The 57,671-nt window shown below is 46.8% G+C and carries 45 protein-coding genes (1 of these 45 running past the window's edge); 31 read left to right on the forward strand and 14 right to left on the reverse strand.

The genetic code is table 11. From position 1 onward, the window contains the following. The 14 genes from C0Q44_RS29065 to C0Q44_RS29130 all read left to right on the forward strand — a co-directional run. Positions 1-1,226, forward strand: a 1,226-nt coding sequence (locus tag C0Q44_RS29065) for a helix-turn-helix transcriptional regulator (protein ID WP_105410622.1), incomplete at its 5' end; no start/stop codon positions are given. Positions 1,227-1,349: 123 nt separating this feature from the next. Continuing rightward, entirely contained in the window at positions 1,350-3,035 is a 1,686-nt protein-coding gene (locus tag C0Q44_RS29070) for a type 2 periplasmic-binding domain-containing protein (RefSeq protein WP_105410623.1), read from the forward strand. Positions 3,036-3,224: 189 nt separating this feature from the next. Beyond that, a complete protein-coding gene (locus C0Q44_RS29075; protein ID WP_105410624.1) occupies positions 3,225-4,115 on the forward strand; it encodes an ABC transporter permease in 891 nt (296 codons plus the stop codon). A gap of 29 nt (positions 4,116-4,144) precedes the next feature. Continuing rightward, entirely contained in the window at positions 4,145-5,023 is an 879-nt protein-coding gene (locus tag C0Q44_RS29080; RefSeq protein ID WP_105410625.1) for a carbohydrate ABC transporter permease, read from the forward strand. A gap of 34 nt (positions 5,024-5,057) precedes the next feature. Next, positions 5,058-6,143 carry a glycoside hydrolase family 53 protein gene (locus tag C0Q44_RS29085; RefSeq protein WP_105410626.1) on the forward strand — a complete coding sequence of 362 codons (1,086 nt, stop codon included), beginning with the start codon at positions 5,058-5,060 and terminating at the stop codon, positions 6,141-6,143. Between the two features lie 96 nt (positions 6,144-6,239). Next, positions 6,240-8,312: a beta-galactosidase gene (locus C0Q44_RS29090; protein WP_105410627.1), complete on the forward strand. Its 2,073-nt coding sequence runs from the start codon at positions 6,240-6,242 to the stop codon at positions 8,310-8,312. Positions 8,313-8,533: 221 nt separating this feature from the next. Continuing rightward, on the forward strand, positions 8,534-9,973 hold the full coding sequence (locus C0Q44_RS29095; RefSeq protein ID WP_105410628.1) for an NAD-dependent malic enzyme: 1,440 nt from the start codon (positions 8,534-8,536) through the stop codon (positions 9,971-9,973). Between the two features lie 2 nt (positions 9,974-9,975). Next, positions 9,976-10,701, forward strand: coding sequence for an HD domain-containing protein (locus C0Q44_RS29100; RefSeq protein ID WP_258166620.1), 726 nt, complete (start codon positions 9,976-9,978; stop codon positions 10,699-10,701). A 344-nt stretch (positions 10,702-11,045) separates the two neighbouring features. Continuing rightward, positions 11,046-12,113: an FUSC family protein gene (locus C0Q44_RS29105; protein ID WP_105410629.1), complete on the forward strand. Its 1,068-nt coding sequence runs from the start codon at positions 11,046-11,048 to the stop codon at positions 12,111-12,113. A 127-nt stretch (positions 12,114-12,240) separates the two neighbouring features. Continuing rightward, the gene (locus C0Q44_RS29110; protein ID WP_105410630.1) at positions 12,241-12,702 is read left to right on the forward strand and encodes a hypothetical protein; all 462 of its coding nucleotides are present in this window, start codon (positions 12,241-12,243) and stop codon (positions 12,700-12,702) included. A 47-nt stretch (positions 12,703-12,749) separates the two neighbouring features. Next, positions 12,750-12,956 carry a hypothetical protein gene (locus tag C0Q44_RS29115; RefSeq protein WP_105410631.1) on the forward strand — a complete coding sequence of 69 codons (207 nt, stop codon included), beginning with the start codon at positions 12,750-12,752 and terminating at the stop codon, positions 12,954-12,956. Next, a complete protein-coding gene (gene helD, locus C0Q44_RS29120) occupies positions 12,953-15,328 on the forward strand; it encodes an RNA polymerase recycling motor HelD (RefSeq protein WP_105410632.1) in 2,376 nt (791 codons plus the stop codon). Before C0Q44_RS29115 ends, helD begins: the two co-directional genes overlap by 4 nt. A gap of 312 nt (positions 15,329-15,640) precedes the next feature. Continuing rightward, positions 15,641-17,500 (forward strand): adenine deaminase, encoded by a 1,860-nt coding sequence (gene ade / locus C0Q44_RS29125; RefSeq protein WP_105410633.1) that lies wholly within the window; start codon positions 15,641-15,643, stop codon positions 17,498-17,500. A 384-nt stretch (positions 17,501-17,884) separates the two neighbouring features. Continuing rightward, the gene (locus C0Q44_RS29130; protein WP_105410634.1) at positions 17,885-18,805 is read left to right on the forward strand and encodes a hypothetical protein; all 921 of its coding nucleotides are present in this window, start codon (positions 17,885-17,887) and stop codon (positions 18,803-18,805) included. Between the two features lie 110 nt (positions 18,806-18,915). On the opposite strand, the gene C0Q44_RS29135 is transcribed toward C0Q44_RS29130, so the two are convergent. Then, positions 18,916-19,830 (reverse strand): AraC family transcriptional regulator, encoded by a 915-nt coding sequence (locus tag C0Q44_RS29135; protein ID WP_105410635.1) that lies wholly within the window; start codon positions 19,828-19,830, stop codon positions 18,916-18,918. Positions 19,831-20,002: 172 nt separating this feature from the next. Here C0Q44_RS29135 and yicI point away from each other — a divergent pair, with 172 nt between their 5' ends. The 3 genes from yicI to bcbE all read left to right on the forward strand — a co-directional run bounded on the left by yicI (position 20,003) and on the right by bcbE (position 24,778). Continuing rightward, on the forward strand, positions 20,003-22,321 hold the full coding sequence (gene yicI, locus C0Q44_RS29140; RefSeq protein ID WP_105410636.1) for an alpha-xylosidase: 2,319 nt from the start codon (positions 20,003-20,005) through the stop codon (positions 22,319-22,321). Positions 22,322-22,396: 75 nt separating this feature from the next. Beyond that, positions 22,397-23,401 carry a phosphotransferase gene (locus C0Q44_RS29145; protein ID WP_105410637.1) on the forward strand — a complete coding sequence of 335 codons (1,005 nt, stop codon included), beginning with the start codon at positions 22,397-22,399 and terminating at the stop codon, positions 23,399-23,401. Positions 23,402-23,476: 75 nt separating this feature from the next. Then, the gene (gene bcbE, locus C0Q44_RS29150; RefSeq protein ID WP_105410638.1) at positions 23,477-24,778 is read left to right on the forward strand and encodes a bacillibactin exporter BcbE; all 1,302 of its coding nucleotides are present in this window, start codon (positions 23,477-23,479) and stop codon (positions 24,776-24,778) included. 163 nt (positions 24,779-24,941) lie between these two features. Here bcbE and C0Q44_RS29155 read toward each other — a convergent pair whose 3' ends face one another. After that, positions 24,942-26,240 carry an MFS transporter gene (locus C0Q44_RS29155; RefSeq protein WP_105410639.1) on the reverse strand — a complete coding sequence of 433 codons (1,299 nt, stop codon included), beginning with the start codon at positions 26,238-26,240 and terminating at the stop codon, positions 24,942-24,944. 30 nt (positions 26,241-26,270) lie between these two features. Then, positions 26,271-26,693, reverse strand: a complete 423-nt coding sequence (locus C0Q44_RS29160; protein WP_105410640.1) for a MarR family winged helix-turn-helix transcriptional regulator — start codon at positions 26,691-26,693, stop codon at positions 26,271-26,273. A 258-nt stretch (positions 26,694-26,951) separates the two neighbouring features. On the opposite strand from C0Q44_RS29160, the gene C0Q44_RS29165 reads away from it, so the two are divergent. Further along, complete coding sequence (locus C0Q44_RS29165) at positions 26,952-27,425, forward strand: RbsD/FucU family protein (protein WP_105410641.1); 474 nt, start codon at positions 26,952-26,954, stop codon at positions 27,423-27,425. Positions 27,426-27,438: 13 nt separating this feature from the next. On the opposite strand, the gene C0Q44_RS29170 is transcribed toward C0Q44_RS29165, so the two are convergent. The 5 genes from C0Q44_RS29170 to C0Q44_RS29190 are packed head-to-tail and all read right to left on the reverse strand — an operon-like array spanning position 27,439 to position 31,413. Beyond that, positions 27,439-28,044 (reverse strand): GerAB/ArcD/ProY family transporter, encoded by a 606-nt coding sequence (locus C0Q44_RS29170; RefSeq protein ID WP_181151221.1) that lies wholly within the window; start codon positions 28,042-28,044, stop codon positions 27,439-27,441. Then, the gene (locus tag C0Q44_RS29175; RefSeq protein ID WP_105410643.1) at positions 28,038-28,556 is read right to left on the reverse strand and encodes a GerAB/ArcD/ProY family transporter; all 519 of its coding nucleotides are present in this window, start codon (positions 28,554-28,556) and stop codon (positions 28,038-28,040) included. Before C0Q44_RS29175 ends, C0Q44_RS29170 begins: the two co-directional genes overlap by 7 nt. 15 nt (positions 28,557-28,571) lie before the next feature. Continuing rightward, entirely contained in the window at positions 28,572-28,778 is a 207-nt protein-coding gene (locus tag C0Q44_RS29180) for a hypothetical protein (RefSeq protein ID WP_105410644.1), read from the reverse strand. A gap of 47 nt (positions 28,779-28,825) precedes the next feature. Further along, a complete protein-coding gene (locus C0Q44_RS29185; protein ID WP_105410645.1) occupies positions 28,826-29,971 on the reverse strand; it encodes a Ger(x)C family spore germination protein in 1,146 nt (381 codons plus the stop codon). Further along, positions 29,968-31,413, reverse strand: coding sequence for a spore germination protein (locus tag C0Q44_RS29190; RefSeq protein ID WP_105410646.1), 1,446 nt, complete (start codon positions 31,411-31,413; stop codon positions 29,968-29,970). Before C0Q44_RS29190 ends, C0Q44_RS29185 begins: the two co-directional genes overlap by 4 nt. 309 nt (positions 31,414-31,722) lie before the next feature. Between C0Q44_RS29190 and C0Q44_RS29195 the strand changes: the two genes are divergently transcribed. Then, on the forward strand, positions 31,723-32,343 hold the full coding sequence (locus tag C0Q44_RS29195; RefSeq protein WP_258166621.1) for a conjugal transfer protein TraX: 621 nt from the start codon (positions 31,723-31,725) through the stop codon (positions 32,341-32,343). A gap of 124 nt (positions 32,344-32,467) precedes the next feature. Here C0Q44_RS29195 and C0Q44_RS29200 read toward each other — a convergent pair whose 3' ends face one another. Beyond that, positions 32,468-36,136 carry a non-ribosomal peptide synthetase family protein gene (locus C0Q44_RS29200; RefSeq protein ID WP_105410687.1) on the reverse strand — a complete coding sequence of 1,223 codons (3,669 nt, stop codon included), beginning with the start codon at positions 36,134-36,136 and terminating at the stop codon, positions 32,468-32,470. A 79-nt stretch (positions 36,137-36,215) separates the two neighbouring features. Then, a complete protein-coding gene (locus tag C0Q44_RS29205) occupies positions 36,216-37,958 on the reverse strand; it encodes a methyl-accepting chemotaxis protein (RefSeq protein ID WP_105410688.1) in 1,743 nt (580 codons plus the stop codon). Positions 37,959-38,466: 508 nt separating this feature from the next. Between C0Q44_RS29205 and rpiA the strand changes: the two genes are divergently transcribed. From rpiA to C0Q44_RS29260, 10 genes are all read left to right on the forward strand, one after another. Further along, the gene (gene rpiA, locus C0Q44_RS29210) at positions 38,467-39,138 is read left to right on the forward strand and encodes a ribose-5-phosphate isomerase RpiA (RefSeq protein ID WP_105410647.1); all 672 of its coding nucleotides are present in this window, start codon (positions 38,467-38,469) and stop codon (positions 39,136-39,138) included. A 128-nt stretch (positions 39,139-39,266) separates the two neighbouring features. Continuing rightward, a complete protein-coding gene (locus C0Q44_RS29220; protein WP_105410648.1) occupies positions 39,267-39,728 on the forward strand; it encodes a MarR family winged helix-turn-helix transcriptional regulator in 462 nt (153 codons plus the stop codon). Positions 39,729-40,141: 413 nt separating this feature from the next. Next, positions 40,142-41,512: an ATP-binding protein gene (locus tag C0Q44_RS29225; protein ID WP_105410649.1), complete on the forward strand. Its 1,371-nt coding sequence runs from the start codon at positions 40,142-40,144 to the stop codon at positions 41,510-41,512. Between the two features lie 66 nt (positions 41,513-41,578). After that, positions 41,579-42,541, forward strand: coding sequence for an alpha/beta hydrolase (locus tag C0Q44_RS29230; protein WP_105410650.1), 963 nt, complete (start codon positions 41,579-41,581; stop codon positions 42,539-42,541). A 58-nt stretch (positions 42,542-42,599) separates the two neighbouring features. Further along, the gene (locus C0Q44_RS29235; RefSeq protein WP_105410651.1) at positions 42,600-43,586 is read left to right on the forward strand and encodes a BadF/BadG/BcrA/BcrD ATPase family protein; all 987 of its coding nucleotides are present in this window, start codon (positions 42,600-42,602) and stop codon (positions 43,584-43,586) included. 63 nt (positions 43,587-43,649) lie between these two features. Then, positions 43,650-44,087, forward strand: a complete 438-nt coding sequence (locus C0Q44_RS29240; RefSeq protein ID WP_105410652.1) for a GNAT family N-acetyltransferase — start codon at positions 43,650-43,652, stop codon at positions 44,085-44,087. Between the two features lie 215 nt (positions 44,088-44,302). Further along, the gene (locus tag C0Q44_RS29245; RefSeq protein ID WP_105410653.1) at positions 44,303-44,761 is read left to right on the forward strand and encodes a MarR family winged helix-turn-helix transcriptional regulator; all 459 of its coding nucleotides are present in this window, start codon (positions 44,303-44,305) and stop codon (positions 44,759-44,761) included. After that, positions 44,758-47,925 carry an MMPL family transporter gene (locus C0Q44_RS29250; protein ID WP_105410654.1) on the forward strand — a complete coding sequence of 1,056 codons (3,168 nt, stop codon included), beginning with the start codon at positions 44,758-44,760 and terminating at the stop codon, positions 47,923-47,925. The genes C0Q44_RS29245 and C0Q44_RS29250 overlap by 4 nt, the downstream gene beginning before the upstream one ends. A 166-nt stretch (positions 47,926-48,091) precedes the next feature. After that, a complete protein-coding gene (locus C0Q44_RS29255; RefSeq protein ID WP_258166623.1) occupies positions 48,092-48,754 on the forward strand; it encodes a GDSL-type esterase/lipase family protein in 663 nt (220 codons plus the stop codon). 119 nt (positions 48,755-48,873) lie between these two features. After that, a complete protein-coding gene (locus C0Q44_RS29260) occupies positions 48,874-49,932 on the forward strand; it encodes a phosphotransferase (protein WP_105410656.1) in 1,059 nt (352 codons plus the stop codon). 113 nt (positions 49,933-50,045) lie between these two features. Here C0Q44_RS29260 and C0Q44_RS29265 read toward each other — a convergent pair whose 3' ends face one another. From C0Q44_RS29265 to C0Q44_RS29275, 3 genes are all read right to left on the reverse strand, one after another. Further along, positions 50,046-50,723: a tetratricopeptide repeat protein gene (locus tag C0Q44_RS29265; RefSeq protein WP_105410657.1), complete on the reverse strand. Its 678-nt coding sequence runs from the start codon at positions 50,721-50,723 to the stop codon at positions 50,046-50,048. A 14-nt stretch (positions 50,724-50,737) separates the two neighbouring features. Then, positions 50,738-52,726, reverse strand: a complete 1,989-nt coding sequence (locus tag C0Q44_RS29270) for an elongation factor G (RefSeq protein WP_105410658.1) — start codon at positions 52,724-52,726, stop codon at positions 50,738-50,740. 141 nt (positions 52,727-52,867) lie between these two features. Continuing rightward, complete coding sequence (locus C0Q44_RS29275; RefSeq protein WP_105410659.1) at positions 52,868-53,743, reverse strand: AraC family transcriptional regulator; 876 nt, start codon at positions 53,741-53,743, stop codon at positions 52,868-52,870. A 192-nt stretch (positions 53,744-53,935) separates the two neighbouring features. On the opposite strand from C0Q44_RS29275, the gene C0Q44_RS29280 reads away from it, so the two are divergent. Both C0Q44_RS29280 and C0Q44_RS29285 read left to right on the forward strand, forming a co-directional pair. Further along, on the forward strand, positions 53,936-55,453 hold the full coding sequence (locus tag C0Q44_RS29280) for a tagaturonate reductase (RefSeq protein ID WP_105410660.1): 1,518 nt from the start codon (positions 53,936-53,938) through the stop codon (positions 55,451-55,453). Next, complete coding sequence (locus C0Q44_RS29285; protein ID WP_105410661.1) at positions 55,450-56,964, forward strand: UxaA family hydrolase; 1,515 nt, start codon at positions 55,450-55,452, stop codon at positions 56,962-56,964. Before C0Q44_RS29280 ends, C0Q44_RS29285 begins: the two co-directional genes overlap by 4 nt. Positions 56,965-57,061: 97 nt before the next feature. Here C0Q44_RS29285 and C0Q44_RS29290 read toward each other — a convergent pair whose 3' ends face one another. After that, positions 57,062-57,671: the 3' portion of an AlkZ-related protein gene (locus C0Q44_RS29290; protein WP_105410662.1), read on the reverse strand. It continues 77 nt past the right edge of the window; the window shows 610 of its 687 coding nt (coding positions 78-687); its start codon lies beyond the right edge, outside the window — the gene reads right to left on this strand; the stop codon is at positions 57,062-57,064.

Consider the following 57,671-nt stretch of genomic DNA (forward strand, 5'->3'; position numbering starts at 1 on the left):
GGCTCTTGTACAGTCGGAAGTCTGACTATAAAATTTTACGGGAAAACCTCATGCATGATCTACTCCTGGGGCGTGAGATAACGGTGCGGGCACTTCGTGAACAATTGCAACAATATGAGATTCATCTTGATCCGGAACAATCGGCCGTCATGATGCTGATTCACTTAACAGGACGTTTTTCGTCAATGGACCAGCAGTCTCTGGATCTGATGGATTTTGCAGTAGGGAATATTGCAGAGGAAGTGCTTGGAGAGCAATTCAACGTGTGGTTTGGTCGCGGCCCTCATGAGTGTCTGGTTATGTTTTTGCAGAATCAGGGAACGATTGAGGCTTCCCAGATGAGTCTGGAGAAGTTGAGAATCTCTGCTGAAACTTTTCGTGAACATGTCATTCGATATTTGCAAGGAGATCTATCCATGGTGGTTACACCATCATTTCCTTTTAGTGAGCTGACGACAGCTTATCGAAGAACTCTGGGGTCACTTGTCTTGTCCGGACCGGAAGAACACAAGATCATATATATGGACATGGATAAGACACTCAGCAAACGACCGGAAAATGATGCAACGCAGGCGCTCGAAGAACTGTATAAACCGCCTGTTCTGCCACAATTGCTGGAGACCAAACAGTGGGAAGCGGCAGCACGCAAGCTGAACACGGTCTTTGATGCCGCAGAACAGGTACGGTTGTCCAGGGAACACATGTATGAGATGTATCTGTCTGTAACCAATGCATTCATGTATATCGCTCATAAGCAGGGTCATCTGGTGCATGAGATCGATCATGCGGGATTCGATCTGCATCTTGCGCATCAATTGATTCAATCTCCCGAGAAGTTGCGGCGCTGGGCCACAGAGATGCTGGCGAAGCTGCAGGAGGAGTTGTCAGACCAGGGAGGTGTGCAGAGCCGAAGACATGTGATCAAGCAGGTTCAGGAACTGGTGACAAGAGATACAGGACAGGATTTGTCGGTGAAAATGATTGCCGATAAGGTGTATTTGCACCCGGTATATCTGTCGAAAATCTACAAGGCTGAAACCGGGGAAGGCCTGGGTGATTATATGATTCGTATGCGGATGGAACGTGCGCTGTATCTACTCAAGAATAGCAACAAAAAAATATACGAGATTACGAGTGAACTCGGCTATCAAAATCCGCAATATTTCAGCAAAATGTTCAAAAAACATTATGGCATGACACCGAATGAATTTCGGGATCAGGCATAATTAAGACAACATCCCAGAATATAGGTTGGCAAAGGTGCAGAAATCTTGATTTCGTATCATAGGCTCAAAGGCCTGGTCAGCCTATAATGAAAGGGTAACCAAAACGATTTAAGGGGGAACAACATGAGAGCGCAATCAACGAAAAAGAGATTTTTGTCGCTTCTCGCTACAACACTATGTCTGACTGTCGTTCTTGCAGGCTGTTCAGGAGGTAGTGGGAGCGGAGATAGTGAAACACCAAGCGCATCTGGAGCCCAAAACGAATACAAAGAAAAGTATGATCCGGAAGTCACCATTTCTACTGCATGGGGAATTGACCCTGAGCTGAAGTTTAAAAATGGCGAATCGATGGAAAATAACGTAGCAACCAAGTGGGCCAAGGATCAATTCGGCATCAATATCAATTCACTATGGTCGGTAACCGATACGAATGGGGCCTTTGCAACCAAACTTCGCCTCGCTATGTCATCTGGTCAAGATATGCCTGATATTGTAACCGTGGGTGATAATCTGCTTGCCCAAGATTTGATTGATTCTGGAATGTATCAGGAAGTGGGTCCAATGTTCGACAAATATGCTTCGGACACATGGAAAAAAGCGATGGAGCAGGATTCCAACGTATGGAACCAGTATAGTCGTGATGGCAAAAGAATGGGTATCCCTGTTCTGGACTATGCATACAACAATGATTACCTGTTGTGGATTCGCCAGGACTGGCTGGATAAGCTGAAGTTGGAAGCTCCAAAAACGATCGATGAACTCGAAACGGTGATGGATGCATTCAAAAACCAAAACCCAGATGGTTTAGCTCCGGATAAAGTTATCCCACTTAGCATTGGTTTCAAAACATCCATGAACACATGGATGGGAGATCCATCCTGGATCTTCGGAGCATACGGAACGTTGCCGTTCCAGTGGAATCTGGCTGCGGATGGCAAGCTCGAATATGGTTCCATCAATCCCGGTATGAAGCAAGGTTTGACCAAATTGAGCGAATGGCTCAAAAAAGGTTATATCCCGCAGGAAGCAGCGCTATGGGATGAGAACAAAACAGCAGAGCCAGCAGTTGCAGGCACAGCCGGCATTATTCCGGGACCTTACTGGATGAGCGGATGGCCGCTTCTGGATACTGCAAAAAATGTACCAAGTGCCGTATGGAAACCGATTGAAATTCCATCTGGTCCGGAAGGCAAAGCGATGCGTCATGGAACATCTTTTGTTAACGGTGTCATCCTGATTAAGAAGGATATGGAACATCCTGAAGCATTCTTTACGTATCAGAACTACCTGTTCGATAATTATGCAGACCCGGCTCCGGGTAGTCAGTATGATAATGGTTTGTTCGAGAAATATGATTATCAATTGGACGCAAATGGGAAACAAATGCCGATTGACGATATTGAAGGCGGATACGTGAACGTAGTACGTTATTTGCTTGTTCGTGATGGTGCTCGTATTCCAGATGCACAGATGAAGGCACTTCTGAATCTGGCTGATGGCAAAGAGCCTGAAACGAAGCTTGAGAAGGATGTGGCTGTCAACTACGGTAAAGAGACTCCTGCAGCAGCCAAAGTATTGCTAAGTCAAGAAGCAATTTCCTTCAAAAACATGTTCACAGGTCCAACAACAGCAACAATGAAATCCAAGCTGGACTATTTGAACAAAATTGAGAATCAAGCATTTAATGAAATTATCTATGGCAAAAACCCGGTTGATGCGTTTGATACATTTGTACAAACGTGGAAATCGGGTGGCGGTGACCAGATCACGCAAGAGGTCAACGCATGGTATGACGGTGTGAAAAAATAGTTTTAAGCAGCGCGCAGACGATACGGATCTGCGTGCTTTTTTTTGTTTAATCAGACTGAAGAAAAGTGGTTGATATTGTGCCATTTATATTGCTTTTATGCGCTGTTTGAACCCCGTAAAAGGCTGATATAATCGCATTATAAGCCACTCAAGAGTGCTTGAGTAGGAAGAAATACAGGGGGAGCAATCATGAGAACTTTGAAACGAAATTGGCCATTCCACGTTATGCTTTTGCCAGCCATTATCTTTCTGATTATCTTCAGTTATGTACCTATGGGCGGAATCATTATGGCATTTCAGAATTACAAGCCATGGCTTGGGATTAGCGGCTCTGAATGGGTCGGGCTGGATAACTTTAGATATTTGTTTGAACGTGAAGACAGCTTACAGGTCATCTGGAATACGTTGATCATTGCTGTACTTAAACTGATCTTTAACTTATTTGTTCCATTTGTTTTTGCCATTCTTTTGAATGAGGTTCGCAAGATGGCTATACAGCGAACCATTCAGACCCTTGTCTATTTACCTCACTTCTTGTCTTGGGTTATTCTGGGCGGAATTCTGATAGACCTGTTGTCAACCGGCGGCTTGGTTAACCGGGTACTGGGAAGCTTGGGACTGGGGCCATACTTTTTCCTTGGGGACAACAGTTGGTTCCGATCTACGGTCATTCTAACCGATGTGTGGAAGGAATTCGGCTATAACATGATCGTCTTTCTGGCTGCCCTTGCCGGGATTAATCCGGCGTTGTACGAAGCAGCAGAAATTGACGGAGCAGGACGCTGGAAACAAACCTTGCACATTACGATTCCTTCGCTTGTACCGATGCTGATGGTTGTTGGAACACTGGCGCTTGGAAATGTGCTCAACGCTGGATTTGATCAGATTTTCAACCTGTACAATCCGCTTGTATATCAGACAGGTGATATCATCGATACATTCGTATATCGTTCTGCGATGCAAAATGGTGAGATGGGCTTCGCTACAGCGATCGGATTGTTCAAATCAGTCATTAGTATGATTTTGATTCTCGTATCGTACAGCTTAGCCAAAAAATATGCAGGATACCGCATATTCTAATCGAATGAACAGAGAAAGAAGGGACCACGATGTATCATAAATCCTTGCCTTACCGCGTGTTTAATATAGTCAATACCTGCTTTCTGATCTTGGTTGCCATTATGTGTATCGTCCCGATGATTCATGTACTGGCGGTATCCTTTAGTACGAAGGCGGCTGCCGATGCCAATCTGGTTAATCTCTGGCCCGTAGGCTTCTCTCTGGAAGCATACAAAAAAACGATGAATAATCCGATTTTCCTGAATTCACTCCTGATTTCAGTGATGCGGACTGTAATCGGTACAGCAGTTACATTACTGATTACTTTCCTCGCGGCGTATCCGTTGTCCAAAGAAAACAGTGAGTTCAAAGGAAGAACGATCTACTCCTGGATTTTCGTGTTCAGCATGATTTTTAATGGAGGACTCGTTCCGTTCTATATGGTTATTCAGAAAATCGGGTTGATGGATTCCTTCTGGGTGCTGGTGCTTCCAGGCGCAGTGAACACATTCCTTGTCATCCTGATGTTGAACTTCTTCCGCGGCATTCCGAAAGAGCTGGAGGAGGCGGCACTGATGGACGGAGCTAATCATTTCAGAACGTTGTTTAGTATCTTCCTGCCGATCTCCATGCCGTCGATTGCAACGATTGCGCTGTTCAGCATGGTGTTTCACTGGAATTCCTGGTTTGATGGATTGCTCTATATGAATAATGCCAAGGATTACCCACTTGCAACATTTATGCAAACGGTCATTATTGGACGTGACATGAGTAGCATGAGCATGAATCCTAAAGAAATGGAAGCTCTCTCTCAAACCACGGTAAGAGCAGCTCAGATCTTCATCGGGAGTGCACCAATCCTGATTGTGTACCCTTTCCTGCAACGTTTCTTTGTCAAAGGAATGACACTGGGCTCAGTTAAAGGCTGAGCCTGAATTCAGAAATTGAATGGAGGTTGATACAGTGAACAACTTAAATGAAAATTCACTTATCCTGGGAATGGATGTATCTTTTATGGATGAGATCGAACAGCACGGTGGGAGTTACAGTGATATGGACGGTAAGGAACAAGACTTACTGTCCATCCTGAAGTTCAATGATGCTAATGCTATACGGCTTCGAATCTGGAATGATCCTGTAGGCGGATTCTGTAATCTGGAGCGAACGCTAGAGATAGCGAAACGAATCAAGGCACTGGGACTACAGTTCCTGCTTGATTTTCATTATTCGGATCGGTGGGCTGATCCGGCTAATCAGTGGAAACCCAAGGCATGGGAAAACCTCTCCTATGAGGAGCTTCAACGTGCTGTATGCATGTATACTGCGGATGTACTGAGGATGTTGAAAGAACATGATGCTCTTCCAGACATGGTGCAGGTTGGTAATGAAATTACGCCAGGCATGTTATGGGATGAGGGACGTGTCGGTGGGGAAGAGCATGATACAGATGAACAGTGGGAGCGTTTTGCAGGGCTTGTGAAGTATGGCATCGCTGCGGTCAAATCGGTTGACCCCTCTATCCAGATCATGATCCATATTGATCGTGGTGGAGACAACGCAGAGAGCCGCAAGTTCTATGATCGCTTTGAAGCACTGGGTGTGGAATTTGATATCATTGGCCTCTCGTACTATCCTTGGTGGCATGGAACGCTCGAAGCGTTGCGTGATAATCTGAACGACCTGGCTGAGCGTTATGGCAAACCGATTAATGTCGTTGAAACCGCTTATCCGTGGACGCTGGAACAACCGGAAGGCATCGAATGGATTATGAACGAGGAAGAACAGTTATTGCCTGGATACCCTGCCAGTGTAGAAGGTCAGACCAAATACCTGAAGGACCTGTTGCAGATTATTCGCGAAGTTCCTGGTGGTTTGGGGCACGGGTTCTATTATTGGGAACCTGCCTGGATTCCGAGTAAGGATGAATGGTCCGTCGGACATCCGAATAACTGGGGCAACCTTACCATGTTTGATTTCAAAGGTCGTAAGTTGGAATCGTTTACAGCACTAGCTGCTTCGAAACAACTAACTGCCGAGACATGTGTATAATCACGCGTAATAGCTATCGCGTACCGTATGTGAAGTGTTGTGTATCGTATATATAATAATAAAAGCATTGATTTAATAATCAAGGGAGTTGTTCGTATGACATACAAATTTCCACCCGTAAGTTCCAAAGCCCCGCATATGTTGCATGGCGCAGACTATAACCCGGAGCAGTGGCTCCGTTATCCTGAAATTCTGGAAGAAGATATTCGTTTGATGAAGCTTGCCAAGTGTAACGTCATGTCTATCGGTATCTTCTCTTGGGTATCACTTGAACCGGAAGAGGGCGTGTATACGTTTGAATGGCTGGATCAAGTGTTGGATCGTTTTGCTGCCAATGGCATTTACGCATTCCTAGCTACACCAAGTGGGGCGAGACCTGCCTGGATGTCTGCCAAGTACCCGGAAGTACTCCGTGTCTCCGAGAAGCGTGTTCGTAATCTGCATGGTTTCCGTCACAACCATTGCTACACTTCCCCGGTATACCGTGAGAAGGTTACAGAGATCAATACCAAACTGGCAGAACGTTATTCGGATCATCCGGCTGTCATCGGCTGGCATATCTCCAATGAGTTCGGTGGGGACTGTCATTGTGATTACTGTCAGGAAGCTTTCCGCAGCTGGGTTCAGAACAAGTATAAGACACTTGATGAACTGAACCACTCATGGTGGACTACATTCTGGAGTCATACCGTTACAGACTGGAGTCAAGTGGAGTCACCGGCTCCGCATGGTGAAACACAAGTACACGCGATGAATCTGGATTGGCGCCGCTTTGTTACCGATCAGACAGCTGATTTTATCGTACATGAAACGAAACCATTGAAAGCTCAAAACCCGGATCTGCCTGTCACTACCAACCTGATGGAGTTCTACGGCGGCCTGAACTATTGGAAGTTCGCTGATATTCTGGATTTCCTCTCATGGGATAGTTATCCGACTTGGCATGATGCTGAAGACGATGGGAAACAGGCATCGCGGATTGCGATGATGCATGATATCGTTCGTTCTATTAAAGGTGGACAACCTTTCCTTCTCATGGAGAGCACACCAAGTTCAACCAATTGGCAAGAGGTTAGCAAGCTGAAAAAGCCTGGTATGCATCTGCTCTCTTCTCTCCAGGCGGTCGCACACGGTTCCGACAGTGTACAGTACTTCCAATGGAGAAAAAGCCGTGGTTCCAGTGAGAAACTCCATGGCGCAGTAGTTGACCACGTTGGAACGGAACATACCCGTGTATTTCAGGATGTAACTGACGTGGGTACGGCTCTTGAAGGCATGGAAGCCATCGTGGGAACAGCAGTTCCAGCAGAAGTCGCCATCATCTTCGATTGGGAAAATCGCTGGGCTGTGAATGATTCACAAGGTCCGCGAAATATCGGCGTGAAGTATGAAGAGACAGTGGAAGACCATTACGAAGCGTTCTGGAAAAAGGGCGTAGCTGTTGACGTCATTGATATGGATGCAGATCTATCCAAGTACAAGCTGCTTATCGCTCCAATGCTCTACCTGGTTCGCGAAGGCGTAGGGGAGCGCATCGAGAAGTTTGTGGAACAAGGCGGTACATTTGTAGCGACCTATTGGTCCGGTATTGTAAACGAGAACGATCTGTGCTTCCTTGGTGGTTTCCCGGGCCCACTCCGCAAAACGCTGGGTATCTGGTCTGAGGAAATCGATGGATTGCATGACCGGGATCTGAATGGAATTATCCCGGAGAAGGGTAATGAGCTTCAGCTGAATGCAGCATATGATGCGATTGAGCTGTGTGATCTGATTCATCTGGAAGGTGCCAAATCCCTGGCAACGTATCGTTCTGACTTCTATGTCGGACGTCCTGCATTGACAGTTAATGAGCTCGGTTCAGGGAAAGCATATTACGTGGCAACACGTCTGAAAGCGCCGTTCTATGATGATTTCTATGGTCAGTTAATTGCTGACCTGAACATTGAACGTGGACTTGAAACCGATCTCCCTGCGGGTACAACGGCACACACGCGTACAGATGGGGCGGATGATTATGTCTTTGTGCAGAACTACACACCGGATGAGAAGCTAGTGACATTAGATGCACAGTCCTATACCGATCTGCTGAGCGGTGACGCTGTGGAAGCCACGATCACCTTGCAGCCATATGACATTCGTGTCCTGCGTAGACCGGTAGATCGGAAATAACGTCGAAGATGGATGCGATTCTATCGCTGATTTTATGAAAATAATAGAAATCATGAAAAGATTGTCTGGATGCCTTCTAATGAGGTGTTCGGGCAATCTTTTTATTTTGCTATTTGCCTGCTAAAGTACTTTTTCTGGACAAGATAAAGGATAAACGTGTCCGTGCAGCGAAGACAAACAGGTAACATAAACTCAAGACTAACAGTCTGGGAGGAATTGAAATGAATCAGAGAAATCTGGACGGCAACAGCATTATTATTCGGCTGGAAATGACAACAAAAGATATCAAGTTTGGCGAAGTGGCATCAGCCATCTCGGAAGCTGGTGGAGACATCATTGCCATTGACGTCATTTCGACCAATCAGGATGTCAGTGTGCGCGACTTAACCGTCGCGGTAACAGATGCACAGGATAACAGCAAAATTATAGAAGGCGTACGCCAACTCAAAGGTGTATCCATCATTAACGTATCAGATCGAACGTTCCTGCTGCATTTGGGCGGCAAGATCGAAGTAACGCCGAAGACCCCGATTCAGAATCGGGAAGATCTGTCACGTGTATACACCCCGGATGTGGCTCGGGTATGCTCAGCCATTGCGGATGAGCCAAGTAAGGCATTCTCGCTGACCATTAAGCGGAACACGGTAGCTGTAGTGTCGGATGGCAGTGCGGTGCTCGGACTGGGCAATATAGGTCCCCGTGCAGCGATGCCAGTCATGGAAGGTAAGGCGATGTTATTCAAGCAGTTTGCAGGCGTGGATGCCTTCCCGATCTGTCTGGATACTCAGGATACCGAAGAGATCATTCGAACTGTGAAAGCGATATCACCTGCTTTTGGCGGCATTAATCTGGAGGATATTTCGTCACCGCGCTGCTTCGAGATTGAACGTCGTCTAAACGAGGAATTGGATATTCCGGTATTTCATGATGACCAGCATGGTACGGCGGTAGTGTTATATGCGGGTCTGATCAATGCGCTCAAATTGGTAGGCAAGTCGATTGAGGATGTGAAGATCGTGGTCTGTGGTATTGGTGCAGCAGGTGTAGCCTGCAGTAATATCTTATTGTCTGCGGGAGCCAGTCGTCTTATTGGTGTCGATCGAGAGGGTGCGATTGTACGCACAAACACCTATGAGAATGAAGTTTGGAGTGAATATGCAGCTCGTACCAACCCGGAACTGGAGATTGGTTCATTGCGTGATGTCATTCGTGGAGCCGATGTGTTTATTGGCTTGTCACGCGGGAATCTGTTAACCCGGGAGGACGTGCAGACGATGGCGGAAGACCCAATTGTGTTTGCCATGGCAAATCCGGTACCCGAGATTATGCCAGCTGAGGTGGAAGATATCGTGGCAGTCATGGCGACAGGTCGATCCGATTATCCGAATCAGATCAATAACGTGTTATGCTTCCCGGGTATGTTCAGAGCTGTTCTGGATTGCCGGGCAACTGAAATTAATGAAGAGATGAAGCTTGCTGCAGCCCAAGCGATTGCTTCGGCTATTTCGGATGAAGAACGTGCACGGTATTATATTATTCCAAGTGTATTCAATGACAAAATCGTCAAATCGATGCGCAGCCGCGTCATCGAAGCAGCGGTCAAGACGGGTGTGGCGAGACGAATACCGCGTGAACAGGCTCGTGAAGGCGGGGAATCATAATTATGGTGGATTACTCACCAGATGCAGCAAACGGCGATGCAGCACATTCAAGTCATTCGAGACCAGTGGATGGCACGTCTGTGGGAGAGGCCATCCTGCGTGCTGCGCGTTCCTTTGTTCAAGGAGATTCATCCCAACACACCGATGGACATGACTGGCCGCATATCGAACGGGTAACTGCACTTGCGGTTGAACTCGCTCATCGAATGGGTGCAGATCCATTGGTCTGTGAACTCGCTGCATTATTACATGATGTACCGGATGAGAAGCTGAATGAAAGCCTGGAAGCCGGGATGGCGAAACTGAATGCCTGGCTGGATACCCAGCCGCTTGCTCCTGATACGCGTGCTGCGGTTGTGGGTATTATCAGCGCAATCTCGTATGCGGGAGGGCAGCGTGCTGCGGTCAGCTCGCTGGAAGCGCAGGTTGTACAGGATGCAGATCGTCTCGATGCATTGGGGGCCATTGGAATCGCGCGGACCTTTGCATTTGCTGGAGCAAGGGGGCGCGAGATGTATGATCCATCCCTTGCCCCACGGGAGCAGATGACCCGTGAGGAATATCGCAATGGGCGCAGCACAACGATTAATCATTTTTACGAAAAGCTGTTCAAGCTCAAGGATCTGATGAATACGTCCTACGCCAAGGAACTGGCGGAGCAACGTCATGATTATATGGTGCAGTTCGTGAACCAGTTCAAGAAGGAATGGGAAGGCACGGATCGTTAGACAGGCAGGATAAGCGGGATGATTTAACAGAATGACGATTACACAGAGGTATAATAAGTAACAGAGGCGAATCTTTGAAGTGGCGTAAATCCATTTTGAAGATTTTCTTCTTTTTCGGTTAATAATGTGTATGAACATACATAAATCGGATTGGTGTGGGTTTTTGTTGTGCACTCTAATGTACACTTGTTTATTTTTGGACGAATGACATGGCAACGGAAGAGTGTCCATGGTACAATAAATCGTTCTACTGAACGAATTCAGGCAAAAAAAGAAATATGGGGTAATCATGAACATGATCATCAAGCTTAAAAAATCAGGTTCGGTAAAGAGGAGGGTTCACCATGTCATTTGGTGCACGTGTACTTAAGACGGGGATCGCGGTCACGCTTGCCCTGTACCTTAGCAGCCTGTTCTTGAACCCGCAATCTCCCGTGCCCGCCGCAATTGCGGCTATATTTGCCATGCAGCCTTCCATCTACCGTTCCTGGAAGTACTTCCTGGATCAGCTGCAAACGACCACGCTCGGGGCCATTGTGGCTCTGGTAGGGGGCATGGTGTTATCCAATGAACCGATCGCGGTTGGATTAATTATTGTGCTCGTCATTATGATTTGTCTTAAATTGAATATGGGTGAGACGGTTGGACTCACACTGGTCACGGTCGTATCTATAATGGAAGCCTCGGGTGACTGGCATTTTGCATTAAATCGTTTTTTGCTGACACTTGTTGGTATTGTATCGGCGTTTCTCATCAACATTACGGTATTTCCTCCGAAACCTAAGCTGCAGTTCGTGAAGCAAATTCAGAGTGTATTCAGCGGTATGTCATTGCTTCTGCGAACCTCGATCTCGGATGAGATCAAGGAAGTCGTATTCCGGGATGAGAAAAGCAATCTGGGCGGCTCCATTAAGTCACTGTCCGATAAGTATAATCTGTTCGAAGAGGAACAGAAGAAGATGAAACGTGCGAAATTCAGCGAGACCAGGCAGATGGTTGTCTACAAACAGATGCTGCTGAGTCTTCAAAAAGGATACGAGGTGCTGGATTCGGTAGAACGCCACTATTTTCAGGCACCGAGGACACCGGCTATGGATCAGTTTTTTGACTCCCATCTGGAACTGGTTATCAAATTCCATGAGCATGCACTGCTCAAGTTTGAAGATAAGCTGAAGCCGAACGGGGAAGAGGCTGCACAATTTATATTGAATAATGATCGTTTCATGGAGCAGGCGATCACTGAGTTTGATATCGACAAGGACGGGATGTTGAGATTATCGATCGTAGCTGCTGCGATCTATGATTACGGATATCAGCTGGAACGTTTGAATCGACTTGCCGAACATGTGCACAGCTCCAGTGAAGACAAAGAGTCACAGGACAAAATTCTGAATTGGCTCAAGTGGCCGTAAGAACAAATTGCACAGCCGCTTCAAGATCATATACAATGGAATTACAACATAACCCGGACGACCGCGTCCGGGTTGTTTGGCATACTTAACGCCCGACCGAATTCTAATGAACCGAGGGATAGAGATCATGATCATACAACAGCTGGATACTGAAATGATAGAATGGCTGAATGGAATGAATCTGGAACATAAGCAGCATGAAGCGATGCAACTACTGACTGTATGTGAGGATCAGTGGCCCCATCAGGCGATGATCAGTATAGGGGAAGTAATTGCCGTGAGTCCGAACCAGCTTCGACTGGCTCTGTGGCAAGGTACTCAGACCAGTATGAACATGAGTAAAACGGGTAAGGCTACCTTGATTGCAGTTCATGGACATCAACTGCTGCATATCCGTCTGGAAGTAAGCATGCTGCCCGAGATTAAGGGGGCCGTTCATCCGAGAGATCGTTTTGAAGCCCACGTGGTTCATATACGTGTGGATCACGCGCCATATGCGGAAATCACTTCAGGTATAACCTTTCAATTAAAAGATGAACTTGAGGCAATTACACGCTGGAAAGAGACCATTGAAGAATTACGAAAGTAGAAACATCAGTGGCTTACTCCGTTGAGCAATAGGTGGGTTGGGTAATAATGATGAAGAAAGAAAACAACAAAAAACGCCTCCGCTTGCATCGGGACGCTGTCACTGGTAAAATTAAAAATGGTTTTCAGAAATTAGAACTAATTAACATAAAATCAAAATGTTTCCTTTCTAATAATTATACCATTACCTTTTCGGGCTTGTCAAATGGGATTTTGAGGACACAATCCGGGGAAAGAGGGGCTATTAACATATGAGTACAGAGCAGCAGTGGAGCACGGAACAACAGCGGGTTAACACCGTAACGGATCAGATTGAACGCAAAATCTCCACCCTTGAAGAAGAAGAAGGTTCTTTCCGCGACGAAGTGGTTGGGATGAGAAAAGATTTTTGGGACGAAGTTACGATGAACTTCAGCGAAGCAGACGATGTCGGAGAGACATCAACCAGCATGAGGCAGCAGTCACAGGTACTGTCCGATCGGGAGCGCAGCCATATCAATACAACGGCTGCGTTGGACAAAATGAAACGACTGCATCATTCACCGTACTTTGGCCGCATTGACTTCAAGGAAGACGGATACCCGGATGCTGAACGTATTTACCTGGGCATTGCATCGTTGCTGGATGAGCAGGAGGAATCGTTTCTGGTCTATGACTGGCGTGCGCCAATCTCTAACTTGTATTACGATGGCGCACCAGGTCCAATCACGTATCATACACCAAGTGGAGAAATCAGCGGCGATATCGAGATGAAGCGGCAGTTTGTCATTCGGGATGGAAAGATCCGATTTATGTTTGACACAGGGGTAACCATTGGTGATGAGTTGTTGCAGGCTGTGCTCAGTCGAACGTCGGATGCACAGATGAAAAGTATTGTAGCGACCATTCAGAAGGAACAGAACCGGATTATTCGTAATGACCGGACACGCATGCTCATCGTGCAAGGCGCAGCGGGCAGTGGCAAAACATCCGCGGCGCTCCAGCGCGTGGCGTATCTTCTCTACAAATACCGCGAGCATCTGCAAGCGGATCAGATGGTTCTTTTTTCGCCAAATCCGATGTTTAACAGTTATGTCTCCACGGTATTGCCTGAGCTTGGGGAGGAAAACATGCTGCAAACGACCTTCCAGGAATATCTGGAACGCCGTCTGGGTCGTGAATATCAGCTGGAAGATCCATTCATTCAGCTCGAATATGTGCTTACGGGCACGGAAGATCCCGATTACGATGCACGCATGTCTGGCATTCAATTCAAGTCGTCGGAATCTTTCCTGAAGGTCATTACGGGTTATAAGGAAAGCATGCTCTCAGGTGGTATGAAATTCAAGCCGGTTCGCTTCCAGGGTCGGGCTGTTGTAACGGCTGAAGCCATAGCTGAGAAATTCTACAGTTTCGAGTCATCCGTCAAGCTGGTGAGCCGACTGGAGTTGTTGCGAGACTGGATGCTGAAAGAACTGTCGGCCTTTGGTAAAGGTGAACTGGATGCGTCTTGGGTCGATCAGCAGCTTGATCTGATGGAGCCGGAGGATCTGCAACGTGCTTATCAGCGGTTGAAGCGCAAGCAAAAAGGAAAGACCCATACCTTCAATGACTTCGAGCAGGAAAGAGAAATTCTGGCTCGAATGGTTGTCAGTGATCGGCTTAAACCGTTGCGCAAATGGATCAAGTCCTTGCGATTTGTCGATGTACGACAGTTATACGCGCATTTGTTCAACGATCAGGCTCAACTGGTGAACCTGCTGGGTGAAGAAGCGCTGCCAGCTCATTGGGAAGAAGTCTGTAACATGACTTTACGCAGGTTGAAGCTTCAGGAGTTGGCTTATGAAGATATTACGCCATACTTGTACCTGCGCGAGCTTCTGCTTGGATTCCGTATTAACTCCAATATCCGTCATGTCATTATTGATGAGGCCCAGGATTATTCTGCGTTTCAGCTGGCCTTTATGAAGAGATTGTTTCCACGGGCGAAAATAACAGCACTCGGTGATTTCAATCAGGCGATCTATGCCCATTCTTCTGTTCTCAGTGGAACAGGACCATTGACTAACCTGTACGGACCAGACAATACGGAAGTCATCGAGCTGACGAGAAGTTATCGTTCAACCCGGGAGATTGTGGAGTTTACCCGTGGCATGGTTCCAGGTGGCGAGGAGATCATTCCGTTTAACCGTAGTGGCGAGAAACCCAAGATTATTGTCTCTTCCGATCGTGAGCGTCATATGGAGCTTATCAAAGCAGACCTTAATCATTTCATTGAGGAAGGTTATGAATCGGTGGCGGTCATCTGCAAAACTGCCGAAGAGAGTAGAGACGTACATGCCGCATTGAGTAAGGAACTACCCACAGCACCTAAGTTAATCAAAAAAACAACGCTTGCCTTTGAGCAGGGGGTTCATGTCATTCCTGCGTATCTGGCCAAAGGTGTGGAGTTTGATGCTGTCCTGATCTATGACGGTTCTGCAGAGCAGTATGCTCAAGAGCATGAACGCAAGCTGTTCTACACCGCTTGTACCCGGGCGATGCATTTGTTACATGTCTACTGCGTTGGAACACCGAGTCCGTTCATTACCTCCCAGTCTGAAGAATGGTATGATCTTGGCAAAGTATCAGCGGCTCAAGTGGACTGATGATGGCATACTCTCATCTGTATGAAGAAGACTTCCGTGTATTGCGACGGGAGTCTTTCTGTATATTAAGCCATGAAGATAGAGAGAAATCAGTTATGCAAGGGAAGTATACGTGATGAGCTTCCAGACATGGCTGATCGTATGAATAAACATTCCTGACATGTATTCGAAGGATTGGGTTCCGTGGATAAATAGGGCTACGTAATTTGTATTCCTGCACAATGGATGTGATTTTTCTTTACATAGGAGGTTCGGACTCATATAATCGTAACAATATATTTTTTTGGATCGTTTATTAAAGGAGGCAGCAACATGAACAAACTATCTTTTGAACGGCCGCTAATGGCCGACTGCGTACCGGATCTGGTCGCTACAGCCCGGGGAGACTTGCCAGCGACTTTGGTCATTCGGAACGGTACGCTGGTCAATGTAATATCCGGTGAGATTTTATCAGGAATGTCCATAGCAGTCCAGGGAGCACGAATTGCTTATGTCGGCAAAGATGTAAGCCACACCATCGGAGAACATACTCGGATTATTGAAGCGGACGGCAAATATATGGCTCCCGGCTTGTTGGATGGACACTGTCATATTGAGAGCACACAGATGAAAGTATCCGAGTTCGCAAGAGCAGTATTGCCGTCAGGTACGACCGGAGGTTTCTTTGACCCGCATGAGATCTCCAACGTGCTTGGACTCCGAGGTCTGAGACTGATGTTGGATGAGGCTCGGACTACACCTATGGCTGCTTATATGCAGGTCGCTTCGTGTGTACCTTCCACCCATCCAGGGTTGGAGACAACAGGTGCCTATATAGGGCCTGAAGAGGTGGCTGAAGCCCTTTCCTGGGGTCCGGACATGATTGGGCTTGGTGAAGTCATGAACTTCCCTGGGGTCGTGTACGGGGACGAAACGATGATTGGTGAGATACAGGCGACCTTGCGGGCGGGTAAAGTGGCGGACGGCCATTTCACTTGGGCAGCAGATGACTGGCGTCTGCCAGCTTACGCAGCGAGTGGTGTTACAGGGGATCATGAGTGTGTAACGAAGGAAGACGTGGTGGAACGTCTGCGACTCGGCATGTACGCGAAGATGCGTCAGGGGTCGGCATGGCATGATGTGGCAGAGACGATCAAAGCCTGCACCGAGCTGGGGCTCGATACACGTCGTATGATGCTGGTAACGGATGACCGAAGCTCCGAATCCCTGCTGAAAGAAGGACATATGGACTTTGTCGTTCGTCTGGCGATCTCCCAAGGTGTGAAGCCGGTTACGGCTTTCCAGATGGCTACGCTTAACACGGCTGAGCGTTTCGGTGTTGCGCGTGATATAGGTGCAGTCATTCCAGGGAATATAGCCGATATTATTCTGCTGGACGGCCGTCTGGCGGATGTACGTGTGGGCATGACAATCGCTGCAGGGCAAGTGGTGGCCGAGAATGGGAAAATGACGGCGGTCTGGGATAGCTTCACGTATCCGGAGGAAGCGCTGAACACCGTGAAGCTGGAAGCCAATATTCAGCCAGAGGATCTGGAGCTTGCAGCACCGATTTCAGATGGGACGATTGGTGCCAAAATCATTCATGTGACCGAAAACCATGTGGATACGAAGGAAAAACATCTGCCTGTTAAAGTACAGAACGGTAAGGTGATCGTGTCCACCTCAGGAGAAATCTGCAAGATTGCAGTAATGGAACGTCACAAACAAACCGGAAATCGGGCAGTTGCTCTGGTTGGAGGCATCGGATTCACCTCGCCGGCGGCGATTGCAATGACGGTTGCTCATGATAGTCACAATCTGTTAATTATCGGTAACGATGATACGCTGATGGCGGAAGCCGGTAACCGTGTAATTGATATGCAGGGCGGGGTAGCCGTCGTAACGGCAGCGGGTGTAACCGAATTTCCGCTACGAATCGCAGGTTTGATGTCAACCGAATCTTTCGAAGTGGTCGCGGCCCAATCGGCAGCAGTCAGTGAAGCATTGCAGTCTGCAGGGTGTACGTTAAATAATGCGTTCATGACCCTATCCTTGCTCGCGCTGGTTGTGATTCCGGAACTGCGATTGTCTGACAAGGGGCTTGTACGGATCTCGGCAGAAGGTATTGAACTCGTGTCTTTGTTTGACGACACGGTTGACAATGCATCGGGTGCTCCAGCTGGTAATGAATGAACTGAAACTCTTATCAGAGGATAAATAAATCGGGTTATATGAAGGCCGCCTATAGGCGGTTTTTTCGTATTTTGTGAGAAAACGCTTTCTAGGTCTTCTGGAGCTTATACTTTATATGAAAATAATGACTCAAGTCGTAATGAAAGAAAGATGAATATAGTAAACGGATTAAAATTTGTGACTTTTGAACTATACATACAGAACTATGAATTCCCGAAATAAGTTATATGATGCTTTCGTCGTGAGTCTTAAAGATGATATTGCATATAGAAGCAATCGAATTCGTCGAATTGCAATAAGTCTCTATAAAATGCATAGGAAACGACACGATTTCATCCAGATGAGCACGTCAGAGCTGCAAAACTTCAGAGGGAGTGTACAAATATGAAAAGCAAAAGAGGTTACCGTTTTATCTTGTTGATCATTTGTTTTATCCTGTGTGCGAGTACAGCCTGTTCTTCCAAAGCCATCGCTGATGGTTCAGTCGACAGTTATGAGACCATTCACGGGAAGCTTGATGTACCTGTGAGAGCAACGTGGGTGTGGGATACAACCCAGATCAGAAGTAATCCACAGGACATATTGAATTTCGCGACAGTGAACAAGATCAATACGATCTATCTACAGATGAATCGCGATGTGAAGATTCCTGAGTATAAAAGCTTTATCCGCCAGGCAAGAGTCCAGAACATTGCGGTTGACGTTATGGATGGAAGATCAGCCTGGGGGCTGACAGAAAGTCGGGAACAGATCGCATCCTTCCTGGACTGGATCGAAGCGTATCAGAATCAGGCTTTGTCGAGTGAGAAGTTTGCGGGTATTCATCTGGATATTGAACCGCATGTGCATCCACAGTGGAAAGTTAATCAGGCCAGCGTCATTACGCAGTGGCAAGGAAATGTGAACTATATTGTTGAGCGGGCAGCGCGCATGAAGATGCCTGTAGCGGCTGATCTGCCGTTCTGGCTGGATAATTACAAAATTCCAGGATCAACCATGGCGGTTAGCAGCTGGATGATCCGCAAGTTCGACTCCATCACCATTATGGCTTACCGTGATACAGCTGCTGCGATCTATAGTGTAGCGAAGGATGAGCTTGTAGAGGCAGCCTTGCTTGGTAAACAAATATCCATAGCCGTGGAAACGAAGCAGAGTAAGGAAGGCGACTTCATTACGTTCTACGAAGAGGGATCTGTTTATATGGAAGCACAACTGAAGTTGGTCGAGAAAATGGCTTCAGCACATGCATCCTTTAATGGTTTCTCGGTACATGAGTACACCTCATGGAAGACGTTGAAAAAGTAAGTGACTGTTAAGGTTGTAGTGCAATACTAGTCGCAACATTCTAGAGAGTTCCAACGGAGCCAATGTGACCTATATGAGCTGGTTTGTTCGTTTGGGTAGTCTGCTGTTGTTTATACCAGTGCAGCCTCCATGGCTACGTTCTCGTAGAACATTTTGCGATACTGTGAAGGCGTGGTACTTTTATGCTTTTTGAACGTGGTAATGAAGTAGCTTAGATGTTCGAAACCGACATCCATGGCGATATCAACGATTTTGTGATCGGTATTCTCAAGCTGAACACAGGCCTGTTGAACGCGGTAATAGTTAATATAATCTACAGGGGTTTTCTGCACCATCTGTTTGAAAAAACGACAGAAGTGCCCTTCGCTCATATTGGCCTCATCGGCCAGTTCTTTCAGCTTCAATGGCTCGGGATAACGCTTGTGGATATATCCGAGCACGGATTTCAAACGTTCGATCTTATCATGGCTTCCGGTAGCCACGCTGCCTCTCTGCGGAGCAGTTCTCATATGTTCAAACATACGTGCAAAGATGAGATACAGGTACGCTTTCGTTGACATCTCACATGTGTCTGTTCCGCGTGCATGATCGGCAAATATACGCTTCAGATGTTCCAGGATCTCACATCCCCAACCTTCATCCGCCTTGATATGAAACGGGGGAATCACGGTTTTGCGTACGAGTGGACCGATGAATTTCTCCTGTACCGTATCGAAGGTTCGGCTGCCGAGCAGCTCGGGATTAAACACAATGGAAGAGAATACACAGGGAATGTCGCCCTTTAAATAGCCTGTATGGATCTCACCCCGATTGATGAAAATCGCTTCACCTGCCTTGACCTCAACCGTGTTCATATCAATCTGAAAAACAGCACAGCCTTCGGTCACCATGGTGAACTCCATCTCATCATGCCAGTGGCAATCCAGAATGATGTCGCCATTCAATTGTTGAATATCCGGGTACACACTGACGGGATACATGGCATTGCCGTGAATCCGATCCTCCCGTAATCGTTCACGTTCCATAGTAACTACTCCTTTTGTCACATTATTATTGTAATCGTTTCCATGGTTTGGTGATGTTGATCCAAAATTAGGGGTTAAATATCAAAATCGTGATATATTTGGTCAAAATAAGAGAAGAAATTCATTATTAATATCAATATTATTATAGTATAACCGAAGGGGGAAAGAAAACATGAAATTTACTGATGGATTCTGGATGACTCGTGAAGGGTACCATGTTCAAAACCCGACTGACATTCGTGATATTGTGCAAAAAGAAGATTCTTTGACCGTATATGCGGCAACTAAATATATTCGCTCCAAAGGCGACACATTGAACGGTACATTGCTTAAAGCAACGTACAGCTCACCTATGCCTAATGTTATTCGTGTAACCTTGAATCACCATAAGGGCGGCGTGAAAAAAGGGCCTGAATTTGAGCTTAACCATCAAGATGTGAAAGTAGACATCTCCAAAAATGAACAAGGCGCTGTTCTGAAAAGCGGCAATCTGGAAGTTCACATCGACAAAACGAACGGTTGGGACGTCAGCTTCCTGTATGGAGGAAAACGGATTACAGGTAGCGGTCAAAGAGCGGCAGGTTATATTACAGGTCCGTGCAAGGAAGCGTACTTCCGCGAGCAGCTGGATCTCGGTATTGGTGAATACGTTTACGGACTCGGTGAGCGCTTCACACCGTTTGTTAAGAATGGTCAAATCGTAGATACCTGGAATGAGGACGGCGGTACAAGCAGTGAACAGTCCTATAAGAACATTCCGTTCTATTTATCCAATAAAGGATATGGCGTATTTGTAAACCATCCTGAACGCGTATCGTATGAGATTGCCTCTGAGAATGTATCTAAAGTGCAGTTCAGCGTAGAAGGCGAGACGTTGGAATACTTCATTATCGGCGGTGACAATCCTAAGGATGTACTTGATAACTATACACAATTAACAGGTAAACCAGCGCTTCCACCTGCGTGGACGTTTGGTCTGTGGCTGACAACATCATTCACAACGGATTATGACGAAGCAACGGTTAACCATTTCGTAGATGGCATGGCTGAACGTGATCTTCCGCTGTCTGTATTCCATTTTGACTGCTTCTGGATGAAGGAGTACCAATGGTCTGATTTTGTGTGGGATGAAGCGATGTTCCCGGACCCGGAAGGCATGCTTGCACGTTTGAAAGACAAAGGTCTCAAAATATGCGCTTGGATCAATCCGTATATTGCAGAAAAATCCTACTTGTTCGATGAAGGTATGGAGAACGGTTATCTGGTCAAAACAGCGGATGGCAGCGTATGGCAATGGGATCTGTGGCAAGCAGGTATGGCTCTGGTTGATTTCACGAATCCGGATGCTGTGAATTGGTATAAGAGTAAGCTGGAAGTCTTGCTTGATCAAGGTGTGGATTCATTCAAGACAGACTTTGGGGAAAGAATTCCGACAGATGTCGTGTATTTCGATGGCTCTGATCCGGTTAAAATGCACAACTATTATACACAGCTCTATAACAAGGCTGTATTTGAATTGCTTGAAGAGAAGATTGGCAAAAACGAAGCTGCCCTGTTTGCACGCTCTGCAACAGCAGGGGGCCAACAGTTCCCGGTTCACTGGGGCGGGGACTGTTCTTCCACATATGAATCGATGGCTGAATCCCTTCGTGGCGGCCTGTCGCTTGGCCTTTCCGGTTTCGGATTCTGGAGCCATGATATCAGTGGCTTTGAAAGCACAGCGAGCCCTGATGTATACAAACGCTGGGTACAATTCGGACTTTTATCTTCTCACAGCCGTCTACACGGAAGCACTTCGTATCGTGTGCCTTGGTTGTTTGACGAGGAATCCGTGGACATTGTTCGTGACTTTACCAAACTCAAAATCAGCCTGATGCCGTACCTGTACAATTCTGCGGTGGAGTCGACGGTAAGAGGTATTCCGATGATGCGCGCTATGCTGCTGGATTTCCCAGAGGACCCAACAACATTCAGCCTGGATACGCAATACATGTTCGGTGATTCGATCCTGGTAGCTCCAATCTTCAACAAGGAAGGTGATGTTCGTTACTACCTGCCTGAAGGAACTTGGACGAACTATCTGACAGGAGCGAAAGTACAAGGCGGACGCTGGATCAGTGAGAACCATGATTTCAAAACACTGCCAATGATGATCAAACCAAACAGCCTGATCGCTGTAGGTGCTGTGGATAGCAAACCGGATTATGATTTTGCGAATGATGTGTCCTTGCACTTGTTCGAACTGGCTGAGGGTCAAACGACTCAAGCTGTCGTTGTGAACCAAGCTGCTGAACAGGAACTGAAAGTTAACGTTACACGTAGTGGATCGGTTCTAGAGGTTCGTGCTGAAGGTGCAGGCAAACCATGGAACATCGTGCTTCGTGGCATTGAAAATGTATCCGGGGTTGAAGGTGGTTCCCAGGTATCTGGAGCGACTGGTGTAGTCGTGACGGCAACTGAAGGTGCGACTTCGCTTACAATCCAACTGTAAAATGATATAGTAGATGAAGAGACGGTACCGCAAGGTGCCGTCTGTTTGTCTATTGCGATAGGAGAATGAGTGAAAATGAGTACGATGAATTCGGGTTTACATTGCACGATTTCAGCAGAGATGTTGCATCATCTGGTAGAGATTCATTTTGGGACCGATGTCATAGTGAAGGATTTCTCACTTTTACAAGGTGGTCTTTTTAATACGACGTATCGAATTCAGCTTGAACATGCACCGATTGTAGATGTAATACTGCGTTTGGCCCCAGAGCGGGTAGAGACACTCTCCGGTTCTGCAAGCGATCCGTTATTTTCATTTGAACGCACGATGATGGCGGCCGAACCGATTGTTTATGAATATTACCGCAAGGCAGGTATTCCTGCTCCCAACATTATGGTGTGTGATAACAGCGGATCGGTCATTCCGAGAACGTACATGTTCATGGAATTTATCCCTAGCAAACAGCTGGACGACCCTTCCATATCAGAAGAAGAGAAAAAGCGATTGTACCATCAACTTGGCACGAATACCGCGATTATGCATCAGATTGAGGGTGCTAAATTCGGCTGGCCGCAAAGCGATGGTACGATCAAAGGCTCGGAGCACTGGTCCGAGGTGTTGCGCGCTTTTGCAGAAGAAACGGCACTCAAAGCGGCACAAGCTGAGTATATGCCCGGTGTAGGGGAAGAGATCATAACTATTTTCATCCAAAATAGGGATTTATTCGATCAGGTGACGACTCCGGCCCTTGTTCATAATGATCTGTGGGAAGCCAATGTGCTTGTTCGTGAAGAACAAGGTGAATTGAACATTGCGGCCATCATTGATGGGGATCGTTCGATGTTTGCCGACAGGGAATTTGAGGCCATATTATCGACAGACTCCGCAGATTTTCATACAGGATATGGCTGTTCGCTGGATTCATCTGCTGAAGGACAGGCACGCAGGCTAGCCTACAGGTTATTGTCTTCCTATTTCAATGCCTACGTGCATGAGCATCAGGTCGACCAACCTGAAGAGGGACAGAAGTTTCACCAGCGTACACTGGATCTGCTGGAGCAATGGAAGCAACTCAATTGACATGTCTGAATAAACAAACTCGGAAACAACCACAATAATGCAGATGTGTGTAGAATCTGTAAAGGTGGTTGTGGTATGAACGATAAAAAGTGGGACCTCGTCGCACTTGCTTCCATCCCTTTAATTATGACCTTGGGAAACTCCATGCTCATACCGATCTTGCCACAGATCGAACGTGAACTGAAGGTGTCTGCATTCAAGGTCAGTATGCTCATTACAGTCTACGCTGTTGTTGCCATCCTGCTTATTCCGCTCGCAGGATATTTGTCCGATCGTTTTGGCAGAAAAGTAGTCATTATTCCCAGCCTCATCATCGCAGCCGCCGGAGGTGCTGTTGCAGGGATAGCAGCATGGATTCTGGACGGAAATGTGGCCTACTGGACGATTCTGGGAGGCAGGCTATTACAAGGAATCGGCGCAGCGGGTGCATTCCCCATCGTCATCCCATTGGTCGGAGACATGTTCGATGATGAGGACAAGGTAAGCAAAAGTCTGGGGATTATTGAGACGTCGAATACGTTCGGTAAAGTGTTAAGTCCAATTCTGGGTGCAGCGCTGGCTGTATGGTTGTGGTATTCACCATTTATGGCTATTCCTGTTCTTTGTTTGCTTTCACTGATCCTGGTTATTTTCCTGGTGAAAACACCCAAGAAAAAAGAAAAACCTCCTACCATTACAGAATTTGTGGCTTCCATTCGGGATGTACTGAAAGAAAAGGGACGCTGGCTATATGCGTTGTTTGCGATCGGCGGAATCTGCATGTTTGTCATCTTTGGTGTACTTTATTATCTGTCCGAGACGTTGGAGAGCGAATTTGCCATGAAAGGTGTTGTTAAGGGACTTGTTCTTGCTATCCCTCTAGCAATGTTATGTCTGTCTTCATTTCTGGCAGGAAAATGGATTGGGAAGAACAAAACAAGAATGAAATGGCTTGGATTCTCAGGACTTGTGCTTCTGACGGTATCCCTCGGCGTTATAGGGATTTTTGATAATATCTATGTTGTAGTGGGACTCTTCACATTGGGAAGTGCTGGAATAGGAGCGACGTTGCCGTGTCTGGATGCCTTGATTACAGAAGGTGTAGATAAGAAACAACGGGGTACAATTACGGCTCTTTTCAGTAGCATGCGATTCATTGGCGTATCACTCGGTCCACCTGTCGTGTCATTACTGATCGGCTCTCATCATTTTTTGCTTTTTGGTGTACTTGCCGCATCCGGAGCAGTGGGTGGACTGCTCACATTATTCGCAGTCAAGCCAGATAAGGGCGATCAGCCTACGTTAGGAAGCGGACGAAAACAGGATGAACGGCACATTGATAAGATCGAGACGAGCAGAGGATATGCACCCATACGTCGCAAGAAAAGTCCATTCTAACGAGTCACTCCCAGCAACGATTCATTACCGAACCGACTTTTAATTTTAATTGAATACTGTCTCAATAAAAAACGCGTTTACTCCTGAGAAAGTATCGATTTGCTTTCTCGGTGTAAACGCGTTTTTATATACAGTAGGATTGATTTAATTATTCAATCAATATTCATTCTTGTCGGCTTTTATCCGGCGGGTTCGTTTCGGTATTCCCGTTAGCTGGAACATGAGTATGAGCCAGAACAGGATGACTTTCTATGGCGAAGCTTCCGCTTCGTTTCCCCTGAATCAAATAAATGAGCAAGAACAGAATCATGAACATCACGGAATAACGATACATATCGGTATAACTGGTTATGGATGCAATGGCACCAAGAAGAAGCGCACCGGTGGCAATACCCAGATCTAGCGAGTTCAGAAACATGCCGTTAGCCATTCCCCGTTGAGAAGGAGACACAACCTGAATCATCCAGGTCTGTAGTGACGATTGCATGGAACCATACCCGATCCCGTAGATAAAGGCGGCAATGAACAGGATGGACATTGAAGTTGCGTAGGAGAGCATAATAAGTCCGCCAGCAATGAATATGGCTCCGGGTATGAGCAATGCTTTTGGACCTTTGCTGTCGTAGATTCGTCCCGCAAAGGGTCTGACCAATAGAACGGCGAGTGCGTTAAATAAAAAGAACAGTGCAGGATTAGCGAGGTTGGCTTCCTTGCCATACAAGACGATGAATCCGACAAGTCCACCATAGGTGATGGATAAGAGGCAATTCAGCACACTTGGGAGGATCAACTTGCGGTTGAAAGGCGTCTTCGGTCTGGTTTTCGTTCCCGAAACGGTTGTTAGAGCTTGTGGTGTTATATTCGCACTGCTATCGGTTCTGGCTGCTTTTTTACGTGTCAACGTATAACTTAGTGGATAGATGACAGCGATGACTCCGGCAGTACATAACATCAAGGTTACAAATCCCGCACCCTGAAGCAGCGTAACCCCTATAATTGGACCCATAGACATTGCAAGGCTTGTGGATAGCCCAAAATAACCCATGCCTTCACCCATTCGTTTGACGGGTACAATGTCCGAGGCCATTGTAGGAAAAGCGGTGCTACTCATACCAAATCCGATACCAAACAACATTCTTAGCAATAACAGAACAGCTATGCCAGCAGCAAAATAATAGCCGAGCGTTGCTAGCAGGGCCACGGATAGGCCAATATAGATCATGGCGTTGCGAAGGCCTTTCTCCAGTGCCTTCGCGGAATAAAGCCGGGCTGCAATGGCGCTTAATGCGAACAGACAGGTGAAGAGACTGACTTCAAACGCATTGGCATGGAATTGCTCCTGAACATAGGACGGAAGCGGAGAGACGATCATGTGCAGCTGCAAGAATAGCAAAAAGTTGCACAGCATCAGCAGAATAAAATCGGTAGTCCAAAGTTTAACTTGTGTAGATTGTTCTTTCATGTTGATGTATTCCCCCTGAGTTGTGATTCATTACAGATTGCGGTTAATGAGGGAAAGAGTATGTTTAAATGCTTCCATCTGGTCATCGGGTATACCTTCGGCAAGTTCTTTATTCATTTCTCTTTCGATCGGAACGAGGATATCAATTAACGCTTTGCCTTCCTTGGTGAGAAATAACAGATAAGCTCTGCGATCCTGTTCGCTGGTTCGGCGTTCCACCCAGCCTTTCTTCTCAAGCAGATCAATGATTCGTGCGGTAGTTGGTTGGTCTTTGAAGACTCGTGCAGCCAATTCTTTCTGGTTCACGCCCTCACCCCGGTCAACATTAAAAAGGACAGAAAATTGCTCTGTCGTAATATCATATGGTTTGAACCGCGTCGCAAGTAAGGCAGCGGCTCTACGGTGCGTGAAACCCAACATGAATCCGACGGATTGCTCCAGTGAATAGTCCATGTATTTGTGTACCCTCGCTTTCTGTTCAATAGAATGTCCTAATCAATTAGTTGTTATAACAACTATATGTCAAACAAGTATTTTTGTCAAAATGGATAATTCACATAGCACACGGAGGCAGGCGCGATGCAAAGAACCAAAAATCCTGATAGAATAGTAATGAAAACGCTTCTATCTAGTGAGAATCCAGATTATTTGTAGATTGTTAAAGTCCAATTCGCTCTAACTGATGTTGGAGATGACCAAGGAGAGCTGCGTATGCTGAAGAATATTCCCGCTATAATACCTCCAGAGTTGCTCAAAATCATGTCTGAAATGGGGCATGGGGATGAGCTGGTTTTGGCTGATGGAAATTTCCCGGCCGCCAGTCATGCCCGGCGACTGGTACGCTGTGATGCACTGGGAGTCGTCGAACTGCTGGAAGCCATCTTGCAATTATATCCATTGGATACCTATGCCGAACGTCCGGCTGCTGTCATGCAGGTTGTGAAAGGGGATCAGTTAATACCGATTATCTGGGAAGACTATCGCCGATTGATTGAAGAATACGAAGGGTTCACGGATGCGTTGGATCATGAAGAACGATTTGATTTTTATGAGCGTGCTTCCCGAGCCTATGTAATTGTTGCCACCGGTGAGCGTGCGCAGTATGCTAATCTCATTCTGAAGAAAGGCGTCATCTTTCCTGATTCTGATTCTTGTCAGCAACAGCAGAATGCGAAATCGAACTGAAGAATTATGGCAATTATGGCGACGGAGCAGCTGATGCTTTGGTCGCCTTTTTGTTTTTGACATTGCGTAGCCAGTAAACCAGAACGTACAAGATAGGCATCGACTCGATAAGCACGGTATAAACAGGAATCACATATGAACGGATCGCCAACTCGTAAGACGCGGCATCTCTGGCATATTGCATAACAATGGCGGCGGCGGTGCCCCCGATCAGATACACGACAGACTTCTGTTGTCTGACCCCACTTAGTTTGGAGAGACAGACAGATGCTACATATAGTAGAAACGAACTGCGGGTAAACATGGTTGTTGACCAGATAGCGATTAGCACGGGATCCAGATTATCCAGGAAATCTCCATATCTTGCGAAACGTATCATCTCCAGCAAAGGATAGCGAAGACTTGCGGCAACATACGGGCCAAAGTTCATGAGGGTAAACACCCAGAACACAACAATGAATATAACAACGGTTCCACCAGCGCATAACATGCTTTTCAGCATGGGGCGCCTGAATGCAATGGTCGGAGCGAGGAAAAGGAATAACATCCATTCGGAGAACCAGGGCATGGTTGCAAGTGAACCCATCACCAGCTCAGTCCAATCATGATGGGTTACCATCGCAAGCAATATTCCGGGATTCCCCCACCCCCAACAGCTGGAATAAGGAAGGTAGAAGTGAAGAGCTGCACCAGAAAAATGCCCTCTGACATAAATACAATGGTGACCAGTCCTGAGCGTGCAGTTAGACAGATGCATAGTAATGTAAGGGTTGATGTTAACCAAATCGGCGTCTGTGGAAGATACATTGATTGCAGAAAGATGATGAAATTCTCCACATCAATAGATATCAAATACAGACAGAGCAACACAATCATCCCAATGAAAAAACGATGCACAACCTTGCCCACGATATCCTCTCCAAAGGAAATCCAGGGTTTGTCCGGGTTAATGGAACCTAAACGGTATGTGAAGAAGAGAAAGATCAGACTGATTAGAAAACCTCCGATGGTAGATAACCATCCCTGATAGCCGCTCATTTTGAACAATCGTTGCAGAAGAAAGGCAACGGGTTCAGAGTACAGATAAACAAACATAAAGCGGTAGGCCTGTCCCGCGGTCAGATGGTTCATATACAATCTCCTCCCTTATTCAACCATACGATCAATCCAGCCAAAGACGAGCTGGATCACATCATTGGGATTAGGCCAAGCAGACCAGCTTACAGCCAGTGTGTTCCATATGAGAAAAAGACCAAGCAGTACGAAATAGGCCCATCTGATGGGTTTCTTACTTGTTTTTACCGAAGGCCAATCCAACAAATATAATCCTGCGAATACTAAAACAGCTAACACGGTTGTAACCTCCTTGGAAAGACCATTGAACGCTACCCTCAGATGAGCTAGAAGCTTGACTCCGAGCCGACAAATTGAATATTAATGTTCGTATTGACCTTATATTGAAGGTCGTTCTTTACGTACTTGTTCCATGTAGGACGAAGCTTGTCCCATAACTTTGGGTATTTCCATTCGAGTCTATATCCCAGCATCAATATATCGGCTCCTTGCTGTTTGGCGCGTTGAATCGCATGGTTAAGATGAGCGCTCATTTTTTCATTAGCTGCTTGTTCAATGTCTTTCAGACCAACAATGTCTTTGGCTTTTAGAACCGGGATCACGGAATTCAGCTCTGCTTTGCCTTGCAGATTGATGAGGAAGAGAGGTTCGCCATTGTGAATTTTTACTTGAATAACAGAATTCATGCTGTACATCGTCAGGCTGGCTTTTTGTTTTTGGGTTCGAACAGCCATGGTCATTGAGTCCAGTTTTTGTTCTGCCCAGGATACTGCACGTGCCTCATCGTCGGTCAGTGTTCCAACCATACGCATCTGTCTGAATATGGCGCCGCCAATCTGGCTGACCCACTTTTTGGATTCTCCCGCTTCACTAACCATAGAGACTTGTTGAGGACTAAGCATGGATGTGGCGAATCCCTGATTCATTTTATCTGCTGTAAATATGCTTAACATCTGGGTTTTTAACAGATTCTCCTCAGTCGAAAATTCCTGAAGCACATCACTGGGGCTTGCCTCAAATACTGGAGTTAAATCAGATATGTCCTTGGCTTTACCTTTAGCAACCATGACGTAGCTGCTCATGTGGAACAAGGGTTGACGTGCAATCCATTCCATCGTATCTTCAATCCCCTCACGTGCATAAGCTTCGCCAAAGACGATAACACGTGTATGGCCCCAGGAAATTTTGCGTGTAAGGTCTGTCTGAATTCTCTCTATGGCATCGGCAATCGTGGGTCCGGTAGCTGAAACTGCAGCATAAGGTTCTTTGCCTGATCCACTGCCTTCAGGAGAAATTCTGTTGGGGAGTGGCATGTTAAGCGTAAGCTTAATCTCTCCGGGCGTATCCGCCTTATCAACGTACATGGCAGTGACAAAGGTACGCTCATTAATCTCAACTTTGGACCAGCATCCGCTACAGAATAGACAGCATGTGAGAATCACGCCAACGTTCAGGAACCTGCGGAAGTTCATGATGTATCCTGCCTCGTTTCATTATCGGTGGTGTAGGCTTTAGTTCGCTTTTTCATCTGGAACCAGGGAACCCGAACAAACGTATCCTTGAAATCACGCAGTACTAGTGGAGCAAAAGGTTGCATGTAGGGAACGCCAAAGGAGCGCATACTGACCATATACCAATAAAGCAGATAGATGGAGATGACAATACCGAAAAGTCCCAACGTTCCGCCCATGAACAGGACAGGGAAGCGCAGCAGTCGGAATGCCAGTCCCAACTCGAAATGCGGAATAATGAACGCAGCAATACCTGTAATGGACACAACAATAACGAGTGGAGCTGACACTATGCCTGCCTGTACAGCTGCTTGTCCAATGACAATCCCGCCAATAATGGATACTGTCTGTCCAAGCGGCTTGGGAATGCGAATCCCCGCTTCTCGTAACCCTTCGAAGGTAATCTCCATAATGAGAGCTTCAATTAACGCTGGAAAGGGAATGTTCTCTCTGGCAGATGCAATCGTAATAAGCAGATTAGTGGGTATGATCTCGGGATGAAATGTGGTGACAGCCACATATACAGAAGGTAGCAAAAAGGCGATAACGGCAAAGAGTAACCGAATGATACGTATAAACGAAGCCGAATGAAACCGCTGATAATAATCCTCTGAAGATTGCATTAATGAGAAGAATGTGACTGGAATGAGCAGTGAAAACGGTGTTCCATCCTGCATGACTCCAATACGTCCTTCTACCAGTGCTGCGGCAACGGTATCTGGTCTTTCGGTATATTGATACTGGGGAAAAGGTGAAAGCGGGTGATCTTCCAGAAACTCAGATAGATAGCTCACACCCAGACTACTATCCATATCAATCTCACCCAGACTGGTTAATACATTCTCCAGAATGTCGGATTTGCATAATCCTTGGATATAAATGACAAAAACTTCGGTTTTGGTATATTTACCGATCGTGAATTTGATTGTTTTCAAATCAGGATGTTTGATCTTGTGTCTCAGTAGAGACATATTAACGTGAATGTCTTCAATAAATGCTTCCTGGGGTCCAACAACGACCACCTCGTTGGATGATTCCGGTACGGAGCGTTTCTGATAATTTGGAATCGAGAAGACGATCATGCCTGACATGCCTTCAATGTAAAGTGCGGCATTACCGGATACGATATCATCTACCAGAATTTCTGCCGAATCCCCCTGTCGGTTTTCGAGTGAAAAGAAGGTCCCGCTCACCACACGACCGATGAAGTCGGGGCTAATCTCGTTGCGTGCAGCTTCTTCGAGCAAAGGTTTGATAATGGCTTCACGCATGGACTGTGTGTCCACAATGGATTGGATATAGAGCAGAGTACAGCGGATCGGCCCGATCTGAAGGGGTTGATAGATCATGTCTGCTACGCCGATCAGGCGTGATTGTACCTGTAGAAGAATGCTTTCTTTCATAGTTCCCTTCCTCCTGACTGCTTTTGACTCTGTCAGTTATGAGCGTGACTATTAGTGTGCATTGCTTTGACTGAAATATACTCTTCGGATTGAATTTTGCGGTAATAGAGATAAACTACAAACTTTGATACAGATGATGAATGGGGGAAGGTAAGGGAGGTGTTTTACAATAAAAATGAAAATACATACTTGAGAAGATTGTCTCAATGCTAAAGGTGCACGGGATACCAAGTTCATGTATTATGAACTTATTCTATAAGAATACAGGGTAGGCCCGTAAAGTCGGGAAAGAGGGAGGGGAATCTTAACATGATGCAATGGATCGCCATGATCACAATGTTGATTGATCATATCGGAGCTGTCTTTTTCCCACATATTCTGGAGCTGAGGATCGTAGGACGTATTGCTTTTCCAATCTATGCTTTTGCAGTGTATATCGGTTATAAACATACACGAGACGTACGAAAATACATATGGCGTCTGTTCTGGATTGCGTTGATATCGCAAGTACCGTTCATGGCTGCTTTCAATCATTACTCTCTGAACGTGGTATGGACCCTGTGGTCAGCCCTGCTGGTATTGCTGGTTCTCGATAAACTGCCATCACGCCTGTTAGCCATTCCGATCGTAATCGGAGCAGGGTGGCTCATGGAAGTGAGTCAGATGGATTATGGGATGTATGGGCTGTTATTAGTTCTGTTATTCCGTTATTTCCAAGGGCCTGTACTTGTAGTGGCACATGTAATATTAAACGTGCTGTACCTGATGCTGCACAACAGTTCAGTTCAGATGTATAGTGTGTTGGCAACCGCAGGCATCGCCATCGCCCAGTATTACCAATCAGGATTGCGCATGAAGGGGCCGCGATGGGTATGGCGTTATTTCTATCCGGCTCATCTTGCCATCATTGCACTAATCCGCTGGATGTAACAAGCTGATTCAAGATTATAGCAAAGCTGCAAATAAGCCACGTTCTCGTCAGTGAATGACGATGAACGTGGCTTATTTGTGTTACCTATTTTAACTACAGGCTATTGATAAAGTGAACGTATTCCTATGTTGTAGAAGTATCATGTTGCGGCCGAATCACAGCCGGGAAATACCCAATCTGAACGGCGTAATCCAACATCGCGGAGATGAAGCGATCATCCGTTCTCGCACATGTGATTCCGGCAGGTTCCACATAAGCAGTGGTTACAGGACAGGCGTAGACATACGCCGAATCCTTCGCACCGTCGCCTTCAAGTTGCGCAATGGCCAACTGTAGAGCTTCCGGCTCCTTGCTGATGCTGGCATCAAACAACCAACGGCTGTACTCCCCGAAAGGTAGCGTTTCAACCTCATAACCAGCCCGATTCACCGCACGGATTAACTCATCATACCGGATTGGCTCCGGATTACAGATGTGAAATACACGACCTGCTGTATCCTGACGTAATGCCAGATGAACGATAGCCTCACTGGCATAGTCGATAGGTGTGAAATCAACCATCCAGTCGGCGGCAGGAGCTTTGCCCAGCAATAACATCGCTTTGATCATCCGATAGAAAGCGTTGCTATCAATATTGGACTGGAAGCGTCCGGTCTGCGAGTGACAAGTGAGGTTACCTGCACGATAGATGCTGACAGGCACACCTTGCTCTGCAGCAATCATGATCACTTTCTCAGCTTCAAGCTTGCTGTCCGAATACAGGTTGTCCACATGCAAGTCAGCCGGGAAACGATCGTAGTTCAATGAGGATTCCCACTGTCCGCTGAGCGCCAGGTCTTCCGGAATACCCATCGTGGACACATGATGGAAGGAAGCCCCCGGTTTGCTGCGAATGAGATCCAGTAAAGCGACCGTTCCTTCCACGTTCGTTTTGGCGAACTGCTCGGCATCCCCGAAATGACGTACGTCTGCAGCACAGTGAATGACACGGTCAATTCGTTCTTTAACATAAGCCGTTTGTTCAGCCGAAAGACCGAGGTCAGGTTGTTCAAGATCCCCTTCAATGATTTCCACGCGATCTGCGAGTTGGTCAGTCAGTTGTTTTCCGAAATACCCTTCAAACACTTTAGTCAAACGTTCCATGGCAGTCATTCCATTGGTTGGGCGACGAATAAGGGTATAGATTCGTGTACTGGAGTTCAGAACTAACTGTTGCAGCACATGAGAGCCCAGATATCCAGTCGCTCCGGTCAGTAGCACATGCTCAGGTTCACGGATTACCGGATATCCGAGCTGGGATGCCAGTTCTACAGGATGTTCGGATAACTGTGTAATCCTGCCATCTCTTACGGCCGCAGGAGCAACTTCTGCTGTACTTTGAGAGAGTGTTTCCACACGACGGGAGAGAGCCCGAATCGTTTTTTCGGCAAAGAAGTCGGCAATGTTCAACTGAGGATAATGCGGCTTCAGAATGACCAGTACATGAATGACGCGGAGTGAATCACCACCGATGTTGAAGAAGCTGTCTTCGACACCGAAGTCATCGTGCTGAAGAATCTCTTTCCATGCGTCCAGAATAACGGATTCCGTCGCCGTTTCTGGCATCACCCGGTCAGGGCGATCTACATGTCGTTCCACATGAGGCATGGATACCATCGCTTTACGATTGATTTTCCCGGTCGGTGCAATCGGCATGTCATCCAGCTGACAGATCCATTTCGGTACAAAATAAGAAGGAAGTTTCTCGGTCAGTTCTGCCTTGATGTCCGAAACAGAAAGGGTACTGCCATCTTTCGATGTGAAATATCCAACCAGCATATTTTGTCCGTCCGATTCTTTCTTCGGAATGACCGCAACATTCTGAATCTGAGCAAGGCGGGCAAAGTGATCCTCAATCTCCCCGATCTCAATCCGGTGACCGCGAATTTTCAATTGAGAGTCACTGCGACCGACATATTCCAGCAACCCGGTATTTAGCAATTTGGCAATATCACCGGATTTATATATCTTTTCACCCATCGCAAACGGATTTTCAATGAATGCCTGCTCTGTGCGCTCTGGCTTATTCAAGTAACCTTTGGCGAGTGCAGGTGTAGCGATATAGACCTCACCAGGTACGCCTACTGGACAGAGCTGTTGTTCTTCATTAACAATATATACTTTGTAGTTATGAATCGGTTTACCGATGGGGATGCTAACCACATGTTCGGAAACCTGTTCACTGATGCGGTGAGTGGCGGTGGCTACTGTACATTCGGTAGGCCCGTACACATTCACAATATCAATCTGGTTTCCGAATTTGCGCTGGAAGGCACGAACCTGTTCACCATAGAGAGCTTCTCCGGCTACGGTAACGATTCTGACTTTGGTCAGCTTGTGGAAACCTTCATCGGACAAGTAGGAAGCGAGCTGATTGAAGAAGATCGTAGGCAATATCGTAATAATCGTTGTGCCTGTTCGCTCAATTGCACTTGCGAATTCTTCAACAGATACACGCTCATCTGCAGACAACAAATATAATTCTGCTCCATAGAACAAGGCGCCAATGGTATCCCACACGGATGCATCGAAGCTGTATGTAGCAAACTGGGTTAATACATCACCTGGCTGGATGTCACAATCACGCTGAACCACACTGCCAAGATTGGTAACACCCCGATGGGCGATCAGTGCACCTTTGGGTTTACCGGTAGATCCTGACGTATAGATGATATACGCAAGATCATCTGGCAGAATACCGAGATTAGGGTTACTTGCTGCAAATCCGGCTAGACGACCATCCACAGATAGAATCTGGCGGACCGTAGCAATGCTGGAGAATAGACTGGATGCTTTCGCATAAGAGGCTTCCGTTGTCAGAACGAATGAAGATGCCGTATCTTCTACAATATAGCTGTTACGTTCTTGTGGATGCTCAGGGTCGATTGGGACATATGCACCACCAGCCTTCAGAATACCAAGCAGGGAGATGATGGTCTCCAGACTTCGATCCATATAGATACTGACGAATTCCCCTTTCTGCAATCCATTGGATATCAGAACACGTGCGACCTGATTGGCTCGTTCGTTCAATTCTCTGTAGGTATACCGTGCAGATGGGGATGTAATCGCCGGTGAATCTGGATAAGCTGCAGTCGTTGCTTCGAACCAGCCATGAATCGTCTGATTCGCTGGTTCGATTACGGAAGTATCATTCATTTCTCTGTACAACAATCGATCTGAGGCCGAAAGGATATCTACTGCACCGATTGCTTTATCACGATCGCGCAAGAGGGCGAGTAGAAGAGTCTGATAATATTCTGCATATCTCAGTACGGTGGACTCTTTCAAAAGTGAACTGTCATAGAACAGATCGAGAATGAGCAAGCTCTGATCATCCCGAATGTTCCAATTCAATATTTGTGGAGCTTGAGGCAACTGTACGCTATTCAGCATAAACAACGTTTCAGGATATCCACCGGTTTGCAGCGTATAATCGATCTTGAGCTGCTCTGAAACCTGATGACATAGTTCGCTGAAGGTCAATTGGCCCTGAATCTGTAATGAAAGATAGGAAGCTGCCTGATCGGGAGCAAGGACACCTATGGCAAGTTCCGGTTCAGCTGACAATCGGAATAACAAGGCTGCATAAGCTGAGAGGAGTGCCGGGTACACCATCTGTTCTCCAAACTTCTGTTTAAGTTCATGACTCAGAGAAGCTTGTAATGTAATTTGAGCAGAATCATAAGAGAATGATTGTTGACGTCGCCCATAATCCAGTGGAATCTGAAGAACTGGCAGGCTGGATTCCATGGAATGGGAAGATGATGTTTGGTTTTCAATCACTTCAGTTATTCCTCCTTGGTTTAAACCGAATGTTTGTGGATTTGAATTATTGTTTGCTTACATTGAAATGAGAGATCAGTTCCTGTAGTTCCTCAGACATGCCATTCAGTCGTGTGGAAGAGTCTACCAGTGTAATCAAAGAGGCTTTTTGCTCATCAACAGATGAGGAAATTTGTTCACTGCTGTCTGCTGTTTTACTTACGCTGGAAGACAAGTCATCAGCTGTAGCGGTCATTTCCTCCGTACCCGCAGAGATTTCTTCCGTAGCACTTGAAACTTCCTGAATCTGGTTGGAAACTTTTTTCGCTGCTTCCAGAATATCTTCAAACAACTGACCTGTTTGTTCGGCTACGCTAAGCCCTGTATCTACTTCTGACGTACCTTGTTCCATGGCACGAACAGCTTGTTTGATTCCAGCCTGAATCTCTTGGATCAACACGCCAACCTGGCTAGTCGCTTGTTCAGACTGCTCGGCAAGTTTGCGTACTTCACCTGCGACAACGGCAAATCCTCTTCCTTCTTCACCAACACGCGCTGCTTCAATGGATGCATTGAGAGCAAGCAAGTTCGTTTGGCTGGAGATTCCTGAGATGATATTGAGAATATCGCCGATTTCCTGTGAGCGACTCTCAAGTACTTCAATGGCAGAAGCGGTATTCTTCACCGATTCCGTAATCAGGTTCATCTGCTCGGATACCTGACGGACCACGCTGTTACCTTGCTGTGAACGACGTTCCATTTCATAGGCTTCATCCGCTACACTTGCTGAGCTGCTGGCAATGGTCTGGATTACGGTAGCCATCTCAGACATGGCGCGCGCACTATCCCGGGTTGCCTGCTCCTGTGAACGAATGTTAGAAGTGATTTGGGTAACGTTGTTATTGATGGAATCCGCGTTCTCACTGTTTCGTTCGGAAACTTCATATAGTTCTTTGGCAGATTGATTCACTTCTTGTGATGTGATTTGTACTTTAACGATCGTATCGTTGATTTTGCGAACCATCGTGTTGAACTTCTCGTTAACGAGTCCCAGATCGTCCTTGCCTGTCGGAATGTTGACATTCAAATTACCCCGACTTACGTCATCAATTCCTTTGATTAAGTGACGAATAGGGGACAGCGTGTTTTTAACAACAAGATATTGAATAATCAGGAATAATAACAAGAAGGCAATCAGGATGATAATTCCGTTCTTGAGCAATGAGTTTAATCCTGCAGGTACGGCTGTTGCATCCGCATCAACGGCGAAATAAGAGAAAATCTTACCGTTGCTATCTTTGATTGGATAAGCAATCGTAGTCCAAGTTCCGAAATCATCGGAATAGAACGTTGTAAATGTAGGTCGATCCGTATTGATCATTTCTTTCAGTGCATTGGCTACCACCACGGGCTGCTCATACATGTCACCGATATTTACATTCTCGCTTTGAAAAGCCTCTCTAAGGTTGGTCGGCATCGCTACAAGGGAAGTTAACCTCTTGTTGTCACCACCGAGCTCAACACCGAAGATGTAGGCTTGTGCAATGTTAGGATAATATTGTTGCATTTCATCAAAATACGCTCGTAATTTGGTTTGTGTTGTTCCATCATAGTTGCCTTCCGTAATAGCAGCTTGTACATCAGTGGGATTGATATCTTCAGCCCACTTCTTGGTGATTTGTGCCACCTGTCCATGCAACTGATCAACAAGAACGGTTTTCTGAAAATAATAACTGCTTGCAATCAGTGCTACCCCGATGATAATGATATTAGTAAAAGAGAGTAACAGATTTTTGGAGAAAAACGACATGCTCTTCCAACTTAATGATTTCACTAAATTCCACTCCTGATCTTCTTTAAATTAAGAAACTTTAGGGTTGCTTTGGTACAGTGAACTACATCATTTCGTTATCCCCTCCAAGGAAATTTGTGCGACAATGGTCTTGGTTTTTCAGACGCTAAGTAGAGACTTATGTATCGTTTGAACCAAGTGTCTAATTATTAAAGCACATCTATAACTAATATGTCGTATAAAATGTCGTTAAATTGAATAGTTTCGTTAAAAGTTTTTTAATATTTTACGTATTTATGGACATATCAGGTGAAATATAGGTATTTAGAACTGTTTATTTAAAAATTTACCATTTCTTTACTTCATTCTGTATTCTATAACATGACGGGTAAAAATACATCCTTAAACATGGGAAAAGAATAGCTTGCCGAGATGCAACAGAAGGCATGGATATACATCGGAAGCGGTTTTATCTATAATAACTACATATGCATTTCTCAAATTATGAGCAGGCGGGGGTTTATAGATGAATCTTAAACAGATAGCAGCGGAGCGTGCAGCAGAATATGTTGAAGATGGAATGAAGGTTGGATTAGGTACAGGTTCAACGGCTTATTATGCCATCTGCCGAATCGGTGAGCGGGTACGTGACGGACTGAATATTCAAGCGGTTGCCACTTCTGAAGCTTCGGACAAGCTTGCCCGGGAGTGGGGCATCCCCATTGTTCCGTTTGACCAGATTGGACGTCTGGATCTGACCATTGACGGAGCAGATGAAGTAGATCCCGAATTTAACCTGATTAAAGGTGGCGGTGGGGCTCTTTTGCGTGAGAAAATCGTGGCAGCCAATAGTGACAAATTAATTATTGTAGCGGATGGCAGCAAAGCAGTACAAAAGTTAGGGCAATTCCCATTGCCAGTTGAGGTAGTTCCATTTGCTTCAGAGTGGACCTTCCAGGCGCTTGAGGAATTGGGATGCCAGCCGCAGTGGCGGATGGATGGACAGGAACGTTATCAGACGGACAACGGAAATCTGATTGCGGATTGTCATATGAAAGTCATTGATCATGCAGCGGAACTTAATGTTCAACTTAATATGCTGCCGGGTGTCGTTGATAACGGACTTTTTGTGGGTATGGCGAACACCGTTATCTTAGCGAAAGAGGACGGCACGATTGACGAGCTTCATCGTTCTTAATAACGTGCCGTATGGTTCGCGGGGAGTACTATGATTCAATTCGTATGGGAATGCTTCGCGAGGAGTGGGAGCAACAGCTGTCTTCAGATGCAAGCCGAAATGTAAACAATTGATGGAGGATTATTGAAATGCTGAACACGGAGGACAACCGGGAACTGTCTTTACAGTTATTCGTGGTTCTTGCTAGGGCCTACAATTCTGTGACCTCACGTTCCAATCGGGACATTCAGAGTCACGGACTGAATACGACAGAATTTGGCGTACTTGATTTGTTATATCATAAGGGACCACAGGCTTTGCAAAAGATCGGCGAAAAAGTTCTAATGTCCAGTGGGAATATTACGTATGTTGTAGATAAGTTACAGAATAAAAATCTACTGTTTCGCCGGCCCTCCAAGGAAGATCGGCGTGTCATCTACGCTGAATTAACCGAAGAAGGTAGACAATTGTTTACAGAGATATTTCCTCAACATCATCAAGTCATCATTGATGCTCTGGGCGGACTTGACCCGTCAGAAAAGGCGGCTGCGATTCGGATGTTGAAGAAACTGGGACTGGCAGCAGAGGGGAAAACTGACTTGCGTACATAGCGCAGGTCAGTTTTTTTTGTGAAACTTGAAGAGTACAACAGTTACTCGCTGAGTGACTTGCATGGTTCAATCTAATATAGGAAGATTGTTCTATACATGAATGGCGTGAATGAATGCTCCTCAAAAGTTCATGTATAATAAAATAGAAGTAATGTGAGCGATTGGGTGAGAACGGAAAATTCGAACTAAACAGGATTCACAATATAGCTTAAACGATTTAGCAGAAAGTGTACTCGTACAGAGTCCTGATCTGTTTACCCATTATATTGCTCGGCTGAAAGTTCTGCTTGCAGGTTATCAAGTATCGTCAGAGGATCTGGCCATCCTGCAACGGCACATGGAAAGTACGATTGCTGACTCAGCCAGCGACATTTTGCAATGTTGGCATGGCTCGCAATTAGGAGAGGAGTGATATGTTGTCTGATGAGAGCGAAGAGATTCAGAGGTTACGCAGAACGATTGAGCAATTATCCGATCAGATGCGGCTGGAACTGGAAGAATTGAATTTGCAAGAGACTATACATTATATTGTTCGTTTGCTCGAACCCCAAGTAAGGAAAAATGGAAATCAGTTGTCGGTAGACTGTGATTCCAGAATTTCTGCTCTACTTGAAGAGGATTCAACGAGAATTACACAAATACTTATCAATCTGATTCAGAATGCAAACCAATTCACCTCAGAAGGCTCCATACGGATACGAGTCACCCTTATTAAAGATGAAGAGAGTCGCCAAATCATCCGATTCGAAGTTGAAGACACGGGAATTGGTATCTCTGAAGAAGATCAGACCCGATTATTCCAACCCTACATGCAGAAAGAACGAGGGCGTTCGAAAGAGTATGAAGGAACGGGTCTTGGATTGTCGATCTGTAAGTCTCTTGTTACGCTTATGGGAGGTCAGATCGGGATCGACAGCAAGGAGGGGGAAGGATCTAGATTCTGGTTCGAACTCACATTTGGCAATAGATACGGTAGTGATTCTGCACGTAAGTCCGATACGGACTCTTCTCAGGAGTATCAGGATGAGTGTGAGAGTGGCGAAGCTCCTTCCGCATCCATCTTGCTGGCTGACGATAATGTTATTAACAGACAACTGGTTATGTTGCAACTCAAAAAAATGGGAATAACCCAAGTGCACGCTGTCCTGAATGGGGAGGAAGCTGTGGCTGCTTTTCTAAGCAATAGATACAGCCTGATTCTCATGGACAATAGGATGCCAATCATGGACGGATTGGAAGCAACACGCCAAATCCGCTCGATAGAAATGGATGAAATGCGTCATTCCACTCCAATTATTGCGATGACAGGTAACGTCATGCAGGGAGAGAAGGATAAATGTATGGAAGCCGGGATGAATGACTTCATAGGCAAACCGTTTACACTGGAAGTCCTGAGTGCGATGATCCAGAAGTGGCATCCATCATCTGAACCGGTAGAGATATTAAATATGAGAATCGTGCGTGAGATTGCCGAATTAAACACGGATGGTGATCGTAAACTCCTCGATATGTTATTGGACATGTATCGTTCCGAGACACCGGGTAAGATTGAAGTGCTGCGCAGACATATTGTGTCAGGGGACCATACAGCTGCAACCGAAGTAGCCCACGATCTGAAATCAGGAAGTTTGAGTCTGGGTATTCGGTATTTATCAACCTTATTTGCCCAGATCGAGCAGTTCGCCAAGGAAGGCCATCCGCGCAAAGCAGAACCATTGCTGGATGCTTTGCTTCCCGCCTATCAAACGGCATGTAGTGCTCTGCAACGAGTAAGCAAGGATTAATCACATCGGTTAATGGATCATACATCATATGCGTCCGTAACCCAATGAAAGAGAGGAAGGACATCTATGATACTCTATGGACTTATGGCATTGGTCCTGATCGTTCTTGCTCTTCTATGGGCAGGAGGACTCTACTTTTTCAAAACGGCCATTCGGCGTACACCAAAAACGTTTTTGGTTGACAACCCGAATCTGATGCCTGAACCGGATAATGAAATGATCAGCAGTGCTTCTGATCTGAAGTGGCTTGATACTCAACGTGCCGAAAAGATAACTATTCAATCGCATGATGGATTAAATCTGCACGGTACATGGCTCCGTTCCATTACCGGATCAGATCAGACGGTTATTCTGGCACATGGCTATTCAGGCAGAGGTAGAGAGATGGCCGGATTTGCTCGGTTTTACGCCGAAAAGCATGGATTTAACATCCTGATGCCAGATGATCGGGGCCATGGTCAGAGCGAAGGCAACATCATTGGTTTTGGCTGGTTAGATCGTAAAGATTATGTCCAGTGGACCCACTGGGTTCTTGAAAAAGTGGGCATACAGGGAGACATCATGTTACATGGAATATCCATGGGAGGGGCTACTGTACTTATGACAGGTGGTGAGACCCTACCCATTCAGGTGAAGGCAATTGTCTCTGATTGTGCGTATACATCCGTGGAAGATGAATTGACTTTCCAGTTGAAGCAGTTGTACAGACTTCCAGCATTTCCGTTTATACCTGTCACTAGCCTAATCTCCAAGTGGAAAGCAGGGTATTCATTCAGAGAAGCATCAGCGCTCAAGCAACTGGTGAAAGTCAATGTACCCGTACTGTTCATTCATGGTGAAGCAGATACGTTCGTACCCACAGAAATGGTATACAGGTTATATGAAGCTTGTCCAACAGATAAGGAGTTGTTAACCATTCCCGGTGCCGGTCATGGTACAGCGTTTCAAGTGGATCGCACCAGATATGAGGCGGCACTGGAATCCTTTATGAAAAGAAACCTGTTATCCTCTGCCTTACATGATCTGTGATGAACAGGCATGGTTTCATTCCAAAGGAATCTAGCCACCTGTCAGAGAGGAGTTAAGTATGGACACATACGTTATTGGGATAGATGGAGGAGGAAGCTACACCCGTGTGGCTGTCGCTGATCAGCATGGAAGGCTGCTGTCATATGTGCAAAAGGGTGGCTGCAACCGATATCATGATGCCTGTGCAGAGCCAAATGTGCTTGAAGGCATCAGGGAGGCTATAACTCAGGCTGGACTCAAGCCAGACCATATCGCCTCCATTCAGGCAGGGATGGCAGGTCTGGATCGGCCTGAGGATACCGTTTGGGCCGAAGCCTTGCTCGCTCGAACAGGGATTACAGGCAAGATCAGTGCAGTAAATGATACGCATATCGCACATACAGCGGCCTTCCATGGTGAGCCAGGTGTTGTTGCAATTGGAGGCACGGGATCTCTGATCCTTGGCAGAACGGAACAGGGAGTCTGGCTTCGCAACGATCAGTTCGGTCATTATGCACCGACAGCAGCACGTTTTTTGGCTTATGACGCGGTGCATTCCATCCTTGCAGGACGTTATGAGCCTGAGGATCAGGAGTGGGTCCAGCAGGTGTTGACGTATTGGAATGTAACCTCCATCCGGGAACTTGCTACGTTAGGAGTGTCTGGATTTGCTGAAAATAAACAGGCGACCAATCGTAAATTTGGTCAGATGGCACCTTTGGTGACCGAAGCAGCTGTCCGCAATATTCCTCTCGCAGTTCGTGTGTGTGACTCGGCTGCAGATACCGCCGTAGTGGGCATCCTCTTGCTTGCGTCCTGTTTTGATCAGCCAACCGTATCCTTCACCCTTACCGGAAGTTGTCTGAGTTCACCCTATATGGTGGAAGCCGTTCAGAAAGGTCTGAATGCAGCTTGTACAGCCGAAGAAAAAAGAATTCAATACATAACCAGCAATGTACCGGCAGTTGGAGGTGCGCTGTTGGATGCTTATGAACTGGCTGGAATTGCGATGCGAGACCACATATCGACTGTGCTTCAGTCGGAGCTGAATCGGCACAAGACTTGAACTTTGAAAGGCTAACGACTACAATACGATAACGGAAACAAGCAAGGTATAGGAGGAATCAAGGTGTTAATTAATTTGAAATCACGCATAGAGGAGCCGGAAGTGCAGGAGCTGTTGTCTTACTCGGTCTTTCCAGATCCGGATCATCTGAAACGTGCGTTGAAACAATATGTAGAGCAGGACGAGCTGCATTTGGCCGGTTACGAAGCAGAAGAACAATTGATCGGTCTGATCGGCTATGAGTATACAGGTACTAGCGTGATCACCATTCAGCATATTGCAGTTCTGCCCGAGAACCGTCTCAAAAATTATGGTCGGGGCATGATTTCACAGCTACTGGAGAAATACAACCCTGACACATTGATGGCAGAGACGGAACTGGACGCTGTAGAGTTTTACCGGAATACGGGGTTTGTCGTATATAGTCTGGGCGAACTGTATCCAGGTGTGGAACGGTTCCGTTGTGTGCTTGAAAAAGAGGAAGATACAGACGAAGAGTAATGCGTAGGCGCTCCTACTGTCTGGCATAGAAAACAGAGTGTAATTAAAGCAGGATGTTGGATTTGGCAATGAGCTGAGTCGGACGTCCTGTTTTTTTGCCGTTTTCATCAAAATAGCAGGAAAAAAGTATTGCTTTTCAACATAGTTTCATTATAGAATAGTTTCACAGAAGAATAGTTCGTTAAGTGAACTATATTACGAAAGGAGAATGATGAATGAGCACACCGGATGCTGGAAGTTTGGTTAACCGCTATTTGGACGCTTCTTTTCTGGTAAACAAGCGGTTTGATACGCGACTACGTGAGCAAGTGGGGCAGAACATAACGACCGATCAGTTCTGCGCACTTCGTATGATTGATGAGAAACCGTCCTGTACCCCCTCTGATCTGGCGGAACTTCTATGTGTAGGTAAGAGCAGCATTACGGCCTTGGTCAACAAATTGGCTGACCGGGGGCTGGTGGATCGTGCAGGGGATGAGCGTGACCGCCGAGTTATATATCTGACCTTGACGGATAACGGACGGCAAGTATACAGGGAGACAGAATTGGAGATTCAGAAGGTTCTAGAGCCGTATCTGGTTCATTTCAAACCGGAAGAGATTCGGAATTTCATTGAATCATTTGAGAAGCTTGCAGCTTTGCTAACGCATGAAGGAGGACGGGAGAACGAATGAGAACGATATTGAAAGCACGATGGTGGATAATGGGGCTATGGGTTGTTGTAGCTGCCGTATTAATGCTTACTGCCCCTAATATGAGTGAATTGATTCGGGAAAAGGGACAATTTTCGGTCCCGGATGGATACTCTTCCACCCATGCAGCAGCGATGCTGGATGAAGCTGCGGCGCAAAAAGGAGAACAGCAGGGCAGCCAGATTGCTCTTGTATTTTATGATCCGGATGGTCTGGGTACCTCGGGGAAACAAGAGGCAGAGAAGGCCGTTAAGCAATTGGAGGCCGATAAGGAGAAGCTGGGCATTCTGTCCATTCTGGAACCTTTCTCTCAGCCTGAATTGTCCGAGAAGATGATCTCAGCTGATGGCAAAACGATTCTAACATCGCTTTCCATTGATCAGGGAGATCGCACGGTCAAAGAAATGCGGGAAGACCTGAATGAAGCATTGAAATCCGTCAAGGTGGAGCACTACATAACCGGTAAAGGTCTGATTGATGAGGACACCATTGAAAGTTCCCAAGAGGGGCTCAAGAAATCAGAATATATTACAGTTGTCTTTATTTTACTTATTCTGTTCCTGGTCTTCCGTTCGTTTGTAGCTCCGTTTGTACCGCTGCTGACAGTGGGGATCAGTTACATTGTATCGCAACAGATTGTTGCATTCCTCGTGGACGGAGTCGACTTCCCGATATCCACGTTTACACAGATCTTTATGGTCGCAGTCATGTTCGGGATTGGTACGGACTACTGCATCCTGTTAATCAGCCGGTTCAAGGAAGAACTGGCTCATCATGAGAATACGTGGGATGCTATCATTGCGACCTATCGTACTGCCGGTAAAACGGTACTCTTCTCGGCACTTGCCGTGTTGGTTGGTTTCATTGCCATTGGCTTTGCACAGTTTATGTTGTACCGCTCTGCGGTTGCCGTCGCAGTCGGCATTGCTGTCATGATGCTCGCTCAGTTTACCATCGTACCCTTCTTCATGGCGGTGCTGGGCAAGAAGCTATTCTGGCCGTCGAAGGGATCACTTGAACATGCCGAGAGCAAGATCTATGGTGCAGCTGGTCGATTCTCGCTGAAACGTCCATGGGCTGCTCTGCTCATCGTTGCAGCGGTATGTGTACCTCTTCTGGCAACTTACGATGGTAAACTCTCATTCAACAGTCTCGATGAGATTGGTGAGAAGTATGATTCAGTGAAAGCATTTAACATAATCTCCGACAGCTTCGGTCCGGGTGAATCACTGCCAGGTCAGATCGTTATTCAGAACGATGAAGCGATGGACAATGTGAAGTATATGGCCGTGGCTGAGAAAATCAGTCGTGAAGTAGAGAAAGTACAAGGGATCTCTGGTGTCCGCAGTATGACCCGACCTACGGGTGAGGAGATCAAAGACTTTGAAGTTACACAGCAAGTGGGAACATTATCGGATGGACTGGGTGAAGGCAAGACGGGCCTGGACAAAATCCGTGATGGTCTGAGTGAAGCCAGCAGTCAACTAAGTAAAAATGAACCACAGTTAAAAGAAGCTGCTAATGGAGCAGGGGAACTGACCAAAGGAACATCTCAGTTGCAATCGGGTATCACGCAGCTGAGCGAAGGACTTCAGCAGATTGAAAAAGGGATTCGGGATGGTTCCGCAGGGGCGGGTGATCTGAAAGCAGGGCTTCAGCAAGCCAAAACTAGTGCAGATCAACTTGCGCAGGCGAACAATCAGTTACTTGAAGCCTATCGTCAGGCGGGCGCAGGAGTTGCTGCACTGGGCGATGGAACCCGCGAGCTGGAACAACAGCTTAATGGGGTTTCAACGGCTTTAACCAGTCTGACCGAATCATTCACAGCACTTGAAGAACGGTATCCTGAATTGCAGCAAGACGCTGACTACCAGCGTATCAAAGGCACGATTGGTGAAACAGGCTCAGGTACAGCACAGCTTGCCCAAGGTTTGGGACAGATTCAGACCAACCTGGGAGAAGCCGCTGCTGGAATTAATCAGGCCAATAAAGGTTTTGCCACCGCAGCTTCTGGACAGAAGGCTCTTGCCGAAGGTTTAGGTCAGATTGTGACAGGCATCAGCCAGTTGCAGACAGGTCTGAAACACGCTGCTGATGGTCAAGGTAAAGTGATTAAGGAGATACCTTCCATTCAGAACGGACTTGGCCAGCTTCAGGGTGGTCAGGAGAAGATTCAGCAAGGCTTTTCGGATCTGAGTGGCCAGCTGACCCAACTGACGGATGGATTGAATCAAAGTGTCGATGGTATTAAGCAGGTATCCGGGGGACTGGATTCAGCGCAGGACTATCTGACACAATTGCAAAATTCACCAGCTTCGGATTTGGCAGGTTGGTACGTTCCTGAAGAAGCATTGAGCAACAAAGACTTCAAACAGGTATTCGATACGTATCTGTCTCAAGACCGGAAGACGATGACGATTGACGTTATTTTTGCCGAAAACCCATATGGGACAGAAGCTATTAATCGTGTTCCTGACATTGAGGCTGCTGTACACCGAGCGGTACAGGGCAGTGCGCTTGAAAAAGCAGACATCGCTGTTGGTGGGGTTACCAGTACGTTTGCAGATCTGCAGGAGATCTCGAACAATGACTATACACGTACCGTAATGCTGATGCTGGCAGGCACATTTATTATTCTGGTTGTGTTGCTTCGCTCGGTCATTATGCCACTGTATCTAATTGTTTCATTATTATTGGCTTATTTTACATCCATGGCGTTGACCGAAGCGATCTTTGTTAATATGCTTGGGTTCGCAGGCATCAGCTGGGTTACTCCGTTCTTCGGATTTGTCATGCTGATTGCACTCGGTGTGGATTATAGCATCTTCCTGATGGACCGTTTCAATGAGAACAAAGGCATGAGCGTACAGGATGCCATGTTATATGCGATGAAGAACATGGGGACCGTTATTTTGTCAGCAGCGGTGATTCTAAGCGGTACATTTGCTGCCATGTATCCATCCGGTGTTCTCTCCATGATGCAGATAGCTACTGTAGTTCTTGGAGGTTTGATCTTGTATTCCTTACTGTTCCTGCCTTTCTTCGTTCCTGTAATGGTGAAGATGTTTGGCCGGGCCAACTGGTGGCCGTTCCCGAATAAGGAACAGGCGAATACCGTTGATTCGGATCGGACTATCGGCATGTAATGCAATTGAATGGATTAGGCTCTGCTGCGTGATGCGGCAGGGCTTTTTTCTTCTTTTCACCTACACAGAAGAACTACGTTCATTTGCAAAAGAAAGGTGCATGCCTAAGGACACCATCCCGCGCCTTGTCTTCCCACTCATCATAAGATATAGAGCAGTTCATTATTTGTTCAGAGAAATCACAGCAGAGAGGGGCGACGGGATGGTATATCGATATGTAGCTATAGGAGATTCATTAACGGTAGGAACAGGAGCGTTGCTGGGTACTGGCTTTGTTCCTTTATATCGTCGAATGGCGGAAATGAATGTTCGAACGTTTGTATCTATGGAAAACATGGGCGTGAATGGACTAACTTCGGGGGAAATGCTGCAGATGATCTCTTCACATCCCCGAGTGCGGCAATCGCTGCGAGAAGCGGATATCATTACATTATCCATTGGTGGGAACGATCTGATCCGTACATTCAAAGCAAGTGGTGGCATTCCAAATGCCGGAAAAATGACACAGGTACTCGGGGAAACTCGCAGTAATGTATCCCAGATCATGAGGCACATTCGGCAGTTAAAGGGCAACAGTGAATATATGGTTCGATCCATCGGATTGTACAACCCGTATCCACAAGCGACTGAAGCGGCGTACTGGGTACGTCAATATAATTCATTTCTGAATGGAGCCGGATCAGGTAACTATGCCTGTGCTCAGGTCTATGACAAGTTTGAAGGTCGTGAACGTGAATTGTTATTCTGGGATAGAGTACATCCCAATGCAAGAGGATACCGTGTCATTGCAGAGCAGTTGAATCGGACTGGATACCATCCGTTCACTTGAATATAAGAGGAGTAAATCTGGCAAGCGTCACTTAGGAACAGAACTAGACCAACGGTTGAACTTCCTTTAAGATGAATGAAAGAATCGTTTATTTTATGAGATAAAGGGGTTAATTTTTGGTGCAAAACATCGTGTCAGGTTCCCTCGCGCATGCAGAGCAGCAACGTATATCCGACGTATTGGCTTTATATGGTCTTGCATCAGACTGGCAAGGTGAGCGCGAAAAGGGTGGAATGAACAATTCTACCTTTGTGCTCCATGTGGACGGGCAAGGTTACGTACTACGACAATATGAAACACATAATGATCAGAAGAAAATAGCTTTTGAGCACGAAGTGTTGCGCGCACTCCAACGTTCGAACTTTAAGCTGGAAGTACCTTCACCTGTAGAATGTTCTCTAGGTGCGGGAGGCACTTTCCTTCCTGTAAAAGATAACCTCACCGGTCACACCAAGATCGTGACTCTGTTTCATTATCGGGAAGGCGCCAATCCGGTCTGGCATAAGCCGGAGCAATTGTTCGGTCTTGGTCAGGCGGCAGGGACTTTGTCTTCTGCCATGGTCAAACTCGACATCTCGCTTGAACCTGTTTACCCGCCGTACTATCGAATTCAGGATGCGTATCCACTCTGTTCACCCGAACGATTATTACAGCTATGTACATCACCCCCAGAACCATTGGTCGCATGTGCGAATGAGTTGAAGGAACTGAGGGATGTGCTGCCAGATCTGTTTGAAGCCCTGCGGGGCATGGAACAGTTGCCGCATCAATTGGTTCATGGGGATGTGAATGCTTCGAATGTGCTGGCAGATCAGCAGGGTGAAATCTGTGCCATTTTGGATTTTGAATTTGCGACGTGGGATGTGCGGGTAATGGAACTGGCTGTTCCGATGTCTGACCTTCTGACCATGGACAAGAGTGAAGATTGGATGTGGCAGGCGCAAGAGAGTTTGATTAAGGGATTTCGAGAACAGGTCAGCCTGGAACCAGAAGAATTGTTAGCGATACCGCAATTAATTCTGCTACGCAGTCTGGATGTGGTCATGCATTTCATCAGTCGCATGTTCGAGGGTACAGATGCGCCGGAAGTGGCTGTAAATCAGATTGTGAAGCTCAAACAGCGGATCGACTGGATGCTTCTTCATGAAGACCGACTTCGTGAGATGTTGGTGTATTAATATCTTGGCTATAAATAAAGTGCACTGTTTCTGCTCATACGAGGGCAGAGATCAGTGCACTTTTATTGATTAGAAGAGTAATATATGAAAATTACAGCGTATAGCGGGTGACATTACAATCCACGTTTGCGGAACCAACTGCGGACAGCCCAGCGGCGTTCCTGACGTTTCTTGTATTTGGGCAACGAACGATAAATGTTCAGGGATTGCTCGTAAGCCTGCTTGGCATCAGCATTGCGTCCGAGAGAACGATGAACCGATCCGAGTAGATAATAAGCTTCACTGGATGAGGAATGAATCTCCTGAAACTGTTGGACATAATCCAGTGCTTTGTCCTGATCCGTGTCTTTGTATGTTCCGGCAAGGTTTAGGTAAGGACGTCCGTACTTGACTCTCGGATTGATATCGAGGGCATGCAAAATATGTCGTTCGCCTTCTTCGATGTTGCCCAAATGCAGTTCAGTTGTCCCCAGTGCCTCCCAATAATCAGCGGATTGTTCGTATGGACGCTCCAGTTCAAGTAATAATGCATGTGCCTCACTATAACGTTTGCGTTCAATCAGCAGGCGAGACAGCTCCAGCTTCGAAGAAACTTCATTGGGGCTCATGGCAAGTTGTTGCCGAAGCCGGGAGATGTTACGCATACGTTTGAGAGGTTTCGTGAAGCTTGGGAAAACACCAACGTAACGGCGATCCAGGAAATACAGAATAACAAGTAAAATAAGGATGGCAATGAACGGATTGCCGATAATCCGCCATAGAAGGCCAAAAATAAGAAATTTAATAAGCACAGGTTCAACTCCAATTATGATGTAATCGCATTGCGTACACTTAAAATATACTTCGATTGATCCAGCGGACTAATCCCTCTGCGTTTGCGAGTATGAGTTACTTCTACAGGACAATCCTGGTATCCGGCAAACGAAGTGGTGAGCACCCCGCGGCCGCCGGTCTCTGAGCGCAGCTTCACCGGATAATCCATCGAGGTTGCAAGAGGCATAAGCCCTTCAATAATACAACGTCCACTACCGATGACGGGAGCTTCAAAGGTTGCCCGCATATGTACCAGATCGCTCAGCGCCTTGCCACCGTATTCCTCCGGGATGGTAAGGCGGAATTGAAGAAGTGGTTCGAGCAGAGTGGTACCTGTTCTCGCCAATCCATCCATGATTCCCATAGGCGTGGCTACGACAAAATCAAGCGGGTGGGTGTGCCAGACATGATGTTCTCCCTCAACAAGGGTAATACGCAGATCAGTAACTTCCCAACCGAGCAAGCCTTGAGATAGCGCTTCAGGTATTCGGCGCTGCACTTCATTCTGATAACGTAAGAGCAGGTGATCCGTCCTGACGGTGGAGGTATAGATTAGGCCACTTCCCCGAGGAAGTGGTTCAATCCTGAAACGGAGGACGGCCCAGCAGGGCTTGGGCATTGTATAAGCGATGTATCCTTCACCTGATACACGAGGTGTCTCCTTGTAGATGACGGATGGCGGGTCGAACATCACATCCAGTCCGAACCGGCTCATTAACAGGCTGGATAAGATCTCAAGCTGAATCGTACCCATGACCTTGAGATGCAATTCACGTTCCTCCGGCAGCCATTGCAGATCGAGCAGGGGTTCTTCATCTGTCAGTTCCTGTAATGCTGCCACAAGATCGGGGTATTGTGCCGGGTCCTTGCCATGTACCTGTACTGTTAACAGCGGCGTAGCCATCTGTGGCAGAGGAGGTACACCCTCGGGGCTGCCTATAATGTCGCCCACATGTGTGTCGCTCAGTCCATACAGCGTAGCGATCTGTCCGGCGTGTACGGCACCGGTATCCGCCCATTTCTTTCCGTCCATGCGGCGAATCTGAGTCACTTTCTCTTCGAGCTCCCGGGTTGAATTATGAATGGAATCCCGGTTGTAGAGGCTGCCACCATACATGCGAACGTAAGCCGCGCGTCCCATCGTACGATCACGTTCAATTTTGAATACCACACCCGACACTGGAGAATCCGCAGGCTGTGCAGGTGGAGGAAGAAATTCAATTACTGCATCCAGCAATTCGGTGACACCGATTCCTTTGCCGGAGGCACCATAACACACAGGGAACATCTTACCCTGATGCACATGCTGCAAGAACACTTCGTTCAGAACCCTTGGGGATAACGGATTCTCATGAATATAGGCTTCCATGACCTCCTCGTCCAGTTCGGCAAGCATCTCGACCAGACCCGGAATAGATGGAGTGCAATCGGGTAGAGAATCTGGATTCGGATTCCAAAGGCAGTCTATGCCAAGAAACGAATCTTCATGGATCTGGTACGTTTGGATTTCGCATGCGAAGGGGGACAGGGTGGAACGAATCTGCTCCATTACTGCTGAGGCAGACGCGCCAATCCGATCCAGTTTATTGATATATATGATCGTAGGGATACGAAGTGAACGAAGGGCATGCCAGATGGCTTCACTTTGGGACTGAATCCCCTCCACTGCTGACAGAATAAGAATAGCGCCATCCATGATCCTCAGCGTTCGCTCAACTTCGGAGCTAAAATCAATGTGTCCAGGCGTATCAATGAGGTCAATGATGGTGTTCTTCCAGATTAGTGAGGTCATGGAAGCCTGAACGGATATGCCTCGTTCTTTCTCGATGTCGAGCGAGTCTGTGGCTGTTGTTCCGTCATCTACACGTCCTGGGCTACGGACAACCCCGCTCTCAAATAACATATGCTCGGTGGTGGTTGTTTTCCCCGCATCCACATGGGCAAAGATCCCGATATTCCTGCGGTTGGGTTCATTTAACATGAAAGTAAAGCTCCTCTGACAACGGATTGCAATCTTTCTGACAAGTGATCATTCAACTTATCATACCATATCTTATATATGGAAGAATATGTGGATATATATGATTAGAGCTGGAGACCTATATCCCAGGCCATCTCTTATTTAGCGGGAATTGCACATGGTTCTTCGGTAGGCTGCGGGTGTGGTGCCGGTTAATTTTTTGAATTGACGGTAAAAGTGGGGCAGACTGTCGAACCCGCAGGCATCGGCCACGGCTGCCATCGTGTCATCGCCTTGCACCAGATGCTCCTTCGCCATAATGACCCTGCGGGCCAATGCGTAATCGGTCAACGTCATGCCCGTGTATCGTTTGAAGGCACGACTGAAATGAGCGGGAGATACGGCCGCTTGTTGTGCCAGTTCAGGCAAGGAAAGACCACCTCGAAGCTTGTCATCGATATGGGAGAGTGTTGAGGTGAGCCACGAGGGACCAAGGGCAGATCTGCCCGGTTTAACAGGCTCAGAATCCTCCAGTCGTTCCAGAAAAATGAGCAACAGTTGCAGCCTTAACAGGGCCGCATGTGCGCTCAAATGATGATCGAGCTGAAATTCCGCCTGAATGTCATCAATAAGAGTAGTGACCTGTACTCGCTCCCCTGCGCTTAGATGCCGCTTGTACATTCGTTGTCTGCGACAACGTTCAAATAGGCTCAGCAGGGATGAAGCTGCGCTTCTGGTGGTCGATCCCAGCAATCCTGGACTGAAGAATAGTGCGGAAGATGTGACCGGATTGCCTGCATCTGGCAAGGCACGGTGTACCGTACTGCCCGGAATGATAAAGAGATCCCCTTCCTGCATATCCTCAAGACCCGTATCAATAAAAATACTACCCTGACCACGATATACATAAATAATTTCATGCCAGTCGTGAAGGTGATCCGGCAACTCGTTCTGAGGGGATTTCGTGTCGCTGTACACCAAGCGGAAGGGAATACCAGATTCTGCTTGTATGGTCGTACGGACGGGTGAATGATTCATAGAGACTCCTTTCCAGACGTTCGTCTACGACCAGATGTTAAACCAAGTCATGAGAGAGTATATTTACCGCAATATAAGCAATTTAATTTCCTTTTATTGATGATACAATGAATTTAAAGCGTTTTCAATAAAGGGGTGCAATGCCTCTGGGCTGCATTCAGAAAGTACAAATAATCGATGAGGTGAGTGTCCATGTCGGCAAGCACGAAACGGCCAAGGTTGAAGCTGAATCTGTTGGGAAGCGATGGTCAGCGCAAGTGCAAGGAGATTATGGAGCGTCCCGTTAAAGTTTTGCAGATAGGAGAAGGTAATTTCTTGCGGGGATTTGCGGACTGGATGCTTCATGAGAGTGCCAGACAAGGCAAATTCCACGGAAGTGTAGCCGTTACACAACCACGACCGGGAGGAAAGGCCAAGCTGGAACAGATTCGTGACCAGGACGGATTATACACGATGATTACGCGTGGACTGTCTCAAGGGAAGCCGGTTGAACGGACAGAGTTGATCTCCATTTTCTCACAGTGCATCAATCCTTATGAAGATTGGGCGGCCTTTTTGGAACTGGCGAAACTGCCTTCACTTGAGTTTGTAATCTCCAATACAACCGAATCGGGATTGAAATATATACAATCAGCGTATATCGAGGGTGAGCCGGTTCAATCGTTCCCAGGCAAACTGACGGTGTTCCTGCATCAGCGATATTTGAACTTTGAAGGTGACCAATCCAGAGGTCTGATTCACCTGCCGTGTGAGCTGCTTGAAGGCAATGGCGATGTACTGCGTAGTTGTGTCCTTCGTCATAGTGAAGATTATGGATTCTCTGAAGGCTTCCGTTCGTGGATTGAGAATCATAATTCCTTCCTGAACAATCTGGTGGATCGCATTGTCACAGGTGCGCCAAATCCGAAGGAAGCTGAATCACTGACGAATCGCTGGGGGTATGAGGACCAGTTGGTTAATACGGCAGAGCCCTATCATTTCTGGGCGATACAGGGAGATGAATCACTGGACAAAAAGCTCCCACTCAAGCAGGCAGGGCTCAATGTACACTGGGTGAAAGATTTGAAGCCTTTTCAGGTTCGTAAAGTTAGGATTCTAAACGGTGCACATACTTTGATGTCATCACTCGGCATTCTGAAAGGCAAACAATATGTGAGAGAGACGATGGAAGACCCGCAATTCGGTTCATGGATCAGGGAAGCGGTTCATCAGGAGATCGTACCTGCTCTGGATATGCCTGATCATGATCTGGAACAGTATGCGGAAGAAGTATTCGAACGTTTTCTTAACCCGTACATTGATCACAATTTGCAGGATATTGCGCTGAATACGATAGGTAAATTCAAGGTTCGTGTGCTGCCAACACTTTTGTCCTATGAGCAGAATCAGGGAAGCTGGCCAGAACGTTTAATCCAGGGATTTGCCGGACTACTGTGTCTCTACCGTCCTGTACAAACGCCAGAAGGCTACAAGGGACATCGACTGAATGGGAATGACGTTCTGTTGCGAGATGATCCGGATGTACTTGCTGCTTTAGCTGCACACTGGGAAGGTTATGCTTCGCTGAACAGGAATCAGGATCAATTAAACGGAAGGGTGGCAGCTGTGTTATCGGATACCTTGATCTGGGGCGAAAATCTGGATGCAAGAGAAGGGCTGCGCGCAGCACTCGTTCATGAAATCAATCTACTGGAAGGTGAAGGGGAATGAACACTACAAGTATAGTCAATGACTGGATTGCCATTCAGCCGCAGGATGATGTCATTATAGCTCTTAGGGATTATGCCAAAGGTGAACGCATTACACTGCCAGATAGTGTTTCTTTTGTATTATTGGATGATGTGCCCAAAGGACATAAGATTGCTGTGCACACCCTGACCCCCGGCGATGACGTGATGAAGTACGGCTTCTCGATCGGTATTGCCAAAGAGCAGATCGAGCAGGGGAGCTGGATTCACAGTCACAACCTCAAGACAGGTCTGCACGGATTACTTGAATATGAATATCAACCGGGAACCCAGGTTCAGACCGACATGCCTCCGGAACATTTACGGTCATTCGATGGATATCTGCGGCCCAACGGCGAAGCAGGTATCCGTAATGAGATCTGGATTGTGAATACGGTTGGCTGTATCAATAAAGTATGTGAAGCATTGGCACGTATGGGGCAGACCCAGTTTGGAAATCGGGTAGATGGGGTATTTCATTTTCCGCATCCGTTTGGGTGTTCGCAACTTGGTGATGATCTGAAGTATACGCAGCAGTTGCTGGCCTCGTTGGTGGAGCATCCGAATGCAGGGGGCGTACTGGTCATCGGTCTGGGTTGTGAGAACAATCAGGTGGATGAGTTCCGTGAATGTATTGCGCCGGAATACCAAGGTAAAGTACGTTTTCTCAAGGCGCAGGAAGCGGATGACGAGCTTGAAGAAGGCCTTCGACTGATGGAAGAACTCGTGGAAATCGCCGAACATGAACAACGTCAGCCACTCCCGCTGAGCAAACTCAAAATCGGCTTGAAGTGTGGCGGTTCCGACGGATTATCCGGCATTACAGCGAATCCATTGGTGGGCTCGGTTGCTGATATGCTGGTTGCTGCCGGGGGGACGGCTATTCTGACGGAAGTCCCTGAGATGTTTGGTGCGGAGACCATTTTGATGAATCGGGCTGCGAGCAAGCAGGTATTTCAAGATTTGGTGGACTTGGTGAACGGCTTCAAGCAATATTTCGTGAACCATGGTCAGAATATTTATGAGAATCCTTCACCAGGCAACAAGGCTGGAGGAATTACGACTTTGGAGGAGAAGTCACTGGGGTGTACACAAAAGGGCGGGCGATCTGAGGTAGTCGACGTTCTGCGATATGGCACACGTGTGACTCAAACCGGTCTGAACATTGTGGAAGCACCAGGTAATGATCTGGTGTCTGTTACGGCACTGTCGGCAGCCGGTGCACATATTGTTCTCTTCACAACAGGGCGGGGAACTCCGTTTGGAGGCCCGGTACCTACCGTCAAGATTGCGACCCAATCGGATCTTGCCAATCGCAAAAAACACTGGATCGACTTCAATGCAGGCCAACTACTGGAAGGGCGCACGATGGATGAGGTGAAAGAGCAGCTGTTCAGTCAGCTGATCGACATTGCTTCAGGACGGTCACAGACACTCAGCGAGCAGCATGGATTTCGGGAGATTGCCATTTTCAAAGATGGTGTGATTCTCTGATCCGATAGTAATGTCATATATCATGTGTAGTCCATTACAAAGTAGAACTACAGCCAATCCCGGTTGCCAACTGTATTATAACCGGGATTGGTTTTATCTAGGTTCTGCTAATGCCTAGTGATTTGGCGATGCTTGATAGTGCGGCTGGTGAAGCGTGCTGCTGTAATTGTACGAGCAATAGTTCACGTGCCTCTGTTGCGCTGCCTTCAAATGACTTAATACCATGACGTTTCATCCAGTGACCAGCGGTCTCATATGCGGAGCTGTTCCATGCAACTTTACCTTCAGCGAGACCTTCTTTTTCTTTGGTTCCACTGATCACAATGGCTGCATGTCCTTGAAGATCCAGAAGTCCACGATCGAATGCTTTTTTGTCCTCTTTTGCTCCGAAGCCGGTCTGAGATCGCAAGGCACGTCCATCGATACCTTCATGTTCTTCAACTTGTACATAGAGCTTGAACGCTTCACGGGAGATTAGTCCCGCTTCATATTGTTCCTCGATGGTTCTGGAGTCGGCAAGCAGTCGATGTACCCAGGGAAAGTACTCACGGGAGACGAAAAGTGCTTTCTTTTTGACGAATTTTCCATATGCAGCAATGCCCTCTTCAGCGATACGTGAGCGCCATAACCAGGGATCGAGTGCATCATCCTTGTACCAGTGTTCTTCGGGTGTTAGCGATGACAGAGAAGGGTACTCGACAAACAGG

The organism is Paenibacillus sp. PCH8, from assembly GCF_002968835.1.
Lineage (GTDB): Bacteria > Bacillota > Bacilli > Paenibacillales > Paenibacillaceae > Paenibacillus.

Bases quoted from the DNA above. Each gene is read 5' to 3' on its own strand.
- C0Q44_RS29135 (WP_105410635.1), bottom strand. From the start codon at position 19,830: ATGGAACGTGAACGATTACGGGAGGATCGGATTCACGGCAATGCCATG.
- C0Q44_RS29130 (WP_105410634.1), top strand. From the start codon at position 17,885: ATGAAAAGCAAAAGAGGTTACCGTTTTATCTTGTTGATCATTTGTTTT.
- C0Q44_RS29110 (WP_105410630.1), top strand. From the start codon at position 12,241: ATGATCATACAACAGCTGGATACTGAAATGATAGAATGGCTGAATGGA.
- C0Q44_RS29280 (WP_105410660.1), top strand. From the start codon at position 53,936: ATGTCGGCAAGCACGAAACGGCCAAGGTTGAAGCTGAATCTGTTGGGA.
- C0Q44_RS29220 (WP_105410648.1), top strand. From the start codon at position 39,267: ATGCTGAACACGGAGGACAACCGGGAACTGTCTTTACAGTTATTCGTG.
- C0Q44_RS29235 (WP_105410651.1), top strand. From the start codon at position 42,600: ATGGACACATACGTTATTGGGATAGATGGAGGAGGAAGCTACACCCGT.
- rpiA (WP_105410647.1), top strand. From the start codon at position 38,467: ATGAATCTTAAACAGATAGCAGCGGAGCGTGCAGCAGAATATGTTGAA.
- C0Q44_RS29175 (WP_105410643.1), bottom strand. From the start codon at position 28,556: ATGAACCATCTGACCGCGGGACAGGCCTACCGCTTTATGTTTGTTTAT.
- C0Q44_RS29145 (WP_105410637.1), top strand. From the start codon at position 22,397: ATGAGTACGATGAATTCGGGTTTACATTGCACGATTTCAGCAGAGATG.
- C0Q44_RS29195 (WP_258166621.1), top strand. From the start codon at position 31,723: ATGATGCAATGGATCGCCATGATCACAATGTTGATTGATCATATCGGA.
- C0Q44_RS29100 (WP_258166620.1), top strand. From the start codon at position 9,976: ATGGTGGATTACTCACCAGATGCAGCAAACGGCGATGCAGCACATTCA.
- C0Q44_RS29095 (WP_105410628.1), top strand. From the start codon at position 8,534: ATGAATCAGAGAAATCTGGACGGCAACAGCATTATTATTCGGCTGGAA.
- C0Q44_RS29245 (WP_105410653.1), top strand. From the start codon at position 44,303: ATGAGCACACCGGATGCTGGAAGTTTGGTTAACCGCTATTTGGACGCT.
- C0Q44_RS29225 (WP_105410649.1), top strand. From the start codon at position 40,142: ATGTTGTCTGATGAGAGCGAAGAGATTCAGAGGTTACGCAGAACGATT.
- C0Q44_RS29230 (WP_105410650.1), top strand. From the start codon at position 41,579: ATGATACTCTATGGACTTATGGCATTGGTCCTGATCGTTCTTGCTCTT.
- C0Q44_RS29190 (WP_105410646.1), bottom strand. From the start codon at position 31,413: ATGAAAGAAAGCATTCTTCTACAGGTACAATCACGCCTGATCGGCGTA.
- C0Q44_RS29105 (WP_105410629.1), top strand. From the start codon at position 11,046: ATGTCATTTGGTGCACGTGTACTTAAGACGGGGATCGCGGTCACGCTT.
- C0Q44_RS29185 (WP_105410645.1), bottom strand. From the start codon at position 29,971: ATGAACTTCCGCAGGTTCCTGAACGTTGGCGTGATTCTCACATGCTGT.
- helD (WP_105410632.1), top strand. From the start codon at position 12,953: ATGAGTACAGAGCAGCAGTGGAGCACGGAACAACAGCGGGTTAACACC.
- C0Q44_RS29075 (WP_105410624.1), top strand. From the start codon at position 3,225: ATGAGAACTTTGAAACGAAATTGGCCATTCCACGTTATGCTTTTGCCA.
- C0Q44_RS29160 (WP_105410640.1), bottom strand. From the start codon at position 26,693: ATGGACTATTCACTGGAGCAATCCGTCGGATTCATGTTGGGTTTCACG.
- C0Q44_RS29200 (WP_105410687.1), bottom strand. From the start codon at position 36,136: ATGGAATCCAGCCTGCCAGTTCTTCAGATTCCACTGGATTATGGGCGA.
- C0Q44_RS29205 (WP_105410688.1), bottom strand. From the start codon at position 37,958: ATGTCGTTTTTCTCCAAAAATCTGTTACTCTCTTTTACTAATATCATT.
- bcbE (WP_105410638.1), top strand. From the start codon at position 23,477: ATGAACGATAAAAAGTGGGACCTCGTCGCACTTGCTTCCATCCCTTTA.
- C0Q44_RS29115 (WP_105410631.1), top strand. From the start codon at position 12,750: ATGATGAAGAAAGAAAACAACAAAAAACGCCTCCGCTTGCATCGGGAC.
- C0Q44_RS29270 (WP_105410658.1), bottom strand. From the start codon at position 52,726: ATGTTAAATGAACCCAACCGCAGGAATATCGGGATCTTTGCCCATGTG.
- C0Q44_RS29080 (WP_105410625.1), top strand. From the start codon at position 4,145: ATGTATCATAAATCCTTGCCTTACCGCGTGTTTAATATAGTCAATACC.
- C0Q44_RS29285 (WP_105410661.1), top strand. From the start codon at position 55,450: ATGAACACTACAAGTATAGTCAATGACTGGATTGCCATTCAGCCGCAG.
- C0Q44_RS29070 (WP_105410623.1), top strand. From the start codon at position 1,350: ATGAGAGCGCAATCAACGAAAAAGAGATTTTTGTCGCTTCTCGCTACA.
- yicI (WP_105410636.1), top strand. From the start codon at position 20,003: ATGAAATTTACTGATGGATTCTGGATGACTCGTGAAGGGTACCATGTT.
- C0Q44_RS29155 (WP_105410639.1), bottom strand. From the start codon at position 26,240: ATGAAAGAACAATCTACACAAGTTAAACTTTGGACTACCGATTTTATT.
- C0Q44_RS29170 (WP_181151221.1), bottom strand. From the start codon at position 28,044: ATGGTAACCCATCATGATTGGACTGAGCTGGTGATGGGTTCACTTGCA.
- C0Q44_RS29165 (WP_105410641.1), top strand. From the start codon at position 26,952: ATGCTGAAGAATATTCCCGCTATAATACCTCCAGAGTTGCTCAAAATC.
- C0Q44_RS29275 (WP_105410659.1), bottom strand. From the start codon at position 53,743: ATGAATCATTCACCCGTCCGTACGACCATACAAGCAGAATCTGGTATT.
- C0Q44_RS29250 (WP_105410654.1), top strand. From the start codon at position 44,758: ATGAGAACGATATTGAAAGCACGATGGTGGATAATGGGGCTATGGGTT.
- ade (WP_105410633.1), top strand. From the start codon at position 15,641: ATGAACAAACTATCTTTTGAACGGCCGCTAATGGCCGACTGCGTACCG.
- C0Q44_RS29090 (WP_105410627.1), top strand. From the start codon at position 6,240: ATGACATACAAATTTCCACCCGTAAGTTCCAAAGCCCCGCATATGTTG.